48 protein-coding genes (1 of these 48 running past the window's edge) are annotated in these 57,671 nt (G+C 44.9%); 35 read left to right on the top strand and 13 right to left on the bottom strand.

Features of this window, described 5'->3' with window-relative positions; all coding sequences use genetic code 11:
- The 3 genes from AB4484_RS16575 to udp form a co-directional block, all read left to right on the top strand.
- Positions 1-1,200: the 3' portion of an MATE family efflux transporter gene (locus AB4484_RS16575; RefSeq protein ID WP_050622025.1), read on the top strand. 264 nt of this gene lie to the left of the window's left edge; only the last 1,200 of its 1,464 coding nucleotides appear in the window; its start codon lies off the left edge, out of view; the stop codon is at positions 1,198-1,200.
- A 153-nt stretch (positions 1,201-1,353) separates the two neighbouring features.
- The gene (locus tag AB4484_RS16570; RefSeq protein WP_372079326.1) at positions 1,354-3,711 is read left to right on the top strand and encodes a zinc/cadmium/mercury/lead-transporting ATPase; all 2,358 of its coding nucleotides are present in this window, start codon (positions 1,354-1,356) and stop codon (positions 3,709-3,711) included.
- A 282-nt stretch (positions 3,712-3,993) separates the two neighbouring features.
- Positions 3,994-4,752: a uridine phosphorylase gene (gene udp, locus AB4484_RS16565; RefSeq protein WP_017632176.1), complete on the top strand. Its 759-nt coding sequence runs from the start codon at positions 3,994-3,996 to the stop codon at positions 4,750-4,752.
- Between the two features lie 225 nt (positions 4,753-4,977).
- Here udp and AB4484_RS16560 read toward each other — a convergent pair whose 3' ends face one another.
- Positions 4,978-6,144, bottom strand: a complete 1,167-nt coding sequence (locus AB4484_RS16560; protein WP_017065293.1) for a DUF1887 family protein — start codon at positions 6,142-6,144, stop codon at positions 4,978-4,980.
- A 197-nt stretch (positions 6,145-6,341) separates the two neighbouring features.
- Positions 6,342-8,333 carry a methyl-accepting chemotaxis protein gene (locus AB4484_RS16555; RefSeq protein ID WP_048614565.1) on the bottom strand — a complete coding sequence of 664 codons (1,992 nt, stop codon included), beginning with the start codon at positions 8,331-8,333 and terminating at the stop codon, positions 6,342-6,344.
- Positions 8,334-8,610: 277 nt separating this feature from the next.
- Here AB4484_RS16555 and hinT point away from each other — a divergent pair, with 277 nt between their 5' ends.
- From hinT to AB4484_RS16520, 7 genes are all read left to right on the top strand, one after another.
- Positions 8,611-8,961 (top strand): purine nucleoside phosphoramidase, encoded by a 351-nt coding sequence (gene hinT, locus AB4484_RS16550; protein ID WP_017065295.1) that lies wholly within the window; start codon positions 8,611-8,613, stop codon positions 8,959-8,961.
- A 297-nt stretch (positions 8,962-9,258) separates the two neighbouring features.
- The gene (locus tag AB4484_RS16545) at positions 9,259-10,650 is read left to right on the top strand and encodes a COG3014 family protein (protein WP_372079324.1); all 1,392 of its coding nucleotides are present in this window, start codon (positions 9,259-9,261) and stop codon (positions 10,648-10,650) included.
- A complete protein-coding gene (locus AB4484_RS16540) occupies positions 10,650-11,033 on the top strand; it encodes a YcfL family protein (RefSeq protein ID WP_017060222.1) in 384 nt (127 codons plus the stop codon). The genes AB4484_RS16545 and AB4484_RS16540 overlap by 1 nt, the downstream gene beginning before the upstream one ends.
- Before the next feature lie 86 nt (positions 11,034-11,119).
- Positions 11,120-11,710 (top strand): penicillin-binding protein activator LpoB, encoded by a 591-nt coding sequence (gene lpoB / locus AB4484_RS16535; protein WP_372079322.1) that lies wholly within the window; start codon positions 11,120-11,122, stop codon positions 11,708-11,710.
- A gap of 173 nt (positions 11,711-11,883) precedes the next feature.
- Entirely contained in the window at positions 11,884-12,738 is an 855-nt protein-coding gene (locus tag AB4484_RS16530; RefSeq protein ID WP_372079320.1) for a phosphotransferase, read from the top strand.
- 108 nt (positions 12,739-12,846) lie between these two features.
- A complete protein-coding gene (ycfP, locus tag AB4484_RS16525) occupies positions 12,847-13,386 on the top strand; it encodes an alpha/beta hydrolase YcfP (protein ID WP_372079318.1) in 540 nt (179 codons plus the stop codon).
- Between the two features lie 513 nt (positions 13,387-13,899).
- Positions 13,900-15,189, top strand: a complete 1,290-nt coding sequence (locus AB4484_RS16520; RefSeq protein ID WP_009847154.1) for an NAD(P)/FAD-dependent oxidoreductase — start codon at positions 13,900-13,902, stop codon at positions 15,187-15,189.
- A 111-nt stretch (positions 15,190-15,300) separates the two neighbouring features.
- Here the strand turns inward: AB4484_RS16520 and AB4484_RS16515 are convergent, their stop codons facing one another.
- From AB4484_RS16515 to AB4484_RS16500, 4 genes are all read right to left on the bottom strand, one after another.
- On the bottom strand, positions 15,301-15,846 hold the full coding sequence (locus AB4484_RS16515; protein WP_372079315.1) for a GNAT family N-acetyltransferase: 546 nt from the start codon (positions 15,844-15,846) through the stop codon (positions 15,301-15,303).
- Positions 15,847-15,983: 137 nt separating this feature from the next.
- Positions 15,984-16,751: a peptidoglycan binding protein CsiV gene (locus tag AB4484_RS16510; RefSeq protein ID WP_065584352.1), complete on the bottom strand. Its 768-nt coding sequence runs from the start codon at positions 16,749-16,751 to the stop codon at positions 15,984-15,986.
- Positions 16,752-16,814: 63 nt separating this feature from the next.
- Positions 16,815-20,270 carry a transcription-repair coupling factor gene (gene mfd / locus AB4484_RS16505; protein ID WP_372079313.1) on the bottom strand — a complete coding sequence of 1,152 codons (3,456 nt, stop codon included), beginning with the start codon at positions 20,268-20,270 and terminating at the stop codon, positions 16,815-16,817.
- Positions 20,271-20,276: 6 nt separating this feature from the next.
- Entirely contained in the window at positions 20,277-20,846 is a 570-nt protein-coding gene (locus tag AB4484_RS16500) for a hypothetical protein (protein ID WP_048614554.1), read from the bottom strand.
- A 227-nt stretch (positions 20,847-21,073) separates the two neighbouring features.
- On the opposite strand from AB4484_RS16500, the gene lolC reads away from it, so the two are divergent.
- From lolC to lolE, 3 genes are read left to right on the top strand one after another with little or no spacing between them, the layout of a single operon-like run.
- The gene (lolC, locus tag AB4484_RS16495; RefSeq protein ID WP_102429154.1) at positions 21,074-22,282 is read left to right on the top strand and encodes a lipoprotein-releasing ABC transporter permease subunit LolC; all 1,209 of its coding nucleotides are present in this window, start codon (positions 21,074-21,076) and stop codon (positions 22,280-22,282) included.
- Complete coding sequence (lolD, locus tag AB4484_RS16490) at positions 22,275-22,967, top strand: lipoprotein-releasing ABC transporter ATP-binding protein LolD (RefSeq protein ID WP_048614550.1); 693 nt, start codon at positions 22,275-22,277, stop codon at positions 22,965-22,967. The genes lolC and lolD overlap by 8 nt, the downstream gene beginning before the upstream one ends.
- Complete coding sequence (lolE, locus tag AB4484_RS16485; RefSeq protein WP_372079311.1) at positions 22,968-24,212, top strand: lipoprotein-releasing ABC transporter permease subunit LolE; 1,245 nt, start codon at positions 22,968-22,970, stop codon at positions 24,210-24,212.
- A gap of 191 nt (positions 24,213-24,403) precedes the next feature.
- Here the strand turns inward: lolE and AB4484_RS16480 are convergent, their stop codons facing one another.
- Positions 24,404-24,916 carry a DUF2062 domain-containing protein gene (locus tag AB4484_RS16480; RefSeq protein WP_017060232.1) on the bottom strand — a complete coding sequence of 171 codons (513 nt, stop codon included), beginning with the start codon at positions 24,914-24,916 and terminating at the stop codon, positions 24,404-24,406.
- Positions 24,917-24,933: 17 nt separating this feature from the next.
- Here AB4484_RS16480 and AB4484_RS16475 point away from each other — a divergent pair, with 17 nt between their 5' ends.
- The 11 genes from AB4484_RS16475 (at position 24,934) to pyrF (ending at position 36,538) form a co-directional block, all read left to right on the top strand.
- The gene (locus AB4484_RS16475) at positions 24,934-27,264 is read left to right on the top strand and encodes a DNA internalization-related competence protein ComEC/Rec2 (RefSeq protein WP_372079309.1); all 2,331 of its coding nucleotides are present in this window, start codon (positions 24,934-24,936) and stop codon (positions 27,262-27,264) included.
- A 31-nt stretch (positions 27,265-27,295) separates the two neighbouring features.
- The gene (gene msbA, locus AB4484_RS16470) at positions 27,296-29,044 is read left to right on the top strand and encodes a lipid A ABC transporter ATP-binding protein/permease MsbA (protein ID WP_372079307.1); all 1,749 of its coding nucleotides are present in this window, start codon (positions 27,296-27,298) and stop codon (positions 29,042-29,044) included.
- 14 nt (positions 29,045-29,058) lie between these two features.
- Positions 29,059-30,066 carry a tetraacyldisaccharide 4'-kinase gene (lpxK, locus tag AB4484_RS16465; RefSeq protein WP_372079305.1) on the top strand — a complete coding sequence of 336 codons (1,008 nt, stop codon included), beginning with the start codon at positions 29,059-29,061 and terminating at the stop codon, positions 30,064-30,066.
- The gene (locus AB4484_RS16460; protein ID WP_004736429.1) at positions 30,047-30,226 is read left to right on the top strand and encodes a Trm112 family protein; all 180 of its coding nucleotides are present in this window, start codon (positions 30,047-30,049) and stop codon (positions 30,224-30,226) included. The genes lpxK and AB4484_RS16460 overlap by 20 nt, the downstream gene beginning before the upstream one ends.
- A complete protein-coding gene (gene kdsB / locus AB4484_RS16455) occupies positions 30,226-30,972 on the top strand; it encodes a 3-deoxy-manno-octulosonate cytidylyltransferase (RefSeq protein WP_017086094.1) in 747 nt (248 codons plus the stop codon). The genes AB4484_RS16460 and kdsB overlap by 1 nt, the downstream gene beginning before the upstream one ends.
- A 292-nt stretch (positions 30,973-31,264) precedes the next feature.
- Positions 31,265-31,945, top strand: coding sequence for a (d)CMP kinase (gene cmk / locus AB4484_RS16450; protein WP_017060237.1), 681 nt, complete (start codon positions 31,265-31,267; stop codon positions 31,943-31,945).
- 106 nt (positions 31,946-32,051) lie between these two features.
- On the top strand, positions 32,052-33,722 hold the full coding sequence (rpsA, locus tag AB4484_RS16445) for a 30S ribosomal protein S1 (protein WP_010439921.1): 1,671 nt from the start codon (positions 32,052-32,054) through the stop codon (positions 33,720-33,722).
- Between the two features lie 121 nt (positions 33,723-33,843).
- On the top strand, positions 33,844-34,128 hold the full coding sequence (gene ihfB / locus AB4484_RS16440; protein ID WP_017060238.1) for an integration host factor subunit beta: 285 nt from the start codon (positions 33,844-33,846) through the stop codon (positions 34,126-34,128).
- Positions 34,129-34,257: 129 nt separating this feature from the next.
- Positions 34,258-34,530, top strand: a complete 273-nt coding sequence (locus tag AB4484_RS16435; protein ID WP_017066774.1) for a LapA family protein — start codon at positions 34,258-34,260, stop codon at positions 34,528-34,530.
- Between the two features lie 12 nt (positions 34,531-34,542).
- Positions 34,543-35,718: a lipopolysaccharide assembly protein LapB gene (gene lapB / locus AB4484_RS16430; RefSeq protein WP_016769333.1), complete on the top strand. Its 1,176-nt coding sequence runs from the start codon at positions 34,543-34,545 to the stop codon at positions 35,716-35,718.
- Between the two features lie 124 nt (positions 35,719-35,842).
- Complete coding sequence (gene pyrF, locus AB4484_RS16425) at positions 35,843-36,538, top strand: orotidine-5'-phosphate decarboxylase (RefSeq protein WP_017078954.1); 696 nt, start codon at positions 35,843-35,845, stop codon at positions 36,536-36,538.
- A 104-nt stretch (positions 36,539-36,642) separates the two neighbouring features.
- On the opposite strand, the gene miaE is transcribed toward pyrF, so the two are convergent.
- Positions 36,643-37,398 carry a tRNA isopentenyl-2-thiomethyl-A-37 hydroxylase MiaE gene (gene miaE, locus AB4484_RS16420; RefSeq protein ID WP_372079303.1) on the bottom strand — a complete coding sequence of 252 codons (756 nt, stop codon included), beginning with the start codon at positions 37,396-37,398 and terminating at the stop codon, positions 36,643-36,645.
- Positions 37,399-37,542: 144 nt separating this feature from the next.
- A complete protein-coding gene (locus AB4484_RS16415; RefSeq protein ID WP_048614538.1) occupies positions 37,543-38,307 on the bottom strand; it encodes a hypothetical protein in 765 nt (254 codons plus the stop codon).
- A gap of 322 nt (positions 38,308-38,629) precedes the next feature.
- Here AB4484_RS16415 and cysB point away from each other — a divergent pair, with 322 nt between their 5' ends.
- The gene (gene cysB, locus AB4484_RS16410; protein ID WP_017060244.1) at positions 38,630-39,604 is read left to right on the top strand and encodes an HTH-type transcriptional regulator CysB; all 975 of its coding nucleotides are present in this window, start codon (positions 38,630-38,632) and stop codon (positions 39,602-39,604) included.
- A gap of 140 nt (positions 39,605-39,744) precedes the next feature.
- Entirely contained in the window at positions 39,745-40,947 is a 1,203-nt protein-coding gene (locus tag AB4484_RS16405; RefSeq protein ID WP_372079301.1) for a methyltransferase, read from the top strand.
- Between the two features lie 190 nt (positions 40,948-41,137).
- On the opposite strand, the gene ald is transcribed toward AB4484_RS16405, so the two are convergent.
- Entirely contained in the window at positions 41,138-42,262 is a 1,125-nt protein-coding gene (ald, locus tag AB4484_RS16400; protein ID WP_017060246.1) for an alanine dehydrogenase, read from the bottom strand.
- A 156-nt stretch (positions 42,263-42,418) separates the two neighbouring features.
- Here ald and lrp point away from each other — a divergent pair, with 156 nt between their 5' ends.
- From lrp to serS, 5 genes are all read left to right on the top strand, one after another.
- Positions 42,419-42,913 (top strand): leucine-responsive transcriptional regulator Lrp, encoded by a 495-nt coding sequence (gene lrp, locus AB4484_RS16395; protein ID WP_004734558.1) that lies wholly within the window; start codon positions 42,419-42,421, stop codon positions 42,911-42,913.
- A 163-nt stretch (positions 42,914-43,076) separates the two neighbouring features.
- Positions 43,077-46,247 (top strand): DNA translocase FtsK 4TM domain-containing protein, encoded by a 3,171-nt coding sequence (locus AB4484_RS16390; protein ID WP_372079298.1) that lies wholly within the window; start codon positions 43,077-43,079, stop codon positions 46,245-46,247.
- A gap of 75 nt (positions 46,248-46,322) precedes the next feature.
- Positions 46,323-46,919, top strand: a complete 597-nt coding sequence (gene lolA / locus AB4484_RS16385) for an outer membrane lipoprotein chaperone LolA (RefSeq protein ID WP_372079295.1) — start codon at positions 46,323-46,325, stop codon at positions 46,917-46,919.
- A 64-nt stretch (positions 46,920-46,983) separates the two neighbouring features.
- A complete protein-coding gene (locus tag AB4484_RS16380) occupies positions 46,984-48,339 on the top strand; it encodes a replication-associated recombination protein A (RefSeq protein ID WP_231625735.1) in 1,356 nt (451 codons plus the stop codon).
- Positions 48,340-48,481: 142 nt separating this feature from the next.
- Positions 48,482-49,789 carry a serine--tRNA ligase gene (serS, locus tag AB4484_RS16375; protein ID WP_017107656.1) on the top strand — a complete coding sequence of 436 codons (1,308 nt, stop codon included), beginning with the start codon at positions 48,482-48,484 and terminating at the stop codon, positions 49,787-49,789.
- Positions 49,790-49,914: 125 nt separating this feature from the next.
- Here the strand turns inward: serS and AB4484_RS16370 are convergent, their stop codons facing one another.
- Positions 49,915-51,561: a response regulator gene (locus tag AB4484_RS16370; protein ID WP_372079291.1), complete on the bottom strand. Its 1,647-nt coding sequence runs from the start codon at positions 51,559-51,561 to the stop codon at positions 49,915-49,917.
- A gap of 459 nt (positions 51,562-52,020) precedes the next feature.
- On the bottom strand, positions 52,021-53,304 hold the full coding sequence (bioA, locus tag AB4484_RS16365; protein WP_372079288.1) for an adenosylmethionine--8-amino-7-oxononanoate transaminase: 1,284 nt from the start codon (positions 53,302-53,304) through the stop codon (positions 52,021-52,023).
- Between the two features lie 159 nt (positions 53,305-53,463).
- Here bioA and bioB point away from each other — a divergent pair, with 159 nt between their 5' ends.
- The 4 genes from bioB to bioD are packed head-to-tail and all read left to right on the top strand — an operon-like array spanning position 53,464 to position 57,198.
- Positions 53,464-54,516: a biotin synthase BioB gene (gene bioB, locus AB4484_RS16360; protein ID WP_016792500.1), complete on the top strand. Its 1,053-nt coding sequence runs from the start codon at positions 53,464-53,466 to the stop codon at positions 54,514-54,516.
- Positions 54,503-55,714, top strand: a complete 1,212-nt coding sequence (gene bioF, locus AB4484_RS16355) for an 8-amino-7-oxononanoate synthase (protein WP_372079286.1) — start codon at positions 54,503-54,505, stop codon at positions 55,712-55,714. The genes bioB and bioF overlap by 14 nt, the downstream gene beginning before the upstream one ends.
- The gene (gene bioC / locus AB4484_RS16350) at positions 55,715-56,518 is read left to right on the top strand and encodes a malonyl-ACP O-methyltransferase BioC (protein WP_372079283.1); all 804 of its coding nucleotides are present in this window, start codon (positions 55,715-55,717) and stop codon (positions 56,516-56,518) included.
- Positions 56,515-57,198, top strand: coding sequence for a dethiobiotin synthase (gene bioD / locus AB4484_RS16345; RefSeq protein ID WP_048617718.1), 684 nt, complete (start codon positions 56,515-56,517; stop codon positions 57,196-57,198). The genes bioC and bioD overlap by 4 nt, the downstream gene beginning before the upstream one ends.
- A gap of 114 nt (positions 57,199-57,312) precedes the next feature.
- Here the strand turns inward: bioD and AB4484_RS16340 are convergent, their stop codons facing one another.
- Complete coding sequence (locus AB4484_RS16340; RefSeq protein WP_017078977.1) at positions 57,313-57,480, bottom strand: hypothetical protein; 168 nt, start codon at positions 57,478-57,480, stop codon at positions 57,313-57,315.
- Between the last annotated feature and the right edge of the window lie 191 nt (positions 57,481-57,671).

The following is a 57,671-nucleotide window of genomic DNA, read 5'->3' as shown; positions in this document are numbered from 1 at the left end:
GAGCACGCTCGAAACCTAAGCACCAGTATCATGCTGACCGCGTTTGTTATCAGTTCAACCATAACTGCAATCATGTTCGCTTATATTCCAGAGCTGCTAGCTGCGATAGGCGCCAAAGGGATTGCGGCCGAGCGTGCTCAAGCTTACCTACAGATTTTGCTACCAAGTGGTCCATTTTTGGCGTTAGCGATGGCGGCGGGTGCGGGCTTAAGAGCGGCAGGCGATGCTAAGCGTTCGATGTGGGCGACTTTGTCGGGCGGGATTGTTAACGCGATTCTCGATCCTCTGTTTATTTTTGGTTTTGGCTGGAACATTGAAGGTGCAGCTATCGCTTCGGTTGTTGCTCGCTTCTCAGTACTATTCTTTTCGCTTTATCCTCTTATTCGCAGCCATCAGCTGGTGGCTCCCCCTTCTTTTGTGCAATGGCGCCTTAATATTCGACCAATATTGGCGATTGCGCTGCCTGCGATTATCACCAATACCGCAACGCCTATCGGTAATGCGATTGTGACAACGGGTATCGCACAATATGGTGAGGATTTTGTCGCGGGCTTTGCCGTGATAGGTCGTCTGACGCCAGTTTGTTTTGCGGTTATCTTTGCTTTGTCTGGCGCTGTGGGGCCAATCATTGGTCAGAACTTTGGTGCCGAACGCATGGACAGAGTAAAAGAAACACTCAACAACTCATTGTTGGTTACTACGGCATACACCATCGCTGTTTGTATTCTGTTGTACTTCGTTCAAGGTTATGTCATTCAAGGCTTTAGCTTACAAGGTGATGCAGCAATCATTGTGGCGGCTTTCTGTACCTATGTGGCGTTAACCTTCACCTTTAACGGTGCGCTATTTGTTGCCAACACCTCTTTTAATAACCTAGGTAAACCGCTTTACTCGACAGCACTGAATTTGGGTAAAGCGACGTTAGGTACTCTGCCATTCGTCTATCTAGGTTCGGAGTGGTATGGCGCTTTGGGTGTTCTTTATGGTCAAGCTTTGGGTAATGTTCTGTTCGGGATTTTAGGTATCTTGGTGCTTCGACATCATATCGCTGAGCTGATGCAAGGCTCTCAAGTCGACCCTGTGGAAGATGATGTGTCGATTGTCAGCTTGAACACACAGCCATTCTGTTCACACGATGCGGTGCTTATTGATGATGTATCGGCTAACCGTGAAGAGTGTGCGGAGCTTAAATCTCATTAAGGCATCGGCGCTGGCATAATATTTTTGTTTTCTTGAAAACTTCTTCTTGACCTTGGAGTAGCCTCCAAGGTTTATACTTTTGATGAACTTAAGGTTCTGTTGCTCGTGAGTTAGCAACAACCTCAAGGCTTTTGAGTATTAAGGAGATACATTATGTGCGCAAAACATGCAGCGTGCCGCTCAGCAAAAGTGGACGTTCAACCTCAAGCGGCAGGAGCAAGTTGCTCTAGCCCTAAAATTTCAAGCATCACAGCAGCAGGTACTTCATCTGGTTGTTGTAGCTCTTCTGCTGCTTCGTCATCGTCTGGAGATGATTGTTGTAGTTCGTCGGACAGTGGAGAAGAAGACAGTCAGTCCTCAACCTTATCTCTCGACGCCCAATTTTCGAAAAGTTGGCTGGTTGCCGGAATGGACTGCCCAGCTTGTGCAAGAAAAATAGAAAATGCAATCAGCAATATTGACGGTGTTATTCAAGCGAAGGTTCTCTTTGCTACCGAAAAGCTGGTTGTGAAATTCGATAATCAAAGCCTTGCCGACACCATTGAACAGGTCTCTATCAAAACGGGTTTCCCTCTTACGGAAGTCGGTTCAAAGAAAGAAAAACAACAACCTGAGACTTTTTGGCAAGCTCATATCCAACCTAATTTACAGATTATCGCGATTGCAGCGGCAATGCTGATTGCTGCGCTTCTGAAAAGTACCTCTCCTCAATTAAGCGAAGGCTTGTTTACGGTAACTTGTCTGCTTGGTTTATATCCGGTGGCGAAGAAAGCGGTTCAGCTGGCACGTTCAGGTACACCGTTTGCTATTGAAACCTTAATGAGCGTTGCCGCGCTGGGTGCTTTGTACCTTGGCGAAACTGCGGAAGCAGCGATGGTTCTATTGTTGTTCTTGATTGGTGAGCGCTTAGAAGCGTTTGCTTCATCAAGAGCAAGAAGTGGCGTTCAAGCGCTAATGGCATTGGTACCAGAAAACGCAACCAAGATCATCAACGGCGAGCGTGTAGAAGTAGCAGTCAGTGAACTGGTTCCCGGTGATGTGATTGAAGTGGCCGCGGGCTCTCGTTTACCTGCTGACGGGCAATTGATTACAGACGCGGCAAGCTTTGATGAAAGTGCGTTAACCGGTGAATCTGTTCCTGTTGAACACATCGAAGGCAATAGCATCATGGCTGGCGCTGTGGTGGTCGATAAAGTGGTTCGTATCACCATCACTTCAAAACAAGGTGAGAACGCGATCGATCGCATTCTTCATCTGATTGAAGAAGCAGAGTCTCGTAAAGCACCACTAGAGCGGTTCCTCGATAAGTTCAGCCGTTGGTACACACCGTTAATGATGATAGTGGCTCTGTTGGTGATCATCACACCACCATTGTTGTTTGCGCAGCCATGGGAAACATGGGTATACCGTGGCCTAGCGCTGTTATTGATTGCTTGTCCGTGTGCCTTGGTTATCTCGACTCCTGCAGCGATTACCTCTGGCTTAGCAGCGGCGGCGAAACGTGGCGCGCTCATTAAAGGCGGCGCAGCGCTAGAGCAGCTTGGTAAAATCCAAACCATCGCCTTCGATAAGACAGGCACACTGACCGAAGGTAAGCCTCAGGTTACGGATATTCAACCTCTATCGGGGTGGCAACAAGACGCGATGCTGCGTGTGGTTGGGGCGATTGAAGTTGGCTCTACTCACCCGTTGGCGCAGTCACTTGTCGCTAAAGTAAAAGATCTGAATATTGAGATTCCTGAATCACACAATAAGAAAGCGTTGATTGGTAGTGGTGTTGAAGGTGATGTTGATGGTGTTAAGTATCAGGTTTTGTCACCGTCTAAAGTAACGTTCGAACTTGGTGCCGATGTGGTTTCTCAGGTAGAAGCATTAGAAGGCGAGGGCAAGACGGTTGTGGTTGCTCTTGAGGTTAAAGATCAAGAAGAGTCAACAGAACAAGCTGCGACTGTGATTGGTTTGATTGCTTGGCAAGATACGTTACGTAGTGACGCTAAGCTTGCGATTGAACGACTTAATGACTTAGGTATTCAATCTATTATGCTGACCGGTGATAACCCGCGCAGTGCAGCAGCGATCAGTAGCAAGATTGGGATGCAGTACAAGGCAAGCCTATTGCCAAGCGACAAGGTATCTTACGTTGAGGAGTTATCTCAACAGTCGCACGTGGCGATGGTCGGTGATGGCATCAATGATGCGCCAGCAATGAAAACGGCGAATGTCGGCATCGCAATGGGCGGTGGTACGGATGTCGCTTTGGAAACGGCGGATTCAGCGCTGACTCATAACCGTTTAACTGAGCTGCCAGCGATGATTGAACTGTCGCAAGCGACCATGAACAACATTCGTCAAAACGTAGCCCTCGCGCTTGGTTTGAAGGGCGTATTCTTGGTGACCAGCTTGTTAGGTATTACCGGTCTGTGGGTGGCAGTTTTAGCGGATAGTGGTGCAACTGCATTGGTGACATTGAACGCATTGCGTCTGCTTCGATTCAAATCTAAAGCGGACTAAATTTAGCTCACCGACATAGAGCATTCTTAATATAAAAGCGCCTTTAGCGGTAATACGTTAAAGGCGCTTTTTGTCTCATTAGTATGCAACACAGGCGTGCGGATTGCTTATTTTTGTGATGCCAATCGGTTTTTTGTGAAACTTGAATTCTTGTTGCGATCATTCGTGTGACTCGCGTCACTTCATTTTGTAATGAGCTTGGTTAGAGTGTGTTCGTACCCCACGAATTTACTATGAGCTTAAATAAGGGTAAAAAGCCCAATAAGCCAAAAGGAGCGAACTATGTCTCAAGCTGTTTTCCACTTAGGTGTTACTGAAGCAGATCTTAACGGTGCTACTCTTGCGATCATCCCTGGTGATCCTGCTCGTGTGCAAAAAATTGCAGAAGAGATGGAGAACCCAGTATTCCTTGCTAGTCACCGTGAATACACGCTTTACCGCGCAGAGCTAGACGGCAAGCCAGTTGTTGTATGTTCAACAGGTATTGGTGGCCCATCGACTTCTATCGCGGTTGAAGAGCTTGCTCAACTTGGTGTTCGCACTTTCCTACGTGTTGGTACTACTGGTGCTATCCAACCTCACGTAAACGTGGGTGACATGATTGTTTCTACAGGTTCTGTTCGTCTAGACGGCGCTAGCCTGCACTTTGCTCCAATGGAGTTCCCAGCAGTGGCCGACTTTGAAGTTGCTACAGCAATGAAAGCGGCAGTTGAAGAATCAGGCGCAGCAGTTCACATGGGCGTAACGGCTTCAAGTGATACGTTCTACCCAGGTCAAGAGCGTTACGACACGTTCTCTGGTCGCGTTGTTAAGCGTTTCCAAGGTTCTATGCAAGAATGGCAAGACATGGGCGTTCTAAACTTCGAGATGGAATCTGCAACACTACTAACAATGTGTGCAAGTTCTGGTCTGAAAGCAGGTTGTGTTGCTGGTGTAATCATCAACCGTACTCAAAAAGAGACGCCTGATCACGACACTCTAAAAGTAACGGAAGCACGTTCAATTAAAGTGGTTGTAGAAGCTGCACGTAAAATGCTTTAAGTCTTAAAGTGCTCTGAGTTTTAGAGAGCATTAAGTCTTCAAGTGACATTAAATTTTGAAAATGGCCGCATCGAATGATGCGGCCATTTTTTATGTGCTCTTTGAGTGATAGAGATAAAGTAGACAAGAAAAGCATCAGATACAAAAAAGGCGAGTGACTTAATGGTCATTCGCCTTTTTAATAATCTGCTTAAGAGCATTGAGCTCTCATGAGTTTATTTGCTTTTAGTACTCTAGATCTTCACTGCCACCCGCAGCTGTAAACCATGCCGTTAGGTGTGTTTTAAGATCTTTCAATTCGTCAGGGCCAATCAGTGCAAGGCCAAGATCTTCTGCTCGTGTGATGTCGTTATGGCGAAGCGGGCGGAAGCTGACCAACATTGCACGCGCTTGTAGGCCACCTAGCAGGTCTCTAAGCGATTCCAGTTTGTACAAGGTATCATCACCATCATCACGCATGCCTTTGGTCTTACATTCGATGATGTGCAGCTTATTGTTCACCACTGAGGCAACATCAAGCTCGTTACGCACCTCACGTTCACCCAGTTGACGATACACCTGAACATTCAAAGAGCGATCTTGAATGGTCGGCATGTCATCTTGGATCTGCTTAACCGTGCTATGAACCAATGTTTCAAGCCATTCACCGTTTGAGAAACGGCGCGCGTCTTCATTAGCAAAAGTCAAAATACCGTTATCGTAAGTTGCAATTTTAGCTTCAACCAAATCGCTCAGTAGCATGTTGAGCTCGCGATAGCCTTGTTGCTTCTCAGATAGCCCTACATCAAGCTTCTGTTCTTTACGGCAGGTCGTTGCTAAGTAGTTCAATGTCGCAAGGCCAGGGCCTAATTCGAGTGCGTTACTTGCCCAACGTTCACCCAGTTCATAAAGTTTCTGATCCAGTTGCGGAGACAGCTGAACATCGCTGAATTCACCGCGAGCACCGAACACAGTCAGGTAGTCGTCGATAGTGATGCGGTCTTGAACCTGTGCATCTTCTTTACCATTTGGGTACAACCAGCACAGCTTGTCACTGTTTGGTTCAACCACGAAGATTGGCCAGTGGTAAGTACGGAATACTTCGTACACAGAAAGTAGGCGGTGACGAAGGCCACAACTTGCGTTGAGCTTCACTTCTTGGCCGCGTGCTTTGAGGTCTTCAGCAAGGGTTTGGATAGATTCTTTAATGACGGATGTATTTACGATGGTCGGAATTTCGAAAAACTCACTCGTAATGTCGCGCTTGTGCAAAACGCTGTCTAAACGTTTGTACATACTGACTTGATTTTTGTCGCCGATAAACACGATGTGAGTGCTGACCGTTCGGTTATCAAGTAATGGGGTGAGCAAGCGAATGGGGTCTTGATCGATAATGCCAACATGAACAGCCATATAAATTCCTTAATAGCGGCTCGCTCATAAAGGTGAAAGAAAAAACGGGAAGCAGCAAGCCTTAATAATCATATAATGACAAAGCTCATAAAAAACAAGGGCAACCCTTGATAAAAGTTGCCCTAGCTCAATTAGTTACCACTATTGGGTAAGAAGTCTCAACAATCTCACTAAATATCTATCGATTCTTCATTTATCTATAGTTTGAATTGATGTACTAAATCACCTTGCTGATTCGCCAGAATTGTTAGGTTTTGGCTTGCCTCTGCAATTGAAGACATCGCTTGGTAACTCTTATCTGCGATGTGGTTGATGTCTTCGATGTTGCGTGCGATATCACCAGACGTTTCACTCTGCTCAGCAGCTGCTTGAGAGATGTGTGTACTCATGTGGCTAATCTCTAGAATCAAGGCTTGGATCTCTTCCATCGCACTGTTTGCACTGGAAGCTTGTTGAACCGACATGTCCATATCGCTCATGCAGCTTTCAATGACGTTACTTGCCGTTTTCGAGCTTGATTGCAGATTGCTGATCATAGTCTCGATTTCAGAGGTTGATTGAGTGGTCTTCTGTGCTAGCACTCGTACTTCATCAGCAACGACTGCAAAACCACGACCTTGTTCACCTGCACGCGCTGCTTCGATTGCCGCATTAAGTGCAAGTAGGTTGGTCTGTTCAGCAATGCCACGAATAACGTCAAGGATTGAACCAATCTGGCTACTCATCTGTTGTAGCTCGCCTACAGCGCCCACTGATTCAGTAAGGCGAACCTCAAGCTGATTAATGGTGCTGATGTTGGTGTTCATGATCTGACGACCAGATTCAGAAGCCGATTCTACTTGTTGAACCATGCTTAGTGAGCTTTGTGCGCTGTTCGCCACTTCTTGTACAGAATGAGACATCTCTGTCATTGCGGTTGCAACGGTCGCGGTTTGCTCGCGTTGACTGTTCAGTTGAGCCTGCGTTTCTGTAGAGGTTTTTTGGTTAACGCTTGCTGTCTTGGTTAGGTCATCTGAAGCGTCATTCAGCTTCACAAGGATGTTGTGCAGGTTGTCCGCCAAGGTATTGATGTGACGGCTCACACGGCTGAATTCGTTGTCGTAGCGAATATCAATACGCTGAGTCATATCACCTTCAGTTAGACCTTCTAATGTACCTAGGATGCGAGTTAATGGCTCTCGTACGCTATGTGCAATGTGGTAACCAATTGCAGCTGCGAACACGGTTACAACAATGCCAATTGCAATCGCGTTGAATAGGCCTTTGTCGTAGATGCTGCTTGCGTCAGCGAGTGAGGAGTTGAGTTGCTCTTCAGCGGTCACGTTGAATGAGTCCAAAACAGCCATCGCTTGGTCAACTTCTACGGCTAAGTTGGCGATGTTCACGTATAGCGCTTGCTTGGCTTGTAAGTAGTTGTTGTGTTTGTCTAGTACGCCACCTTTCTGACCAACGTCTTTGGTGAACTTCTGAACTGACTCATCGAAGACATTTTTAAGTGCTGGTAGTTGTGTTGATAGACCGCGATAAGCGTAGTTAAGATGAGTAACGGCCTTTTTGTTTTGGTTAACGGCTTTCTGAACGAAGGCAACGTCAGAGCTAGCAAGCGCATCAGAGGTGATGACCTCTGCGTCTTGCAGTTTGATGAAGTAGCTCTTTGCCATCACTTTTACAGAGATGCTTTTTTGGTCGGCAACGTACTCTTTCATGCCAACGGTTAATTCTGAATGTAAACGTTGGAAGTCGCGAGAGGCTTTTTGTACTTGTTCTTGTGCTTCGAACATCGCAACGTAGTTGTTCATCGCTTCGTCAGCTTCGGCGAAGTAGCGTTCTTCCATTGCTCTTAATTGCGCGATACGTTCAACAAGTGAAGCATTGTTTTGGCTTGCCGCTTCTAAACTACCGAGAACTTCTGAAAACGAGTTTTGTGATGCAGCAAATTCTGTACGCATTGCAGACATGCGTTCAGCGTTTTGTGTGGTTAAGAAATCTTTGAATGACTTATCAGCAGAAAGCAATTGAACACTTGTTTGATTTGAAAGCGCGACAAGTGGCAATGAGGTTTCTGAGACACTCTCAAAATTGCTGTGTATCTGATTCATGCTGTTCATCATGATGGTTATCGTGACTGCGAACATGATGATGATCAGTGCGAAACCAGCGTACATACGCTTGATCACAGATCCCTTCATGGCTTTCTCCCTAAATAAAAATGCAGACCTAATGTCAGGTCAAAGTAAAACTAACAAAATTGTCAGCATTCTATTGAGCTCGGCTTACGCGTTTTATGACGCACACGTCAAAAATAACGCTTAGTTATAACCAAGATGCCATTCTTGAGAGCTAAGGCTCGTTTTCTTTGATTTGAACGGTGTTTTTTATTATGCTTTAAAGCAGATTTATTGTGGTTTGATGCGGCATAGCGCATACTCAAAGCATTAAAAAATAAATGTTTTATCGGAGAGAAACATGGCTGAAGAAACCATTTTTACTAAGATCATCAACAAAGAAATCCCAGCAGATTTACTATACCAAGACGATTTAGTAACCGCATTTCGCGATATCAACCCTCGTGCGCCAAGCCATATCCTAATCATCCCAAACAAGCTGATTCCGACAACCAACGATGTTGAAGTCGAAGATGAAGCGATGATGGGGCGCATGTTTACCGTTGCTCGCAAGTTAGCAAAAGAAGAAGGCATCGCAGAAGATGGCTATCGTCTTATCGTGAACTGTAACTCTCACGGTGGCCAAGAGGTTTATCATATTCACATGCACTTGGTTGGCGGCCGTCCACTTGGTCCGCTATTGATGAGCTAACTAAAAAGTTAATGAGCTAATGAAAAGCTAACGAGTTAATGAAAGCTAATGCGCTAGTTTAAACGCGCTCATTAGCGGGTTAACACAAGTAGTTAGTTGGAAAATTTGTAGTTTGTATGCCAACTTTAAGTTCTATCTGTTGTCTGAATGTCGGCATCGCCTAGGCAGAGGCTATATCAGTAGGGTTTCAACTGGCTTGAGATCCTTTTTACAACGCGTTTCGTTTTGATAATGAGACCATTAAAGGTCAGCAGACCCTAATAAAGTTGGCATTTTAAACATGCACGGAGACGATAAGTGAAGCAACAGTTTAGATTCGCTTCCATTGCCCTGTTATCGGCGTTGACAGTAGGTTGTGCGAGTATGTCTGCAGGAAGCCTGTTCAGTCATTACAGCGCACAGAACAAAGCGATCTACCAAGCCGTTAAATCTGGAGATTATTCAGAGGCTCAACAAGAGCTACCAGATTACGCGGCAGGCGACATCCTTGATAACTTTGAAAGAGGCAGAATTAATCTGCTGGATCAAAAATACCCTGAAAGTAAGGCTTCGTTTGAAGTAGCTGATCAGGCGGTGACAGAGCAGCAACGCAAAGCCGTGATCTCAATCTCAGACAGTGCAACCAGTGTGGGTGCGTTGGCTGTGAATGACAATATTACCGAGTATGTGCCAGCCGATTATGAGTTGGGCTTTCTTCATCTGTATCTCGGTTTAAATTACCTCAAGAAAAACGATTTAGAAGGTGCGGTGATCGAAATGCGTCGCGCCAACCAAGTTCAAGAGCAAGCGAAGAAGCAACGCGAAGCTGAGTTAGAGAAAGCAGCCAGCGATGCGAAGAAGCAAGGCTTGTCTGCCAATGTGGGTAGCATCCTTGCCAATTACCCTGATGCGGGTAAGAAACTGCAGTCAGTACAGAATGCGTATCTGATGTTCTTGTCTGGTCTGCTTTATGAAGCTTCAAATGATTTAAACAGCGCCTACGTTGACTATCGTCGTGCTTTGGCTGTGATGCCAGATAACCAAGAAATCATCGATAGAACCATGGCAACAGCAGCTCGTTTAGGGATGCGACAAGATTTAGCGACATTAGAAAAACGCTATAAGCAATCTTCTAGACTTAGTGCAGGTAAAGGGCGAGTGATTGTTCTTCAAGAGCAGAGCGCTGTACAAGCTATGGACAGTTGGCGACTAGATTTACCTGTTTATGACAGTCGCGATCAGGGGGCAATATACTCTCTTGCGCTGCCATATTACCCAAGCCAAAACGTAGAGCGTTTTTCTGCCTTGCGAATCAGCGGTCAACCGTTACAAGAACACTTGATCACTGACGTAAACGCGATGGCGCAGAACGATTTATCGGAACGTATGACGAGCATTGTTATTCGCCAAGCGCTACGTGTCGTCGCGAAAGATCGCATTCGTAAAGAAGCAACCAAAGGCGATGATGTCGGTAATATTCTGTTCAACGTGTGGAACACACTGACAGAGCAACCAGACACTCGCAGTTGGCAATCATTACCTGCAGAGATTAAGAGCAGCACGTTTGTAGCAAATAGCGGTCAATATACGTTGGAAGCGGGCGCTAAAACGTACGACTTTGATATTCGAGAAGGGCAAACCACCTTGGTGTGGATTTCTCGACAAGGAAACAACGCAACAATGTGGCATAAACAGCTAGGGAGGCTGTAATGAAAAAGTGGTTAGTGAGCTTAGCAGCGGTTATGGCTCTGGCTGGTTGTGCTGATAATACAGCTGGCGTAAGGGTCGATAGTCTGACTCAGAACGTTTTCTTTGGTGACAAGGTATTGGGCAGCCGCTTACAGGTTGAAGATATCCGTACCGATCTGGTTGATGGTCATACGCGCGGAATCGTTCGTTTAAACAGTAACTATAAGGGCGATCAACATATCCTTTATCGTTTTTACTGGTACGACGATGCCGGGCTTGAGGTCAACCTAAAGCAAGGCCCTTGGAAGCAAGCGATTGTTCGTGGTTTTGAAAGTATTTCGTTGTCGGAAGTGTCGGTAAACCCGAAAGCGACTCAGTTCAGAGTCCAGTTCCGAGAGCAGTAAGTTAGATTAAACGGGTCTCATGATTCGTAAATACAAGAATTTAAGAGTGTGGGTAACCCCGCTCAGTGATAAGTTGAGGAAACAAAATGAAAAAGAGTGTCATTGCGCTACTAGGTTTAGCGGTTATTTTAGGCGGTTGTTCAAACAAGGTAAGCTACGGTGATGCACAAGCAGTAGAAACCACGACAATCGATTTCGGTTCAACTGACCTTCAAACGATTGCGGGTGAAATGGTCGATAGCATGATGGCGTCTGGTTCTGTGTCTTACATTACTCGTGAACAGCGTCCAATCGTGTTTGTAGAGCGAATCAAGAACAAAACAAGTGAGCACATCGATACTGAGTCAATCACTGACACTATCAGTACTAAGATGTTGAACTCTGGTAAGTTCCGTTTCGTTGATATGGACCGTGTAGAGTCTGTTCGTGACCAATTGAACTTCCAAAACAACGATGAGCTTGTAAACCAAAGTTCAGCGATTCAATTCGGTAAAATGGCTGGTGCTCAGTACATGCTGTACGGCAACCTATCAAGCATCGTTAAGAAAGCGGGTAGCGATGAAGACGTGTACTACAAAATGACGATGCGTCTAATGGATCTTGAGTCTGGCTTGATTGAGTGGGCTGACGAGACTGAAATCCGTAAGCAACAATCTAAGAGCCTACTAGGCCTTTAATTTCGCTTACTTGCCAACTATACGCGGCCAGTTTTGACAGCGTATAGCTTGGTCACACACCAATGCAGTGCATGATGTGCTGCTTATGAAGAGACACTGGCTTTTGGTCAGTGTCTTTTTTGTAGGGAATGAAGACGTTTATAGGGCAGTTAAGACGTTTATAGGGAGTAAATATGGCAATTTTTTCTTGGTCTGAGGCTAAGCTTCTTGATACCAGTTTGAGTTCGCTTGACGGTTACTTTTCTGAGGCTCCAGTTAGAGCACAGACATTAACAGGCGGTTTGACCAATCGATGTTGGAAGTTGGTTGATGCCGATGGTACTGCGTATGTTTGGCGGCCAACCACACCTATCACCAAAGCGTTCTTCATCTCTCGTCATGAAGAGTACCAAGTGTTGTCTGCCATTGAGCGACTCGGTATCGGGCCAAGCCCAATGGTAGTGAATGAGCAAGGTTTGTTGGTTGAATGGATTGCGGGTGAGACACTTTACGAAGGTCTAGAACTCGATGACCTGTTGAAAACGCTGATCTCTGTTCATCTGGTTAATACTGCGCGATTACCACTACAACCATTCAGTTTCACGGCGCGAGTCGACCATTACTGGCTGCAGCTTGATGCGATTCATAAGACCGAAGCCTGCACTAAGATTTATCAAGAGTGGCGCGTAGCTCCGAGTATTACCAATGTTGACCTGTCTTTGTGCCATTTTGACTTAGGTGGTTATAACCTAGTGAGAAACAGTGGCGGTATTAAGATTATTGATTGGGAATACGCTGCGCTCGCAGACCCTAGGCTCGATTTAACATTAACCATTGCGGTTGCTGGCGTGCCAGTCACAGAAGCGGTTGAGAAGTATTGTCAGCTGCGAGGTATCCATGATGTTCAGCCTTGGCTTGACGGTGTAGAAGCATGGTTACCAAGAAGCCAGATGATGGCGATGCTATGGTATTTACTTGCTCACCAGCTTTGGGGCGATGAAAGTTATCTGCGTGAAGCGGAGGCTCTGAGTCACACTTTATGTAGCTAGGATCACGTTTAGGAAGTGAAAAATATAATTTCTCAGCTGTTACCTTTAAAACCTTGTTTTTCGTGTTAGATTGATCAAAACGTACCAATATTCAACGGGGGAGGTACAATGATTATCTATCTACATGGCTTCGACTCAACAAGCCCGGGCAATCACGAAAAAATACTGCAGTTGCAATTCATTGATGATGACGTTCGTTTCATCAACTACAGTACTTTGCATCCAAAACACGATATGCAGCATCTGCTAAAAGAAGTGCATAAAGTGATAGAGCAATCCGATGATCCGCATCCAATTATTTGTGGTGTAGGTTTAGGTGGTTTTTGGTCTGAGCGTATTGGTTTTTTATGTGGGATTAAGCAGGTGGTGTTCAACCCTAATCTGCACCCTGAGGACAACATGGTAGGTCGAATTGACCGTCCAGAAGAGTACGAAGACATCGCAACTAAATGTGTTGCTCAATACCGTATGAAAAACAAAGGACGCTGTTTAGTGGTGCTTTCTCGTGAAGATGAAATTCACGACAATACCAAAACCGCTGCCGCGCTAGAAGATTACTACGATGTAATCTGGGACGAGAAAGAGAGTCATAAATTCAAAAAGATCTCTCAACATCTTCAAGCAATGAAAGCGTTCAAAAACGCTTAATCAATCCAGATGTTTTATAAAAGCAGTACTCATTTGGGTGCTGCTTTTTCACATCTGAATCTTAGAGATTGGTATTGATAAAGTAGTTGTATATGTTTTATCGGTCGGTTTGCGCATTTATAGATCAGTTTGCGCAAACGTTAACTAATTAGTCGCGAATCCTCATTGAGGGTAAGGATTTTTTTGTTGCGGTCATCTTTTTGCTATATATAATGTTCCAAAGCAAAATATTTTGACAAATATCAAAAAAAATTGAGAGCGAGTGAAAAAACTTGCCCATAATTTGTGTTCTGCCTCTCAGGTAGTCATCTTTTTTATCCATGTGAGCAAAGCAACAAACCAATATTTGTTGTTTGTAATCCCTCTAACTACTCGGTGAGCTGTCGTTATTCTTTTTCGCGGTAATCCAATTTGTAACAGCCTTCGCATTCAAGGCCGAGTAGATACATAGAATTTATCGGTTGGAGTAATCGAGCCGAACCCCATTTATTCATTTTGTAGAGGATTGTCATTGTGACAAAAATTATCGTAGTAGGCGGTGGTGCTGGTGGTTTAGAACTAGCAACTAAGCTAGGCCGCACTTTAGGTCGTAAGAAACGTGCCCAGATTACTCTGGTAGACCGTAAAGCAAGCCACCTATGGAAACCATTACTTCATGAAGTAGCAACGGGCTCACTGGATGAAGGTGTTGATGCACTAAGCTACCGAGCACACGCAAAAAACCATTACTTCGATTTCCAAATGGGCAGCCTGAACGACATCGATCGTGAGCGTAAAGTGATTGCACTAAGCGAGCTTACAGACGAGCACGGTGAATTGCTGATGCCAAGCCGTGAGCTTGAATACGATATTCTTGTGATGGCGCTAGGTTCAACGTCAAACGACTTCAACACTCCAGGCGTTCGTGACAACTGTATTTTCCTTGATAGTCCAGAGCAAGCACACCGTTTCCGTACAGAAATGAACAACCAGTTCTTAAAGCTTCACGCTAAGAACGGTCAAGGCACGGTAGACATCGCAATTGTTGGTGCTGGTGCAACAGGTGTAGAGCTTTCTGCAGAGCTACACAACGCAGTTAAAGAGCTTCGTACATACGGCTTCGGCGACTTAGATTCAAGCAAGCTGAACGTAAACCTAGTTGAAGCGGGTGAGCGTATTCTTCCAGCTCTACCTCCACGTATTTCAAGTGCAGCACACTCTGAGCTAACCAAGCTTGGTGTGAACGTTCGTACGAATACGATGGTGACTCAGGCGGATTCTGACGGTCTAACAACCAAAGATGGCGATAAGATCCCAGCTCAAATTATGGTATGGGCGGCAGGTATCAAAGCACCAGATTTCATGAAAGATATCGGTGGTCTTGAAACGAACCGTATCAACCAGTTGGTTGTGAAAAACACACTACAAACGACACTGGATGACAACATCTTTGCTATCGGTGACTTGGCGCAATGTACACAAGCAGATGGTTCGTTCGTTCCGCCACGTGCACAAGCGGCTCACCAAATGGCAAGCTGTGCATTTAGCAACATCATTGCTAAGTTGAACGGTCGTGACCTGAAAGATTACATCTATAAAGACAAAGGCTCGCTAGTTTCACTTAGCCGTTTCTCTACGGTAGGTAGCTTGATGGGTAACCTGACGAAAGGTTCGATGATGGTTGAAGGTCGTATTGCTCGTGTGGTTTACATCTCTTTGTACCGCATGCACCAGATGGCGCTTCACGGCTTAATCAAAACATCACTGATGATGCTGGTTGGTCGTATTAACCGTGTACTTCGTCCAAACCTAAAGCTTCACTAATCAGGTAAGCCTTCTCAGGGCATTACGCTGATAATAAAAAAGAGCTCTTCGGAGCTCTTTTTTGATCGTGTCGATTATGTGCTATCGCTGGTATTGAACTTATCTCTGCTGTTAAGACGTTGGAGGTAGCACAGAATAAACCACGCCATCTTTTGGCTTACCGTTAAACAGAAATCGATTCTTGGCAATGGTTTCTCGTTCTGCGCCACACTTCTCTATCAACTTTTGGCTAGGTAGGTTCTCGGTATCGCAGACAATCTCCAAACGCGTTAACTTGAGTTGCGCGAAGCAAAATTCAAATAGGGCGAGCATTGCTTCTTTGGCGATCCCTCTCCTTTGAAAGTCATCACCGACCCAATAACCTAAACTCGCCATATTAAAGGTGTGGTAAAGCTCATTAATGGCAACCATACCGACTAACTTATCGCTTTTTCGTTCAAAGATGCCAAAGCCAAACGCATCGGCTTTCACCCAGTTCAGGCGAGTCGCCAGAATAAACTTCTCGGCTTCGACGATAGAAAACTCGCTATGACACCAGTCGACCCATGGCAACAAGCTAGGGGAGGACTTAATCAGCTGAGAAAATTCTTGAGCATCTGAGGCCTCAATGATTTTAAGGCTAAGGTTTTTTGTGTTGATCTGAAATTCAGGGCTCATAAGACGTACCAAGTAACGTGTAAGTACTGAACAAAGAGAGTCAGTACAGAATAAAGATAGATAGCACTTAATAAAACGCCCTCACTAGGAGGGCGGATTGAATTATTTATATAATTATAGCCGAATCGGCAAGTAACTTACTGCGCTACACGTCTAACTTGAATCACCATTCCAAGAAGTGGGTGGTCAAGGTAGTGAGTTTCTGTACTGCGCATACGACGTTTTTGGTCCATGCGGTAGCTCTTAAGGAACTCTTGGACTTCAACCGTCGGAGAAATTTCAGTTAGGTTGCCCACTTGGACGTTGCTTTCTGCGCCACTTACTGGTGAATCTAGCTCGATTTGTTGCTCTTGTAGAGTCACTTCACGAACGCTTGGCGCTTTTAAGTCCAAGGTCGTTTCAGCGTATAGGTAATGCTGAACGTAGATTTGCAGCTTGCCGTCTAATTCGTAGAGTGGCTTATCAATGGTCTCTTCTTGGAACCCATCAGCGCTGCCTGCAGTGATTGTGCCTTTTTCAGAGCCATCAGCATTAAATTGTTTAGAGAAATCTTTACCTGCTTGAATGTGGAAAACAGGGGCAGAGCTCTTGCCTTGGTCGCCTTGACGCCAAGCGGTATGCATCAGAACTTCAAAGCCAGCGTGTTTACGTAGCTTGTCTTTCTGAGGCGTTAATTTGTATTCCGAGTAAGGCAACATCTGTACGCCTTTCTTTGCTCGGTATTGGGTATCTTGAAATGAACCAACACGCTCAAGTGAAATCTTAGGCTGTGTATTTGGCCAAGATTCGTTCACCTTCTCTGCATCAACAGCGCGCTTAAAAATGATCACTTCTATATCAAATTGTCTCTGCGCCAAACTTGGCAGTGAGACGAACAATAGTAGCAGTGGGATCAGTCTTTTCATTTTTACTCCGTCTTCCAGCCGAACTACCGGCTGGATAATTTATATGTGCAAGTGGATTGGGTCTTATGCTGAAGGCAGCAAGTTTTGTCTGAATTCGCCCAATAAATCACTAACAAATTGAATTCGTTTCCGTCTGTCGACCAATGGTATCGTAAACTTGAACTTTGTTGGTCCTTCCATTGAAAACTTTTGCGGTTGAGATTGCAACAGTTTAACAAGGTAGGCCGGGTTTATGTCAGCATCCGGGTAGAATTCTAAGAATCCACCCTTATCGTGGGCTTCAATTTTCTTCGCTTTGATAGACGCTGCGGCTAATTTTAGCTCAGAAACTGACAACAAGTTCTTGGTTGCATCAGGCAGAAGGCCGAAGCGATCAATCAGCTCGACTTTCAACTCTGCCAATTCGTCGGTGTCACTCACACTCGCAATACGCTTGTATGTTGATAAACGCGTGTTGATGTCTGGGATGTAGTCATCTGGCAATAGTGCAGGCAGACGCATCTCAATTTCAGTTTGTTCACGCAGTAGGTCATCAAGCGATGGTTCTCGACCTTCTTTCAATGCTTCTACTGCTTGCTCAAGCATCTCCATGTACAAGGTGAAACCAACCGACTGGATTTGACCACTCTGTTCATCACCCAACAACTCACCTGCACCACGAATCTCTAAATCGTGAGTTGCTAGGGTAAAGCCTGCGCCCAAGTCTTCGAGCGAAGCTATCGCATCCAATCGCTTGATCGCATCTTTGGTCATTGCTTTAGGGTGTGGCGTTAACAAGTAAGCATAAGCTTGGTGGTGCGAACGACCTACACGACCACGTAATTGGTGCAGCTGTGCTAAACCAAGGTTATCGGCTCTGTCCATCAAGATGGTATTGGCCGTTGGTACGTCGATACCGGTTTCAATGATGGTTGTACACACCAATAAGTTAAAGCGCTGGTGGTAGAAGTCATTCATGATGCGTTCTAGTTCGCGCTCACGCATCTGGCCATGAGCCACGGTAACACGCGCTTCTGGAATCAACTTCTGTAGTGACTCTGCTGTTTTCTCAATCGTGTCGACTTGGTTGTGCAGGAAGTAAACCTGACCACCACGCATTATTTCACGAAGTACCGCTTCTCTGACGATGGCATCATCACTCTCGCGAACGAAGGTTTTAATTGCCAAGCGTCGTGCGGGTGGTGTAGCGATGATCGAAAGGTCACGCATGCCACTCATTGCCATGTTCAGCGTTCGCGGGATCGGTGTCGCAGTAAGCGTTAGGATGTCGACATCCGCACGCATCGCTTTCACTTTCTCTTTCTGACGTACACCAAATCTGTGTTCTTCATCGACAACCAGCAAGCCAAGGTCTTTAAACTTAATATCACTCGAAAGCAGCTTGTGAGTCCCCACCAAGATATCGACCTTACCGTCGGCGACATCTTGCATGATCAACTTCTGCTCTTTAGCTGATTTGAATCGGGATAGAACCTCAACACGAATCGGCAAGTTAGCGAAACGGTCACGGAAGTTTTCGAAGTGTTGCTGAGCAAGTAGGGTGGTTGGAACTAATACCGCGACTTGTTTGCTGTTGTCGGTACAAACGAATGCTGCGCGCATCGCGACTTCGGTTTTACCAAAGCCAACATCACCACACACCAAACGATCCATGGCTTTTGCTTGACACATATCAGACATAACAGCATTGATGGCCATCGCTTGGTCATCGGTTTCTTCAAACGGGAAACCAGACTTGAAAGTCGCGTATTGGCCACGGTCGAGTACAAATTTGTAGCCAGGTTTTAGCTCTCGCTTGGCGTAAACATCAAGTAGCTCTGCTGCAACGTCACGGACTTTCTCTGCGGCGCGTTTACGAGCTTTTTGCCACGCTTCGCCACCGAGTTTATGTAGAGGTGCTGAGTCTTCAGCGCCACCCGAGTAACGCCCGATTAAGTTCAAAGAAGCAACTGGCACGTAGAGCTTGGCATCGTTTTGATACTCAAGCGTTACATATTCGGTTTTCATGCCGCCGGCTTCGAGTGTTTGCAAGCCGATGTAGCGACCAATACCGTGGTCAATGTGCACAACAGGTTGACCCGGTTTAAGTTCGGCTAAGTGACGAATGACAGTATCGCTGTTAACGCTTTTCTTGTCTTTCTTACGGCGCTGAACAACGCGATCACCCAACAGGTCGCTTTCACAGATAAGGGCGATGTTTTGCTCTTCGTGGATAAAGCCATGTTCCGCTGACCCTAGGATCAGGCTGAACTTATCTTTACCTTTAATCGCCGCATCGAGGTTTTCAACTTCGCTTGGACGAACTTTAATGCCTCGAAGTAATTCACTCAGAGCTTCACGGCGGCCTTCAGACTCAACTGAAAAGACCACTTTTCCTTCGAAGGCTTCAGTGAACTTTCTTAGGTTTGCGAGTGGCTCTTTATTCTGATGCTGAACGCTGAGATCAGGAAGAGACACAACCGGAAGGTTGGTACGTCCAGCTTTCTCTTCAATTGAATCTAAGCTCAGATTGACTTGTGGCTTCTGCTTGAAGTGTGCGAACAGTTCGTCTTTCTTTAGCCACAGTTGTTCAGGTGTGAGCAGTGGTCGTAATGGGTCAACACCGCGCTGTTCGTATCGATGAGCAACGTCCGTTAGGAATGAATCTACTGCAGTCTCGACATCACCTAGAATCAGCAGTTGCGCTTCATCGGCAACGTAATCAAACAAGGTTTCAGTGTGATCAAAGAACAGCGGTTGCCAGTACTCGATACCAGCAGGCCACGTACCCTTAGAAACCTGCATATAAACCGATTCTGGTTCGCGGCGCGCATCAAACTGTTGGCGCCAACGAATACGGAAATCTTCAATCGCCGTTTCCGAGGTCGGGAATTCGTGAGCAGGCAGCAGGCGGATCTCAGAGATGTCTTCGATAGAACGCTGGTTTTCAGGATCGAAAGTACGAATAGTGTCGATTTCGTCGTCGAAAAAATCGATTCGATACGGGTCTTTACTGCCCATTGGGAACAGATCGAGAATAGAACCACGGCTAGCGTATTCACCTGGGCCAAACACTTGATCAACGTAACGATAGCCAGACTTTTCAAGCTGCAGGCGCAGTTTTTCTAAAGAGTAGAGATCGCCTGTTTTCACCATTAGAGTGTGTTGTAGCAAAAAGTCACGCGGTGATTGACGCTGAAGTAGCGTGCTGATTGGTACGATCGTGATGCCATCTTTTAGCGTTGGTAGGGCATAAAGGCGAGCGATACGATCTGAGATGATCTCTTGGTGAGGCGAGAAACTATCGTATGGCAGTGTTTCCCAATCAGGGAATAATGCGACTTCATGTGCCGTAAATTGTTCAATTTCAGATTGAAGCTTAAGCGCCACTTGTGGGTCGGGTACAGCCAAGACGGTATGGCTGTTGTGTTGCTCTGCGAGTTTGGCAAGAGCGAGAGACGAACCGACTAGGTTACCGATGTGCTTTTTGTCACCGGCACCTTTAAGTTTAGGTAGTGTAAATATGGATTTTTTGGTCATGTTAATTTACTTGTTATCTCGGTCTAGAGAGCGTTGACGCAAGAGTTTCTGTTGTTGATGAAGTGCCGCTTTAATGAGCAGGTCTTGGTCGGTATCGCGAAGATGAGCGTATTTAAATTTGATTTCGAAACCTGAGTCTTTCGCCTCGCTAGCAAAGACTTCTGCGTAGCAATAAATTGCTGCTGCTGGGTGCTCTAGAAAAAGTTTGGCTTTTACTAAGCGACCCGGTTCGATGTCTGCTTTTGAAAAGCAGGAAAACTGACTCGCACCAAATGAATAGGTGTGAGTGCGAAATTTCTCATCATCTTGCTGCGATAACATAAAGCTCAACAAGAGGTTTAATTTTGAGTTTTGTGCATCCAATAAACTGGTGACATTCTTCAAGTCGCTGTTTTTCAGTTCAGCACGCGCACTGTCAGCTAACAGATCCAATTGGCTAAATTCACTTGCCACCACAAATGGTGCTGGGATCTCAGATTCGAATTGAATTTGAGAAGGTAAAGTGAAGCCGCTGTCCATTGGTTCAATATTAGCGGTAAGGCTATGGTGAACGGTGAAAAACTCTTGTTCTGTCATGCGTTAGTTCCTTGAAGTGATCTATTGATTATCGCTATGTGGCCGCAGTAATCAAGGTCAGTTAATTGAAAGTCTCAAATAGTTGTTTGAAATTTGGCAATTTGACAAGGTTCTGTTTTTCAAGCCTAACTAATTGAGTTAATTCACTCTATATTTTCAATTAACCCCTACACAGTAACAGCAATACCCGTTACATTAACCCGCATCCCCTTTAGATGGTTCAAAGTATGTTTCATCCTATTTCGTTGTTTGTTGGCCTACGCTATTTGAAAGGCCGTTCAGGTGATCGCTTTAGCCGTTTTGTTTCTTATATGTCGACGGCAGGTATCACCATTGGTGTGCTGTCTTTGGTTACTGTTTTATCGGTAATGAATGGATTCGAAGCGCAGTTAAAAGACCGAATTCTTGGTGTTCTTCCTCAAGCAGTGGTTTATGAGCAAGGTGGCACCACCTCTCTTTCTGCCCAAGCGCCTAATTTTGCAGAGCAAATTTCGCTTAATGGTCATGTTGAACCGATTGTGCGCAGTGAAGCTGTGATTCAGAGTCCGGCTCAGTTATCTGCGGGGCTATTAATCGGTATTGAACCAAATTCAGATGACCCTCTTCAGAACCACTTGATTGCGGGCAGATTATCTTCACTTAAAGCGGGTCAATATCAGTTGTTCCTTGGTCATACTTTGGCGAGAAACTTGAAGGTGTCTATGGGTGACAAAGTTCGCCTGATGGTGACCAGTGCGAGTCAATACACCCCATTAGGTCGTATTCCAAGCCAGCGAAATTTCACCGTTGCCGGTATTTTCAACACAGGTTCTGATATCGACGCTCAACTGATGGTGACAGACATCCAAGATGCAGGGCGTTTGATGCGTTATAAATCAGACACCATTTCCGGTTGGAGACTGTTTTTTGAAGACCCGTTTGAAGTTGCAGAGTTATCGACTCAGCCATTACCGGAGGGTTGGTTGTGGAGCGATTGGCGAGACCAACGTGGCGAGCTATTCCAAGCCGTTCGTATGGAAAAAAACATGATGGGCTTAATGCTTGGGCTTATCATCGGTGTTGCTGCTTTCAATATTATTTCGGCACTTATCATGGTAGTGATGGAGAAGCAGTCTGAAGTCGCGATTCTTAAGACCCAAGGCATGACTGATGGTCAAGTCATGGGGATCTTCATGGTTCAAGGCGCAAGTAGTGGCGTGATTGGTGCGCTCTCTGGTGGTGTGTTAGGTGTTGCCCTAGCTATGAACCTTAATACTATTTTAGAGGCGATGGGCGTTGCTCTATTCTCATTTGGTGGCCAGCTACCAATTCTGATTAACCCGATTCAAATCGCTGTTGTTGTGGTTTTGGCTATTGCACTTAGCCTGATTGCCACTGTATTCCCATCTTATCGTGCATCGTCTGTGAAACCTGCTGAGGCCCTTCGTTATGAGTAATTTTCTTCAATGTAATGATATCCGTAAAACGTACCGTGAAGGCTCGTTAGATACTGAGGTGCTCAAGGGAGTCAGCTTTGAAATCGAAAAGGGTGAGCTAGTAGCAATCATAGGTACCTCTGGCTCGGGCAAAAGTACCTTACTGCATATCTTAGGCGCATTAGACGATGCTTCTGCGGGCAGTGTGAGTTTTCTTGGTCAGGACTTAGCATCTCTGAGCTCCAATAAGCAGGCGAAGCTGCGCAACCAACATCTTGGCTTTGTCTATCAGTTCCATCATCTTCTATCTGACTTTTCAGCGTTAGAAAACGTAGCAATGCCGTTGCTGATTGGTGGTGAAAAGCCAGCGAAAGCAAAACAAGAAGCGCAACGCCTGTTGGATAAAGTTGGATTGAGTCATCGTGTTGATCACCGACCTTCAGAGCTTTCTGGTGGTGAGAGACAACGTGTGGCGATTGCTCGTGCATTGGTGAATAAGCCTGCGTTAGTCTTGGCGGATGAACCAACCGGTAACCTAGACCATAACACCGCACTGTCTATTTACGACTTAATGCGTGAACTGAATCGCGAGTACGATACTGCCTTTTTGGTCGTGACTCACGATGGTGAACTTGCCGGTAAGATGGATCGCCAACTTCACATGCAAGATGGTTTACTGGTCAACGTAGAAAAAGAGGAGAGCTAAGTGTTTTCTTCTTTATCTCTATTGATAGGCGGCCGATTTAGCCGTGCGAAACAACGAGACAAGATGGTGTCGTTCATCTCCTTGTCTTCGACGATTGGTATCGCTGTTGGTGTTGCGGTGATCATTATTGGCTTATCTGCGATGAATGGCTTTGAGCGAGAGCTTCAATCACGAGTACTTTCTGTCATTCCTCATGGTGAGTTTGAAGGCGTGAATGAGCCTGTGACTCGTTGGGAGCACGTGATTGAGGAGTCGGTTAAGCACGATAAAGTCGTTGCTGCTGCGCCTTATGTAAAAATTACAGCGCTTGCTGAAAAGGGCAAAGAACTCAAAGCAATTGAAGTTCGTGGCGTTGATCCGCAGCTAGAACAACAGGTATCAAGCCTATCGAGTTTTATCGATAAGCAAGCTTGGAGCGAGTTTAAGGCAGGGCAACAACAGATCATTTTGGGTTCTGGCGTAGCGAATGTGTTGGGTGCGAAAGTCGGTGATTATCTGACTTTGATGATTCCAACGGTAAACGGTTCTGTGAAGGTTCAAGCGCCAAAGCGTGTTCGCGTGAAAGTGGTCGGATTGCTAACACTTAATGGTCAGATAGATCACAGCTTGGCTCTGATCCCGATTGGTGATGCTCAGGTCTACGCCAACTTAGGTGAGGCGGTAACTGGAGTCTCTTTAAAAGTGACCGATGTGCTGAACGCGAACTCTATTGTGCGTGAAGTGGGCAATCAGCTTGATGTTTATGTATATCTGCGTAGCTGGCAGCAGAAGTTTGGCTTCTTGTATCGAGATATTCAACTCGTTCGTACCATCATGTATCTGGTGATGGTACTGGTTATTGGTGTGGCTTGTTTCAACATAGTCTCGACCTTAATGATGGCTGTAAAAGACAGAGCATCAGAGATCGCGATTTTAAGAACCATGGGTGCATCAGATGGTCTTGTTAAGCGCATATTTGTTTGGCAGGGCGTATTCTCAGGTGTGTTAGGCAGTTTAGTCGGGAGCGCGATAGGTGTGTTGGTGGCGCTTAATCTCACGACCCTTATCAAAGGGCTTGAAAAGTTGGTCGATCACCAGTTCTTGTCCGGTGATATCTATTTTGTCGACTTCTTGCCATCACAACTTGATATGACGGATGTTGTTGTGGTTTCCGGCACTGCGATTGTGCTGAGCCTACTAGCGACATCGTACCCAGCATCACGAGCAGCGAAGTTAAACCCAGCCTCTGTGCTGAGTTCTAAATAGCAAGCAGTCAGTTTTTCAGTCGATACAAAAAAGGATCCCAGTGGGATCCTTTTTTATTGAATTCAATTCGTGTTCTTTACGACTTTCGTTACATGCCAATCTTGCAGAGGTAAGTGGCTCATCCGATTTTAACTTGTGTGCGTTTTAAGTGAAGCACAGACAAGGTTAGATTGAATAACAAGGAATGGCGTTCAATGCCTTGCTTGTCGCTTCTTCCAACTTCTTACTACTGAGTAACGCCATAAACCGCGAATACCAAAGTAGCCAATCATTGCTGAAACCACGCCACAAATCAGACAACCCAATAAGAACGGAGGCCCAATAGTACTCATTTGCGCCAAGATGAAGTCCCAAGACAATTCGAAATGGAAGGCTTGAGGTGGCACATGCATAACAAACGCCCCGACTTTATAAGCAAAGTAGAAGAGAACAGGCATGGTAACCGGGTTACTGATCCAAACAAGTGCGACAGCTAAAGGCAGATTAACGCCACATGCGACAGCAAGGCCTGCAGACATAATCATCTGACTTGGTAGAGGGACAAACGCCATGAATAACCCAACAGCAAACGCGCCAGCCGCAGAGCGACGATTAAGGCACCATAAGTTGGGGTTGTACAAAACATTGCCAAAAACTTTCAATGCTTTCTGACGCTTGATTAGATCATGGTCAGGCATAAATCGTTTGATAAACTTTCTTGGCATAGGAGGAAGCTACTCTCTTGTTTAACACTTGGTTCTTGATTTCATTTGCTGCGACAGTTGTGTCTGCCAGCTTCTGGCCTGTGATGCCACATTGGGTTTGGGCACCATTGATGCTGTTGTTACTGCTAGCATCAACAAAGTATAGCGTTTTCCGGAGTGCAAGAGGTCCAGTAACAGCATTGATACTGGTTATCTGCCTAGGGAATGCGATTGAAATACAAACGAGTCGCTTATTCCAATCAGGGCAGAATACTACCATAAATGCGTCGGTTGTTAGCCTTTTTAGTGAAAATAGCCACGGTTTTGAAAGCGTAATAGTAGCCAGATCAATTGGCGGCGAAAAATTAATCTTTCCCCAATTGATAAAGTTGCGTTTGTTTACTCCTTTTAAGTTAACACTTGGAGATAATGTTTATTTATCAACGTCGATAAAGCCGGTATGGGGCAAACTCAACGAAGCCGGATTTGACCTCGAAAAGTACTTGTTTAGTGCTGGCGTGGTTGCCAATGCAACTTACAGAGCAGAAACCAAATACCGAATTCACTCTAACACCAACTTACGCTCACGATGGTTTGAAACCAGCCTTGAAAGGTTAAGTCTGCTGGTAAATCAAGACCTCATTATCGCTTTGAGTTTTGGATATCGAGACCTTATTCCGCTTCAGCGGTGGGATATGCTTAAAAGCAGTGGCTTGATTCACTTGATGGCTATCTCGGGGCTGCACATCGGGATTGCCTTTGGTATCGGCTATCAAATTGGCAAAATATTCAGGTTACTTTCCCCTTCATTTCTTTGGTTACCTACAATATTCGGGCTCGGCTTGGCGTATTTTTATAGCTGGTTTGCTGGATTCACGCTGCCAACTTTGAGGGCTTTGGTGATGTGCTTCATCGCGAGTTATTTTTTGTGGCGTGGGCAAAATATCAGTTTGCTTCGGTATGTTGCTTTAAGTCTATGCATGGTTCTACTGATTTGGCCGTTTTCAGCCTTGTCGAGCAGTTTCTGGTTGTCCTTTGGTGCATTGGGCGCGGTGCTCTACATTGCTTTGAACAACAACTCATCTTCTTCAAGCCCCACCTTTATCGGCCGAGTGTTCACGCTCATCAAGATACAGTTCATGTTGACGTTATTAATTGCTCCTTTTTCGATGTTGTTTTTCCAAGGGGTGAGTCTGGTCTCTGTTTTCTATAACCTGCTGCTGATGCCTTGGGTGTCGATAGTGACGATTCCATTACTGTTTCTGGCGATGTTTTTAAGCTTAATATCGGAGTCAGTGTCTGGCGTGGTTGGTATAATAGCGCTAGGCAATGGTTTGGTTAGCCAGCTGTGGAAGTTGGTTGACTTGTCGCTTGAGCCTCTCGTATTTAGTCTTCCTTTCTCTGAGCGATTTTGGATCCAAGTCGATAATCAGACGATTACATTATCAGTATTCTTTATCTTGTTTTTGAGCTTTGTCAGTCGGTATTTCAAGCGAATATTATCGATATTGGTAACTGTAATGTTCGTGCTGTGGTGGGAGTTCAGCAAACCCCAGCAAGACAAGCTTACTATTGATGTCTTGGATGTTGGGCATGGGTTGTCCTTGGTCTTGGAAAAGAACAATCAGATTGTTGTTTATGATCTTGGTAATGCGTGGCCAGGAGGCTCGGTCGTTGAGTCCTTGTTGGTTCCTACTTTAAACCAGAGAGGGATTTATGAATTAGAAGGTGTGATTGTGAGTCATTTCGATTCTGACCATGCTGGTGGTTATCCGGCGTTACTTGAGAACTATACGCCAAAGTGGATACGAACCAGTCAGAACTTTATTCAAGAACGCCAATCTATCACTCAAGCCCCGTCTAATATTCAAACATGTACTATTGGAGAGGTTTGGAACTGGCAAGATGTTGTTTTTGAGGTGTTGTGGCCGCCTAAGCAAGTAAAGAGGGCGTATAACCCACATTCGTGTGTGGTCAAGATCTCAGATCATAGTGCTGATTTCTCAATGTTGCTCACTGGTGATATTGAACTGGTAAGTGAGTGGTTACTTGCTCGTGAAGGAGAACAGCTAAGGAGTGATGTTATGTTGGTTCCGCATCATGGCAGCGATTCGTCATCGATTAAGCCGTTTATTGAGGCTGTGTCTCCTCAGCTGGCGATAGCTTCTCTTGCCAAAGGCAACCAGTGGGGAATGCCGAGTGAGTCTGTTATTGAACGTTATCAGGAAGCGGGGAGTACTTGGCTAGATACAGGTGAAAGCGGACAAATAACCATCACTCTTAGCAAAGAAGGTTGGCAATATCATGCGATTAGAGAACAACAAGGCGGGCAGTGGTATAGGCAGATGCTCCGTAAGGGAGTAGAATAGATAGATTATTGTGAGAAAATTAAGCGATTCTATGTCAACACAAACAGATGAAACTACCTGGGTCACATTTAAAAGACTTTGGACTTATATTCGACTATATAAGGCCGGCCTAGGTGTTGCGGTAATTGCGCTTATTATAAATGCCGTTTCTGATACCTATATGATTTCCTTACTAAAGCCGTTACTTGATGAAGGCTTTGGTAATGCTGAATCTGACTTTTTACGCACGCTCCCTATTATTATCTTTGCCATGATGTTTATTCGTGGTGTCAGTGGCTTTGTTTCAACCTATTGTTTGAGCTGGGTCTCTGGCAATGTGGTGATGGAAATTCGTCGCAAAATATTCAGTCATTTCATGCATATGCCTGTTTCTTTCTTCGATAAAGAACAGACAGGCGCATTGCTATCTCGAATTACTTACGATTCAGAGCAAGTGTCTGCGGCAACCAGTAAAGCGTTAGTCAGTATTGTCCGTGAAGGTGCAAGTATTATTGGCTTGTTGACGCTGATGTTCTGGAATAGCTGGCAGTTGTCTTTAGTTCTATTTGCTGTCGCACCCGTTGTCGCTTGGGCTATTACCATAGTTTCTAAGCGATTCAGAAAGATCTCTAAAAATATGCAGACCAGTATGGGCCACGTTGCTTCTTCAGCTGAACAAATGCTGAAAGGGCATAAAGTGGTTCTAACTTACGGTGGTCAAGATCTAGAAAAACACCGCTTTGATAAAGTTAGTAACCAAATGCGCCAACAAAGCATGAAGCTAATCACTGCTCAAGCGGCTGCTAACCCGATTATTCAAATGATCGCATCCGTTGCGATTGTGGTTGTTCTATTCCTTGCTAGTGTCGATTCTATTAAAGCCGAGCTTACTCCTGGTACGTTTACCGTTGTCTTCTCTGCAATGTTTGGTCTATTACGTCCGCTAAAGGCGTTAACTAACGTAACGTCTGAATTCCAACGTGGTATGGCTGCAAGTACGACTCTATTTGGCTTGATGGATCTAGATACCGAGCAAAACAAAGGAACGTTGAAACCTGAAACTGTAACGGGTGAAGTTGCAGTAAAAGATGTCACGTTTACTTATGACGGTGCAGAGAAACCAGCACTTGATAAGGTCAGCTTTAATATACCGAAAGGTAAAACGGTTGCGCTTGTTGGGCGATCGGGTTCGGGTAAGAGTACCATTGCCAACCTATTTACTCGTTTTTATGACGTAGACTCTGGTTCAATTGAGCTTGATGGCCACGACATTCGTGATTACGAATTGAGAAATCTGCGTGAGCACTTTGCTCTCGTTTCTCAAAATGTTCACTTGTTTAACGATACGGTGGCTAACAATATCGCTTACGCAGCAGAAGAACAGTATTCACGTGAACAGATCGAACACGCGGCTAAGCTTGCTCATGCAAGTGAGTTTATCGATGGCATGGAAAATGGCATTGATACGGTTGTGGGCGAAAATGGCGCGAGTCTATCTGGTGGGCAAAGACAGCGTATTGCGATTGCACGAGCTCTATTGAGAGATGCACCGGTTTTGATTCTTGATGAGGCAACGTCTGCACTGGATACAGAGTCAGAGAGAGCGATTCAATCCGCATTAGAAGAGCTGCAGAAAGACAAAACAGTATTAGTTATCGCCCACCGACTCTCTACCATCGAGCAAGCCGATGAGATTCTAGTAGTCGATGATGGTCATATTGTAGAAAGGGGCGCACATGCTGAGTTAATCGCGCATGATGGTGCTTATGCACAATTACACCGAATTCAGTTCAGCGGATAAGATTAGGTCTTGTTGTGATCGAAAAGATTTGGTTTAACAATCACCCGTTGAAATATCTTCTCTGGCCGCTATTGTGGCCACTGAGTCTGCTGTTCAAATTGATCAGTGGTAAACGTCGTGATGCTTACCGCTCAGGGAAGAAAGAGACCTACCGCCCGCCTTTACCTGTTATTGTTGTGGGCAATATTACTGCTGGTGGAAATGGTAAAACACCGGTTGTGATTTGGTTAGTTGAGATGCTTCAGGCTCACGGCTTTAAACCTGGAGTTGTGTCTCGTGGTTACGGTGCAAAAGCACCAAGCTATCCACTAGTGTTGGATGAAAACACACCAGCAGAACACTCTGGTGATGAACCTCGTTTGATCCGTAAGCGAACAGGAGCACTTGTTGCGGTCGATCCGGTGCGCGCTAACGCGGTAAAAGCATTGCTGAGCAAAGGTGTCGACGTGATTATCACTGATGATGGCCTTCAGCATTACGCGCTTGAACGCGATATTGAATTTGCAGTTATCGACGGCGCAAGACGCTTTGGTAGCGAGAGCTTGATTCCTTTAGGTCCATTACGAGAGCCTGTATCTCGTTTAGATGACGTCGACTTTTTGGTGAACAATGGAGGTAAAGCGCACGGGAGAGAGTTCTCGATGTCTTTGCTTCCAAGCCAAGCGGTTAACCTAAAGACTGGTCAGAAAAGGTCTGTGGCAGAATTACAGAAGCTGGTGGCTTTTGCTGGTATTGGCCACCCACCGCGCTTTTTTAAAACATTGGAAGATCTTGATGGTGATGTGGTATTCACACAGAGTTTCGCCGACCATCAAGATTTTGATAAAGATGAACTTCATGCCTTAACTAAGAAAGGTATGAATCTGATTATGACAGAAAAAGACGCTGTAAAATGCGAAGAATATGCTCAAGATAACTGGTGGTATCTTCCAGTTTCTGCGCAGTTCGATGAAGATTCGCAACAGCAAATTTTAAAAAGAATAAAAGAGGTTATGGAATACTATGGATCACCGTCTACTTGAGATCGTTGCTTGCCCTGTATGTAAAGGTAAACTAACTTTTGACAAGGATAAGCAAGAGCTTGTTTGTAAAATTGATCGCCTTGCTTACCCAATTAAAGAGGGTATTCCTGTTCTTTTAGAACCTGAAGCTCGCACCGTTTCTATGGATGAGGGCAAGTAATGTCTTATACGGTTGTTATACCTGCAAGATACCAATCGAGCCGTTTACCGGGGAAGCCACTTGCTGACATCGGTGGAAAGCCGATGATTCAATGGGTATACGAACAGTCAATGAAAGCGGGTGCCGATAACGTTATTATCGCTACCGACGACGCTCGAGTTGAAAAAGCGGCTAAAGCATTTGGCGCGACCGTTTGTATGACATCACCGAATCACGAATCGGGCACTGAACGCCTAGCTGAAGTGATTGAAGTTATGAAGATTCCTGATGATCATATTATCGTGAATGTTCAAGGTGATGAGCCACTTATCCCACCTGCGATCATTAATCAGGTTGCCAACAATCTTGCGAACAGTACAGCTCCAATGGCAACGTTAGGTGTGGAAATCACTCATGCTGATGAGGTGTTTAACCCTAATGCCGTTAAAGTTGTAACCGATAAAGACGGTTACGCCTTGTATTTTAGCCGAGCAACCATCCCTTGGGATCGCGATGCTTACGCGAACAACGGTACTGCAGCGGAATCTCCTTTGCTTCGTCATATTGGTATCTATGCTTACCGAGCGGGTTTTATCAATACCTACATCAATTGGGAACCAAGTACTCTTGAGCGTATTGAGTGCCTAGAGCAATTACGAGTACTTTGGTACGGTGAAAAAATCCACGTAGACGTTGCGGTGGAAGCGCCGGCTGCTGGTGTTGATACGCCTGAAGACCTAGAAGCGGTTCGAGCTATTATTGGCTAAGCTTCGTTGAGCGAGTTCTTGTTTGCTCTACAAAATAAAAAATGATGAGCCTTGCCTATTGCGAGGCTTTTTTCTATCTATCGAAAAGTGCGCTATCGAAAAGCGCGTGCGTGTCTTATTGACCTAAGCAAACGGATATTGGGATAGTTGCATTGGTTTATGCATCATCAACACGGAATTATCTGAGATTTACCTCGCTCGAGTTCCAATTTTTCTCTATAATATGCGGCCTATAAAGTAGTGGCGAATCGCTAATACAGAATAAAACTTACGACAAAACGTGGAGTAAAAGATGCCTTCTCAAAGCCCAGTGATTACGGTTGATGGACCAAGTGGTGCAGGTAAAGGTACCCTGTGTATGTTGCTAGCAGATAAGCTAGGCTTTCATCTTCTAGACTCAGGCGCGATCTATCGCGTATTGGCTTTAGCGGCAATTCACCATGGTGTGGATACTGAATCTGAGGATGCTTTAGTACCGCTTGCTACTCACTTAGACGTGCAGTTTATTGCTGAAGGCGACTTAGTTAAGGTTATCCTAGAAGGTGAAGATGTGTCTGGTGAACTTCGTAAAGAAGAGACTGGCATGGCGGCTTCAAAAGTTGCTGCTTTACCTCGCGTTCGCGAAGCACTGCTTCGTCGTCAACGTGCATTCAGCGCGGCACCTGGTTTGGTTGCAGATGGTCGTGACATGGGAACGGTTGTGTTTCCTGAAGCTGAAGCGAAAATATTTTTAGATGCAAGTGCTGAAGAGCGTGCGAGTCGCCGCCTTAAACAGTTGCAACAGAAGGGGTTAGATGTTAAATTTGACGACCTTTTGAGCGAGATCCAAGAGCGAGACGACCGAGATCGTAATCGCCCAGTGGCGCCACTTCGCCCTGCAGAGGATGCTCTAGTGCTTGATTCCACCTCAATGAATATTGAGCAGGTAGTAGAAAAAGCACTACACTATATTGAATCGAAACTGGCTGGGTAATTTCGCCGAGCTAGTACGAACGTTGGTCGCAAGGATGATGACCGGCGAATTTATCAACCCCATGCGGTAGGATACCCATGGACGTTTAATTATTGAAGATTAAATAATGACTGAATCTTTTGCTCAACTCTTTGAAGAGTTTCTATCTGAAACTGAATTCCAACAAGGCAGCATCGTTAAAGGTACTGTAGTAGCTATCGAGAACGGTTTCGTTCTTGTAGACGCTGGTCTTAAGTCTGAATCTGCTATCCCTGCTGAACAATTCAAGAACGCTGCTGGCGAACTTGAAGTTGAAGTTGGTGCTGAAGTAGACGTAGCTCTAGACGCTGTTGAAGATGGTTTCGGTGAAACTCAACTTTCTCGTGAGAAAGCTAAGCGTCACGAAGCTTGGATCGTACTTGAGAAAGCTTGTGAAGAAGCTGAAACTGTTGTTGGTATCATCAACGGTAAAGTTAAAGGCGGTTTCACTGTTGAACTTAACGGTATCCGTGCTTTCCTTCCAGGTTCTCTAGTAGACGTACGTCCTATCCGTGACACTGCTCACCTAGAAAACAAAGAGCTAGAGTTCAAAGTAATCAAGCTAGACCAGAAGCGTAACAACGTTGTTGTTTCTCGTCGTGCTGTTATCGAATCTGAAAACAGTGTTGAGCGTGACGAACTTCTTGAAACTCTACAAGAAGGTACTGAAGTTAAAGGTATCGTTAAGAACCTTACTGACTACGGTGCATTCGTTGACCTTGGCGGTGTTGACGGTCTTCTACATATCACAGATATGGCTTGGAAGCGCGTTAAGCACCCATCAGAGATCGTTAACGTTGGTGACGAAATCCTAGTTAAAGTTCTTAAGTTCGATCGTGAGCGCACTCGTGTTTCACTAGGTCTTAAGCAACTAGGCGAAGATCCATGGGTAGCAATCGCTAAGCGTTACCCAGAAGGTCACAAGCTTTCTGGTCGTGTTACAAACCTAACTGACTACGGCTGCTTCGTTGAAATCGAAGAAGGCGTTGAAGGTCTAGTACACGTTTCTGAAATGGATTGGACTAACAAGAACATCCACCCTTCTAAAGTTGTTAATGTTGGCGACGAAGTTGAGGTTATGGTTCTTGATATCGACGAAGAACGTCGTCGTATCTCTCTAGGTCTGAAACAGTGTAAAGCTAACCCATGGCAGTCATTTGCAGAAATGCAAGCTAAGGGCGACAAAGTTACTGGTAAGATCAAGTCTATCACTGACTTTGGTATCTTCATCGGTCTAGAAGGCGGTATCGACGGTCTTGTACACCTATCTGACATTTCTTGGAACGCTGCCGGCGAAGAAGCTGTACGTGAATACAAGAAAGGCGACGAAATCTCTGCTGTTGTTCTAGCAGTAGATGCAGAGCGTGAGCGTATTTCTCTTGGCGTTAAGCAAATGGAAAACGACCCGTTCAACGCATACGTTGCTGACAACAAGAAAGGTGTTCTTGTAAACGGTACTGTTACTGCAGTTGACGCGAAAGGCGCTACTATCGAGCTAATCGAAGGCGTTGAAGGTTACATCCGCGCTTCTGAAGTTTCTCGCGACCGTATCGAAGATGCATCTCTAATCCTAAGCGTTGGCGACAGCGTTGAAGCGAAGTTCACTGGTGTAGACCGTAAGAACCGCGTAATCAACCTATCTATCAAAGCTAAAGATGAAGCTGATGAGCAAGAAGCAATGGCTTCACTGAACAAGTCTGAAGAAGGCGCGTTCGGTAACGCAATGGCAGACGCATTCAAAGCTGCTAAAGGCGAATAATAGCTTCTCATTAAGAGAATTATAGCTATCTAGCCAAGAAAGGAGCCGTAAGGCTCCTTTTTTTTTGCTTATTTTTCCGATAGGTCTATAATTTCTAAAAAGAAAACCAACGAGGGTAACTATGACTAAGTCTGAATTGATTGAAAGACTATGCGCTGAGCAAACGCATCTTTCTGCAAAAGAAATTGAAGACGCTGTAAAAGACATTTTAGAGCATATGGCTTCAACACTAGAAAGTGGTGATCGAATCGAAATTCGCGGTTTTGGCAGCTTTTCTCTGCATTATCGTGAGCCTCGTGTTGGACGTAACCCAAAGACTGGTGACAAGGTAGAGTTAGAAGGTAAATACGTTCCTCACTTCAAACCAGGTAAAGAGCTGCGTGAACGAGTAAACTCAGGAATGTAGCCTACTTATCGGAATTAAGAAAAGCGGCATACTATAATGTATGCCGCTTTTTTATGACCATAATATGGTGGTCTGATTAGTAATTTTCCTGCATAATCGTACAGCTAACCAACCAATGAGTGATGAACTATGAAAATTATAAAAATAGTCGCCGTTATCGCACTTTTCCTAATTGCACTGGCTTTAGGCTCTCAAAACCAAACAACTGTGAATTTCAACTATCTGCTAGCGCAAGGTGACTTCCACCTCTCAAGTTTATTGGGTGTTGTATTCGTTTCAGGCTTCGCCCTTGCTTGGTTAGTCTTTGGTAATATGCACATGCGGTCTCAGCTGAAAATTCATCGCTTGAAGAAGCAACTCAATAAGCAATCAAAGCAGGTCGCTGCTGATACTAAAGCTTAAAGGCTATATTTGATGTTAGAGTTACTGTTCTTACTTTTGCCCATCGCAGCCGCTTATGGCTGGTATATGGGTAATCGTAATGCTCAGCAAGAAAAACAAAAGCAATCACACCAGATCTCCCGTCAATACGTGACGGGTTTGAACCTATTACTGTCAGATCAATCTGACAAAGCGGTTGATCACTTCATTGAGCTGCTTCAAGTAGACAATGAAACCATCGATACTCACTTGGCTTTGGGCAACTTGTTCCGCTCAAGAGGCGAAGTCGACCGCGCTATTCGTATTCACCAAAATCTCATCTCTCGTTCGGGGCTTACCCTCGATCAGAAAAACCTCGCACTGCAACAATTAGCCAAAGACTATATGGTCTCTGGTTTCCTTGATCGCGCCGAAAAAATCTTTGAACAGCTTGTAGAAGAGCCTGACCATAAAGAGGGCGCTTTACAGCAGTTGGTGGCTATTTATCAGCAGACCCGTGAGTGGAACAAGGCTATCCATTACGGAAATATCTTAGTTAAGCTCGGCAAGAAAAAAATGAAGATGCGTGCGACCGTTGCGCATTTCTGGTGTGAGCTTGCGATGCAAGAACAAGCCGACGGTAATCGTTCTAAAGCGCTTCAGCATTTTAAGAAGGCGCTTTCTGAAGACCCTAAATGTGTTCGTGCAAGTATCGCGCTAGGGAAGTTTCACTTAGCGAACGAAGATTACCAAAAGACAATTGATTGTCTTGAATCGGTACTTGAACAAGATATCGATTTTATCAGTGAGGTGTTGCCAACCCTTGCTGAGTGTTACCACAAGCTTGGACAAGAAGCTCAATTGGTCGAGTTCCTCAAAGCGTGTATTCAGAAGAAAGCCGGTGTATCTGCCGAACTGATGCTGGCGCAATTGGTTGCTCACCATGAAGATGTAGGTTCAGCTCAAGAGCTACTGACAAAGCAGCTTGTTAAAAACCCAACCATGAAAGGTTTTTATCGATTAATCGATTACCACCTAGCGGAAGCAGAAGAAGGCCGAGCAAAAGACAGCTTAACCACGCTTCAATCTATGGTTGGTGAACAGCTTAAGGTTAAGCCCCATTATCGTTGTCGTCAGTGTGGTTTCTCAACACATTCAATGTATTGGCACTGCCCTTCATGTAAAGGGTGGGGGACGATCAAGCCTATTCGTGGGCTTGATGGTGAATAGATTTGTGGTCACTTTAAGACCAAATTATTAATTGCAGCTTTCGGGCTGCATTTTTATGACTGTTATTTATCACCTGCTTAGGTGATTAGAAATTTTTAGAAAGTTAACTGCGTTAGGAGATGAAATGAACGACCAAAAAATCATTGTAGCCTTGGATTATGATAATCAAGCGGATGCGTTAGCCTTTGTCGATCGTATTGACCCAGCATCTTGCCGCCTAAAAGTGGGCAAAGAGATGTTTACCCTGTTTGGCCCTGAATTTGTTCGTGAATTACATAAGCGTGGTTTCTCAGTATTTTTGGACCTTAAATTCCACGACATCCCGAACACATGTTCAAAAGCAGTTCGTGCTGCTGCAGAACTGGGTGTTTGGATGGTGAACGTACACGCAAGTGGCGGTGAGCGTATGATGACGGCTTCTCGCGAAATCTTAGAACCTTACGGCAAAGACCGTCCACTGTTAATCGGTGTAACGGTACTCACCAGTATGGAGCAATCTGATTTAGCGGGTATCGGTCTGGATCTTGAGCCACAACAACAAGTGATGCGCTTGGCTTCTCTGACGAAAAACTCAGGTTTAGACGGTGTTGTATGTTCTGCACAAGAGGCTTCTTTGCTTAAAGGTGCACTTGGTCAGGAGTTCAAGCTAGTTACTCCAGGTATTCGTCCTGTTGGCGCTGACGTGGGTGACCAGAAGCGTATCATGACGCCTTCTAAAGCGATTGAATCCGGTTCAGACTACCTTGTTATCGGCCGTCCGATTACGCAAGCGATTGACCCTGCTGCTGTGCTTGCAGAGATCAACGGTACGCTTGCTTAAATCTATATTTAGATTGAGATACAAATAAAGAAGGCCAGCAAATTGCTGGCCTTAATTTTTTTGTCTGGATTAGTCTAAACTGGACTGAGTGCTCAGTGTGGAGCCTAAACTGGAGCACCACTATGGAATTTGAAGTCGCTGTCATCTGAAGTGATAAGATCAGCTTCTACTTGAGCAAAATGCGCAATACGCTCTGAAATATCTTTCCCTGCGATCTGCTCTGCTAGCTCAAGATAGTCTTGGTAGTGGCGAGCTTCCGAGCGAAGCAGAGACACGTAAAACTTCTCCATGTCTTCTTCCAAGAAAGGAGCCAATTTAGCGAAGCGTTCACAAGAGCGAGCTTCAATAAACGCACCGATGATAAGCTTATCAACCAGAGCATCAGGCTCGTAAGTCTTAACTTGCTTGATCAAGCCTTTAGCGTAACGACCCGCCTCGATTGGCTGGTAAGTCACACCTTTTTTCTCCATCAACTCCATTACTTGGTAGAAGTGATGCAGCTCTTCTCTGATCAGTAGTACCATCTTATCGATCAGGTCTGCACCGTAGTTACAGCCTTCTTTTGCGGTGATTTGCTTAGATACGTTGCTTTTACCACGCAGAGACTCTAAGTCTCCGATACGACGGTAGGCAAATTGTTCGTATGGCAAAATCCACTCATTTAGTTGCTTCGCGCTTTCTTTATCGACAGCGTACTTGCGAATAAGGAACAAAGCACTTTGTGCCGCCTTAAGTTCACACAGCATGTGATCGCGTAGAATGATGTGAAGGTTTTCAGGCTTTTTGGCTTCATCTATCCATGAATCTGGCGTTTCGGCTTTAAGAAAAGAGTGGATTGGAGCGAGTAATTCTTGATACATGGTCAGGGAAAGTTTGTTGATAATGCGGGGATTTTATCACAGCTCAAGAGATCTCCCTATACAGAGAAAGGAAATTCAACCGCTACAAAAAAGGCCGCCTATTTTAATGTAAATAAGGCGGCCTTTAAGTGTTGAATTAGACTGTTACCACTTCTTCTTCTGGCCGAAGAGGGCATCCATATCGTCTTCTCGCTCTTTAGATTCCATCTGCTGCAAATCTTGAGCGTTTTTGTCTTGGCGTTTCTGGTCAAGCTCGTTGAGCATCTGTTGAAGCTTTTCTTTGGCTTGATTAGAGTACGAGTCGTTCTTAGTCGCTAAAGCATCAATACCTTTGCGTAATAGCTGAATCGCTGTTCCCGGTTGTCCGCGAGAAATCGAATCGTTTGCACGTTTAATAACATTTTCAATGTTAATACGAATTTGAATCGTTTCTAGGCGAGCATTTTCAACCACATAAGCTTGAGTCTCGAAACGGCCTTTATTGTGTTCGTTACGTACTGTATCACGCAGGCGCTTAACTAACTTAAGCATCATGATCGCTTGCTTGTCACTACTTGGTACGCGGAAAGCTGTGCTCTCGCCACCTTTGTAGTTCTCTTTTAGCTGAGTGATTTGTTGTTTTACACTTTCAATGCGTTGGGCAAGCTGCTTATTTTTTGGATCGAGTTGATACATGTTTTCTAATGCATCAAGAATTCGATTGTTTAAGCATACAAGAAGATCTTGGCTAAACGGCATGTGATGAGCGTTGCCAATCAGTTCTTCTGTACCGTCAATAATGGTTAGATAACGAGAAGCTTCCTGTTTCTTCGCTGTTTCTACCTTAACTTTATATTGAAGCATGATGTTGTAGCCTAAAACTAACACCAAAAGAACGGCTACTAAGGCGATTATTAAACCAATATTCATATATTTGAGTCTGCTTATTATTTTCTATAGCTAACTGGAGAGGATACACGATTCCATTGTGTATCGGCACTCGTAAATTGCAATTTCTGATTATCTCTTGTTGAGCGAAATCGGCAATCAAAACTTACCAACTAATGTATGAGAATGAGGGTTGGGTTGCAAAGCGTTAGTGATGTTTTTGTTTGTTAAGCTAGAAAAACTCAATTTTCCTGTCATTTTTGTGTTCGAAGCGTTATAACTATTAATTATATTACACGCGACTATAACGCTCTCTTTGCAAATAAGTTAGCACAGAAATGAGTAAAGGATTACGAGGTTAGATATGAAGTTACAGCAACTGAAGTACATTGTTGAGGTTGTAAACCATAACCTAAATGTTTCAGCTACAGCAGAGAGTTTGTACACATCTCAGCCTGGCATTAGTAAACAAGTTAGATTACTTGAAGACGAACTAGGCATTCAGATTTTTGAGCGTAGCGGCAAGCATTTAACGCAGGTTACCCAAGCGGGTGAGGATATCATTCGTATCTCTCAAGAGATTTTGGCGCGCGTTGAAAGTATTAAAGCGGTAGCGGGTGAGCATACTCATCCAGAGATGGGTACATTGAATATTTCAACGACTCATACTCAAGCTCGTTATGCACTGCCTGATGTGATTAAAGGTTTCACGGCGCGCTACCCTAAAGTATCGCTTCACATGCACCAAGGCACGCCAAGCCAAATGTCAGAAGCCGTCGCTAAGGGTACTGCGAATTTTGCTATTGCAACGGAAGCGCTGCATCTTTACCAAGATGCGATTATGCTGCCTTGTTACCACTGGAACCGTTCGATCGTCGTGACCAAGGATCACCCTCTGGCACAGAAGCGTAATATCACGATCGAAGATCTTGCGGCTTATTCCCTAGTGACCTACGTGTTTGGTTTTACTGGTCGTTCTGAGCTTGATACCGCGTTTAACAAAGTAGGGTTAACACCGCGCGTTGTGTTTACCGCGACCGATGCAGACGTAATCAAAACCTATGTTCGTATGGGTATTGGTGTTGGTGTAATCGCAAGTATGGCGATTGACCACGAGCAAGATACTGATTTGGTTGCGATTGATGCGAGCCATTTATTTGGTGCGAGCACAACCAGTATTGGTTTTAGAAAAGGTACCTTCCTGCGTTCTTACATGTTCGACTTTATGGAGCGTTTTGCGCCGCACTTAACTCGCCCTGTGGTTGAGCAAGCTATTTCTTTGAAATCGAATGAAGAGATCGAAGAGATGTTTAAAGATATCGAGCTGCCTGTTCGTTAATCTCATCGTGTAAATTTCGATTCTTATTCGGCCTGTATTTGCAGGCCGTTTCTCTTTTGGGCTTTTAGCTTTCGTTTTCTTTATCGATCCTTTCCATTTCGACCTCTTACCCCTACAATCCACGCATCATAGGGGGAAGCATGCATTCACGATTTAAAATACTCGATTCATTTTTGCTAGAGCACCAAGTTTATTGGCGCTCAGAGCCTTTTCACCTATGCCAAACTCAACAGCAGCCGTGGAAAGAGGTCAATCGTCCACTCGTTGATTGGTTACATAGCTTAGATAATGAAAGCATTCAAACCTTAAAAGAGCAGCCTCAGCTTTTGGTTGAGGAACTGACTCGTTTCCTACCTGAATTAGATACTGCTAGCCAAAACATCCAGTTCGATAACACAGCTTTGGTTGGTTTAGACCTCCCACGTGGTACTGCTGATGGTATTCCTGGCCGAAAGCTACATCAAATTGTCGCAATGGGCGAGGCTGCATTAGGCCATCACCATGGCAAAGAGTGGCTCGAGTGGTGTTCGGGTAAAGGCTTTCTTGGTCGAATCCTATCTCAACAATCTGATCAAAAAGTCACTAGCTTTGAATGGCAGCAATCGTTATGCGAAAGCGGACAAAAGATTGCGAATGACCAGAAATTAGCGATGAACTTTGTTCAAGGTGATGCGTTTTCTGAAAGTGCAGATAACGTGTTTAACTCAAACCAACATGCCGTAGCCCTTCATGCTTGTGGCGATCTTCATGTTGAGTTAGTTAAAAAGTCAGTGTCACATGGGCTACCAGCGGTCACTATTTCCCCTTGTTGTTATCATCTTATTCGAGACGAAAACTACCAAGCGATGTCTTCTGTCGCGAAAAACTCAGCATTAACGTTAAGTAAGAGCGACTTAAGAATTCCGCTTCAAGAAACCGTCACTGGTGGTGAAAGAGTAAAGAGACATCGCCAACTAGAGATGAGCTATCGTCTAGGCTTCAGCCAGTTACTTAAGGCTGAACTTAACATTGACGAATACATTCCTGTACCGAGCATCAAAAAATCAGAGTTAGCTGAGGGTTTTGAATCTTTCTGCCGTTGGGCATCTGAAGTGAAAGAGCTATCGCTGGGCTCAGGTATTGATTTTGACTCTTATTTGATTCAAGGCGAAGCGCTTTTCTGGGAAATGGAAAAGCTGAGTTTGGTTCAACAAGTCTTTAGACGACCATTAGAGATATGGCTAGCTTTAGATCGCGCTATCTATCTGCAAGAGCAAGGTTATGAAGCTTCGATTGAAGAGTTCTGCGAACGCAGTATTACGCCAAGAAACCTATTGATTCATGGGGTTAAAATCGAGCGCTAGTGGTAAACAGTCTATTCGTGTTTTTTCGACCTAAATCCAGTAATGCAAAATAAAGCTATAGTTACAAATAAAGTCAGAAATGCAAAAAAGCCAGCGCGACATTATGTCGTACTGGCTTTTTGTTTAATGTGTATGAGTTAACTGAACGCTTCAACGAGAAGATTATTGCGTTCAGTCAGTCATTACATCATTAGTTAAACATTGCGATTGCTTCTGCTGGGTCTACGTATTCAAGGTCAAAGCTCTCTGCAACTTCTTTACAAGTTACTTTACCGTGAATAACGTTTAGACCTTCTAGGAAGCCTTCATCAGATAGAAGTGCTTCGCGGTAGCCTTTGTTCGCTAGCTTAACAATGTAAGGAAGTGTTGCATTGTTTAGTGCGTAAGTTGAAGTGCGAGCAACAGCGCCAGGCATGTTTGCAACACAGTAGTGAACTACATCATCAACAATGTAAGTTGGGTCTGCGTGAGTGGTTGCGTGAGAGGTCTCGAAACAACCGCCTTGGTCGATTGCAACGTCAACAACTGCTGAACCTGGTTTCATCTTAGCGATGTGCTCTTTTGTAACCAGTTTTGGCGCTGCTGCACCAGGGATTAGTACAGCACCAATCACTAGGTCTGCTTCTAGAACATGCTTCTCAATAGCGTCTTCAGTAGAATAAACCACTTTTGCGCGACCTTGGAATTCTTCATCAAGACGACGCAGCGTATCTACGTTACGGTCAAGAATTGTAACATCAGCGCGAAGGCCTACAGCCATACGTGCTGCGTTAGCACCTACAACACCGCCACCAACAACAACAACTTTTGCTGGTTCAACACCTGGAACGCCACCAAGAAGAAGACCACAACCACCGTTAGATTTCTCTAATGTTTGTGCACCTGCTTGAATAGACATGCGACCAGCTACTTCAGACATTGGTGCTAATAGTGGCAAGCGACCCATATTATCTGTTACAGTCTCATAGGCTACGCAGACAGCTTTGCTCTTGATAAGCTCTTCAGTTTGTGGAAAATCTGGTGCAAGGTGTAAATAGGTAAATAATATTTGCCCTTCGCGAAGCATAGCTCGCTCGACAGCTTGAGGTTCTTTAACCTTTACAATCATCTCTGCTTTCGCGAAAACGTCAGCAGCAGTAGGAAGAATGGATGCGCCTACAGCGATGTAATCATCGTCTGAAAAACCGATACCAGTACCGGCATTGGTTTCTACAAAAACTTGGTGGCCGTGTGAGATTAGTTCTCTCACGCTAGCTGGGGTCATACCAACGCGGTATTCGTGGTTCTTGATTTCCTTAGGTACGCCAATGATCATCCTGACTCCTCATTTTATTTTGGTTGTTTTATCTATGTGTAGGGTAATTCTGTCGAATTAATATCTAGTATAGATAGGTTCAGATAAAATTTGATACTGAATATTAAAAAGTTGTAGTATATTTTTTTGCAAGGAAGTAATAAGGTGGAATAAAAAATGGCAGACAATTATAAGAAGCCGTCCAAGGAACTAGATCGTATTGACCGCAACATTCTTAATGAGTTGCAAAAAGACGGTCGTATCTCAAACGTTGAACTCTCAAAACGAGTAGGACTTTCTCCCACTCCATGTCTTGAACGTGTTCGTCGTTTAGAACGTCAAGGTTACATTACTGGGTACACAGCGTTGCTGAACCCACAGTACCTTGATGCTTCACTTTTAGTGTTTGTTGAAATTACGTTGAACCGTGGTGCGCCAGATGTGTTCGAACAATTCAACACCGCTGTGCAGAAACTGGATGACATCCAAGAGTGTCATTTAGTGTCGGGTGATTTTGACTATCTTCTAAAAACACGTGTATCTGATATGGGTGCTTACCGTAAGCTACTGGGTGATACGTTACTTCGTCTACCGGGCGTAAACGACACTCGAACTTACGTAGTAATGGAAGAAGTGAAACAAACCAATCAACTTGTGATTAAAACTCGTTAGTCACAATTGGTGAAATGAAAGAAAGCGGACATTTGTTCCGCTTTCTTGCTTTCTGGAATTGGGTTTTTCTGTTTGATATGGTTAAATCAACAGTAGTTTCATTGAAACGAGCGGCTTTGGCCGCTCGAGATGTTTTTATCCCGTTTAATTATTAAGTTGGTTTATGTTCAAGCAGAGCAGTAATAAAGTAGAAACAATCATTAAAACGAGTGAAGAGCCTCAGTCTCCTCGTTTGAGTGGTTCTCAACGTCTCAAAGAGTGCAGTCTGATTCTCGGTGTTCTCTTCTCTATTCTACTTGCCGTTGCGTTATTAACTTTTAGTCCTGCAGACCCATCATGGTCGCAAACGGCGTGGGGTGGTGACATTCAAAATGCAGGTGGCTACCTAGGTGCTTGGTTGGCGGATACGCTTTTCTTCGTATTTGGTTCTTTGGCTTACCCTTTGCCTATCTTAGTGACGGTTGCAGCGTGGGTATTATTCCGAAAACGTAATGAAGACGAGCAGATCGACTTCATGCTGTGGGGCACTCGCTTACTTGGCTTGACTATCCTAATTCTTACGAGTTGTGGTTTAGCGGATATCAACTTTGACGACATCTGGTACTTTTCATCCGGTGGCGTGGTAGGTGACGTTTTAACAAGCCTTGCACTTCCAACGTTGAATGTTCTTGGTAGTACGCTGGTTCTTCTTTTCTTATGGGGTGCTGGCTTCACTCTATTAACCGGTATCTCTTGGCTAAGCATTGTGGAATGGTTGGGTGAATGTGCCATCAAATTCTTCACGTCTGCTGTCAATAAGGCTCGTGGCCAAGACCAAGAGCTGCTTGAGCCTCAATTAAGAGAATCAGCAGACCGCGATTTAATCGAAGAACGTCATCAGCAGCATCAAGCGCCAACTTACCGCGATGTTCCTGCTATAGAAGACAACAAAGAATCAACAGAGCATGACCCGCTAGATCCTGCGATGAGTTTTTCTGCGACCAATGATTCGTCAGACGTGGCGACAAATGCGCGAGACAATGCTGCATCGCCGAAGCGTCATTACAATATTCATATGCCTGTCGATGCTCCTTCAAAACAAGAAGCTCCTGTTCATGAAGAACCTCAGGTTCAGCCTCAAGCGGTAATTGAATCAGAGCAACCGATCCCTGCTGCGCCTGTTTACCAAGCGCCAGAAGAACCGTTAGAAGAAGGCATTGAGCGCTCTAAACAGTTGAATGCAACGATAGAGCAGCTAGAAAATGCGGCCATGTATGAAGATGACCTAGCAGAACAAGAACAGCTCGACGGGCATGATTCTCAGGTTGCTTACCAACAATACATGCAGAACGAACAACCAGAAGTTAGCCCAGCTCATGCTGACCTTGAAAGTGCTGAACTAGAATTAGATAGCTCACCACAAGTAAATGGCGAATTCGGTGCTGAAGATGTTCAACCTGAATCTTTATACGCTTCACCTATGGGCGAGCCAGAAGCAACAGTGGAAGACGATTTCTCTGCACAACCTTCACCGTTTGATGTGACGGAAGAGCAAAGCTACCAACAGGGTTCAGATTTTGAGTCTGAGCAGACTGAAGCTGAGTTAGTTGGCGCAGCATTAACCGAAGAACAGTTTGAACCTTTCTCTTACCAAGAAGAACATTCAGAGCCTGAACAGCCAACAGCACAAAGCCAAGAGCCAGCTGTTGATCTTCCTTGGGAAGAAGTAACGGAAGAAGAATCTGCGCATCAAGATCAAGATGTCGCCGCATTCCAAAGCATTGTTTCTGAAGCCCAAGCGAATATGGCAGCGACGCAGAATCCGTTCTTGGTTCAACAAGATGTTAATTTACCGAAGCCTGCTGAGCCATTACCCACGCTTGAATTGTTATTCCACCCTGAAAAGCGTGAAACCTTTATTGACCGTGATGCACTAGAGGCAATTGCTCGTCTTGTTGAATCTAAGCTAGCGGATTACAAGATCAAAGCAGACGTTGTCGACATTTTCCCTGGCCCAGTAATCACTCGATTCGAACTCGATCTGGCTCCGGGCGTGAAAGTAAGTCGTATTTCTGGCCTTTCTATGGACTTAGCGCGTTCGCTCTCTGCATTGGCAGTACGTGTCGTAGAAGTGATTCCGGGTAAACCTTATGTTGGCTTAGAACTGCCGAACATGAGTCGCCAAACGGTATTCTTCTCAGATGTGGTTGCTAGCCCTCAGTTCCAAGAAGCAAAATCGCCAACAACAGTGGTTCTAGGACAAGACATCGCTGGTGAAGCCGTTATTGCTGATCTATCGAAAATGCCTCACGTTCTGGTTGCAGGTACAACCGGTTCTGGTAAGTCGGTAGGTGTGAACGTAATGATTCTGAGTATGCTTTATAAAGCATCACCGGAAGATGTTCGCTTCATCATGATCGACCCGAAAATGCTTGAGCTATCGGTTTATGAAGGCATCCCTCATCTATTGTCTGAAGTGGTAACTGACATGAAAGATGCGTCAAATGCCCTTCGTTGGTGTGTTGGCGAGATGGAACGTCGTTATAAGCTGATGTCAGCGTTAGGCGTTCGTAATATTAAAGGTTACAACGATAAGCTTAAAATGGCAGCGGAAGCGGGTCACCCAATTCACGATCCACTGTGGAAGCCGGGCGACAGCATGGACCCTGAAGCACCATTACTTGAGAAGCTGCCTTACATTGTGGTTATCGTTGATGAATTTGCTGACCTAATCATGGTGGTCGGTAAGAAGGTTGAAGAACTGATTGCACGTTTGGCACAAAAAGCACGTGCGGCGGGTGTTCACTTGATCCTCGCGACACAACGTCCATCAGTGGATGTTATTACCGGTCTTATTAAAGCGAACATTCCAACCCGTGTTGCCTTTACGGTATCAACCAAAACGGATTCACGAACTATCCTTGACCAAGGTGGTGCGGAATCACTATTGGGCATGGGTGATATGCTTTACTTGCCGCCGGGTTCTAGCCATACAACTCGTGTTCACGGTGCCTTTGCATCTGATGATGATGTACACGCAGTTGTGAATAACTGGAAAGCGCGTGGTAAGCCAAACTATATTGATGAGATCACCAACGGCGAACAAACCCCAGAAACCTTGCTTCCGGGTGAGAAGATGGAAGGTGATGAAGAGGTTGATCCTCTATTTGATCAAGTGGTAGAACACGTTGTTCATTCGCGTCGTGGCTCAGTTTCAGGCGTACAACGTCGATTCAAGATTGGTTACAACCGTGCAGCAAGAATTGTTGAGCAACTTGAAGCTCAAGGTATCGTAAGTGCTCCAGGTCATAACGGTAACCGAGAAGTCTTAGCACCAGCGCCACCAAAAGATTAGTTCCGGTAGGAACTCATAACTATTCAGTCGGTCAAATCGAAAATATGACCGACTTATGTTCTAACAGGATTATTGATGAAAAAAGTATTCGCACTTTTATTTATGAGCTTCTCAGTGTTTGCTTCTCCGAAAGAAGAGTTGAGTAGCCGTTTGGCATTAAACGCAGGCTTCAGCGCTGACTTTAAACAAGTCGTGATCAGCCCTGATGGTGATGTTGTTATGGAAGGTGAGGGCACGGTAGAGATTGCACGCCCAAGCTTGTTCCGCTGGGAGACCACGTTTCCTGATGAAAACTTGTTGGTATCTGACGGCCAAAGCTTGTGGTACTACAGCCCGTTCATTGAGCAAGTGAGCATTTACTGGCAAGAGCAAGCGACATCACAAACACCTTTTGTCCTGCTTACACGTAACCAAGAAAGTGATTGGGATAACTATAATGTGGCGCAAACGGGTAACCAATTTACGCTAACGCCAACTGCTGTCGATTCTAATCAGGGCGACTTCCAGATTAATATCACCGAAAAGGGCATTGTTCAGGGCTTTAATGTGATTGAACAAGACGGTCAAAAAGGTGAGTTTACCTTTAGCAATGTTGACTTGGGTAAACCTGCAGCAGACCGCTTTACTTTTGTGGCACCGGAAGGTGTCGAGGTCGACGACCAAAGAAACTGATCTAAACAAGCAGATCGTTTGGTAGTACGTCGATAGGCATCAATGCCATCAACGAATCAAGAGATTGCAATTGAGTAATTACAGCTTAGATTTTGCGGGGGACGAAGATTTTCGTCCCCTTGCTGCTCGTATGAGACCGGAAACTGTCGAACAGTACATCGGTCAGCAGCATATATTAGGCCCAGGTAAACCACTTCGCAGAGCATTGGAAGCGGGCCATATCCACTCGATGATTTTGTGGGGGCCTCCGGGCACCGGTAAAACGACGTTAGCCGAAGTAGCAGCAAACTATGCCAATGCTGAAGTGGAACGCGTATCGGCGGTAACCTCGGGCGTAAAAGACATCCGTATTGCGATTGAAAAAGCGCGTGAGAACAAGCAAGCAGGACGTAGAACGATCCTGTTTGTGGACGAAGTCCATCGCTTTAACAAAAGTCAGCAAGATGCTTTTCTGCCTCATATCGAAGATGGCACCGTGACCTTTATTGGTGCGACGACAGAAAACCCTTCTTTTGAATTGAACAACGCTTTGTTGTCACGTGCGCGTGTCTACAAACTGACGTCCCTGAATACAGATGATATTTCTCTCGTTATTCGCCAAGCGATTGAGGACAAGCAGCGCGGGTTAGGTGATGTACCTGCCGATTTTGCTGATAATGTTTTAGATCGCCTTGCAGAACTGGTTAACGGTGACGCACGTATGTCGCTTAACTATCTTGAACTGCTGTATGACATGGCAGAAGATAACGATAGAGGCGAGAAAGCGATAACTTTGCAGTTGTTGGCTGAAGTGGCTGGTGAGAAAGTCGCTCGTTTCGATAACAAGGGCGATATTTGGTACGACCTAATATCTGCGGTTCACAAGTCAATTCGTGGCTCAAACCCTGATGCGGCCTTGTATTGGTCGGCGCGAATGATTGCGGCGGGTTGCGACCCTTTGTATATCGTAAGACGTTTGCTAGCGATTGCTTCTGAAGATATTGGCAACGCTGACCCTCGTGCCATGCAGGTGGCGATGTCGGCTTGGGACTGCTTCACTCGAATTGGTCCTGCCGAAGGCGAGCGTGCGATTGCGCAGGCGGTAGTCTATCTCGCATGTGCACCAAAGAGTAATGCCGTTTACACCGCGTGGAAGCAAGCTCTAACGGACGCGCACAACCTTCCTGAATATGAAGTCCCTCATCATTTACGAAATGCACCTACAACTTTGATGAAGGACATGGGCTACGGGCAAGAATACCGTTATGCTCATGACGAACCAGGAGCCTACGCCGCTGGTGAAAAGTATCTACCTCCTGAAATGGGAGAGAAGCAATACTATTTCCCAACAAAACGAGGCTTAGAGACCAAAATTGGCGAGAAGCTAGATTATCTGGCGGATTTGGACGCAAAAAGCCCACAAAAACGCTATGAAAAGTAGTCTTTTTTGGATATCGTTACCTAGTCATAAAATTTCAATTAAATCGTTATAAATTGGTCGAAATAGCACCAGTTTTAGGGGTTTAGCAGTGATTCAGTAGCAAACTACTGAATATTCAAATAACTAAAGCATAGGATTAGCAATGCTGGATTCTAAATTACTTCGAGCTGAGCTGGATGAAACAGCGGCAAAATTAGCACGTCGAGGCTTCACCCTTGATGTAGAGACAATTCGTGAACTTGAAGAAAAACGTAAGTCCCTTCAGATGAAAACTGAAGAGCTACAAGCGTTACGTAACTCTCGATCGAAGTCCATTGGTCAAGCGAAAGCAAAAGGCGACCATGAAGAAGCTGAGCGTATCCTTGCAGAAGTAGGCAACTTAGGCGCAGAACTAGACCAAGCTAAAGTAGCATTGGCTGACCTTCAATCTGAGCTAGAAACGATCACAATGTCTATTCCTAACCTACCTGATGCAGAAGTGCCAGATGGTAAAGATGAAGACGATAACGTAGAAGTTTCTCGTTGGGGTCAACCTAAGACTTACGACTTTGAAGTGAAAGATCACGTAGACCTTGGCGAAATGTCTGGCGGTCTTGATTTTGCTAGCGCAGTTAAAATCTCGGGTTCTCGTTTCATCGTGATGAAAGGCAAATTTGCACGCCTACACCGTGCTATTGCTCAGTTCATGCTGGACCTTCACACTGATGAGCACGGCTACACAGAAATGTACGTACCGTACCTAGTGAACCATGATAGCCTTTACGGTACTGGTCAACTTCCTAAGTTCGGCGAAGACTTGTTCCACACAAGCCCGCTAACTGAGCAAGTAAGTGACGTACCTCTTAAGACTCTATCGCTTATCCCTACTGCGGAAGTACCGGTAACGAACATGGTTCGTGACACGATTACTGATGAAGCTGAACTGCCACTTAAGATGACAGCTCACACGCCATGTTTCCGTTCTGAAGCGGGTTCTTACGGTCGTGACACTCGTGGTCTTATCCGTATGCACCAATTCGACAAAGTTGAATTAGTACAAATCACTAAGCCAGAAGACTCAATGGCAGCGCTTGAAGAGCTAACAGGTCACGCTGAGAAAGTACTTCAACTTCTAGAGCTTCCTTACCGTAAAGTGATTCTATGTACAGGTGACATGGGCTTCGGTTCTGCGAAAACTTACGACTTAGAAGTATGGGTTCCAGCACAAGAGACTTACCGTGAAATTTCTTCTTGTTCAAACATGTGGGATTTCCAAGCGCGTCGTATGCAAGCTCGTTTCCGTCGTAAAGGCGAGAAGAAACCTGAACTTGTACATACACTAAACGGTTCCGGTCTTGCTGTTGGTCGTACTATGGTTGCTATTCTTGAGAACAACCAAGAAGCAGATGGCCGTATTGCTATCCCAACAGTACTTCAACCATACATGGGCGGCGTAACGCACATCGGTTAATGCCAATTTAGGTTAATCAAATTTAGATTAACCTGACTTGCCAAAATATTTAAAAGGCTTTGCTGTAATGGCAAAGCCTTTTTTGTATCTGGAGCTTACCTAAGTAGCAGTTGTATAAAGCGAAGCTACATAAAAGAGAAGCTCGCTTTGGTTGCTTCGTCTGCTTGCTTACAAGCTAGCAACGCCTTTCGATAGTAATTTTGATAATTGTTTTTGGTCAGTTCATCAAGCGTATAAAGTTGAGTGACCACGCCATCACACTTCTGAATAATCGTTAAAACCTGTTTCGCACCCATTGCGTCAGGCCAAATAACAGAGAGCAGTTTGACGATGTTCATGCATACGTTTTTGATCATCGGGCATCGCTTGTGAATCTCTAAATAAGCGACCAATACCTGTTTATAGTCCGACGAAGCATGCTTAATGCTGACGTTGCTCTGTTTGAGCCATTCCATCTTTTCTGCGTTACGGCGTTTCATCTCACTACACATGGTCATTTGGCTAGAAACAACGGTTTCGTTCGCCGTTTGGATGATCATCATGCCACAGCGGCTCTCTGCGACTTTAAACTCATTCTCACAACTCATTCTGCCCAGCAACCAGGTGTGATGATAGATGACCGGGAATGCATTAAAGCTATTTCTGTCATGCAGTGCAGTCAAAATAGTCACCGCTTTTTGGTACTGTTTTGACTCCATTGCTATGTGTGCTGCGATAAGCGCTAAATCCGTTTGAAGACCTGCTCTTGCGTCTGTAGGGATCTTCGAAACTAGATAGTTTACTTGGTCGAGTGTCGCTTTATTGTTGCTCTCACCAGATGCACAATAGAGCAAAAATCGAATATGGTTGAGCTTCATATAGAGGTTATCTCGAAAGGTATCTCTATTGATCTGCACATAGTTCTGATAGTGAGCTAACGCTGCCTTGGTATCATTCACTGAGAGGCACAGGTTTGCGATTGCCAGTTCCCTTTCTGAGTTACCCGGTGTGAGTTCACTTGCCAATTTAAAATGGGCAATCGCAGCAGGAACTTTATTACTGATAAGGTTCACTTGAGCTGCTTGATCTCGATACAAGGTGCTGGTGGGTGCTGAATCAATCAAGCTTTCGATCATTTGTTGTGCTTCATTGATCTGACCCAAATTCGCAAGGCTGTTTGCTAGACCCGCTTGAGCCCAATCAAAACTGCCTTCATCAAGCGCCTTCTCATATACGTTCTTTGCTTCTTCGTAAAGCTTGAGCTTTGACAAAAAGCTGCCGCGAAATTGCTGGATGGTCGTAAAATATTCAGAATGAAAGGCGATCAGCTCTTCGCAGAACTCAAGTCCCGCTTCATAGTCATTTTCTCGTTCGGCCTTATAGATTTTTTGTAGAACCAGCTTCTTTTTTAAAGAGCTTGTAATACGTTGCTTTAAGGTTTCACGATTGAATGGTTTTAATAAATAATTATCTGGTCGAAGCTCTAAAATAGGGCGGATCGATAAAGCGGAATTCTCACCTGTCACTAGAATAAATATTCCATCGTCTTTCAATCTATTCGATTGTTTAAGCTCTTCAAACAGCTGCTTGCCATTGATGGTGTTACCAAAGTTGTAGTCACAGATAATCACATCAAACGTCGTCTCGCTTGTTATCGTCATAGCGATGCGAGGGGATTTAGCAATTGAAATCATTCGCTCTGAAAAGCCGATATGAATCAACATATTGCGGATGGTTGATAGCACGATCGATGAGTCATCAACGATAAGTGCATTGAGTTGGTTTAATTTCATGTTTACTTTAAATTATTTACTGACGTGAATTCCGCAGCTATTACGGGTTGCGTTGCTGTCTTGCACGATCGACAAAACAGAGAACTCTGTTTCTACCAAGTTGATACAAGCTTTCGTTACTATTTATTATCTAAGTACAGTCGAATTGAATTAGCTGATTGGATTCTAGAATGAATCGAATGAGGAAGATCATCATAATATCCGACAAAAAATGGCTTGTATTTTAAGCGGCTATTGACCCGATAGGTAACACTCTTTTGCTAATTCTTTTTATGGAGAGGATTAAATTTATTTGTGAGATTATTCAGGGTGGAATCATAGATAAAATATCAGTTTGAGATGTTCTTATTGGTTGTCTGATTATTTGCCTTGTGACTAAGCCACCTTTAGCACTCTAAAGGCGGCGTTTCGGATTATATACTTATAAATTTTCGGAATTTCTATTTGGCTTTATTTATATCAATTTGACTTGAAGCAAGCTGATTGTTGTAGAGCTTTATCAATTGCAGAGACCAGTTGCTCGATATGCGCAGGTTCGCTGATAAATGGAGGCATCATATAAATTAGCTTACCAAATGGACGGATCCAAACGCCTTGCTCTACAAAGTGCGCTTGGATGGTTTCCATATCGACAGGTGTGTGGGTTTCAACGACGCCAATCGCGCCCAACCAGCGAACGTCTTTGACAAGATCATGCTCTCGCAACGGTGGTAGCATCTCAGAGAAAAGCTGTTCAATCTGCTGAGTCTGATTTTTCCAATGACCTTGCTCGATGATGGATAAACTTGCCGCACCGACTGCGCAAGCCAATGGGTTGCCCATAAAGGTTGGCCCGTGCATAAAGCAACCCGCTTCACCGCCACATACCGTGTCAGCAACTTCTTTGCTCGCCAGCGTCGCTGACAATGTCATGTAGCCACCAGTTAAAGCCTTGCCTACGCATAAGATGTCCGGTTGAATATCGGCATGCTCACAAGCGAACAGTTTCCCTGTGCGGCCAAATCCGGTCGCAATCTCATCCAAGATCAGCAATACATTGAATTCATCACACAGTAAGCGAACCTGTTTTAGGAACTCAGGGTGGTAGATGCGCATGCCGCCAGCCCCTTGAACGATTGGCTCTAAGATCACGGCTGCGACTTCTTGATGGTGTGCTGCCAGCTTTTCTCGAAAGCTGTTGATGTCGTTCTCGTCCCATTGTTCCCAAAAGCCTGTTTTTGGAGAATCAGCGAAAATGTGTTCCGGTAAAAAGCCTTTGTAGAGGCTGTGCATTGAGTTGTCAGGGTCGGTCACTGACATCGCCGCAAAGGTATCACCGTGATAGCCATCTCTTAGTGTGAGGAACTTTGAACGAGGTTGTCCTTTAGCGTGCCAATATTGGAGCGCCATTTTTAGGCTCACTTCTACGGCTACTGAACCTGAATCGGCCAAAAATACATGCTCAAGATTAGTTGGCGCGAGATTCAAAAGCTTCTTACATAAATCGATAGCGGGTTGGTGGGTGATGCCACCAAACATAACGTGTGAAACCTTATCGATTTGGCTGTGAGCTGCAGCATTTAGCTCAGGGTGATTGTAGCCGTGGATGGTTGACCACCAAGATGACATACCATCAATAATTCGTTTTCCGCCTTCTAATTCTAGGTAAACACCGTCTGCGTTGGTGACTGGATAGCAGGTCAGAGGTGTTAACGTTGATGTGTAGGGATGCCAGATATGCTGGCGATCAAAGGCGAGATCCATAGTAACTTCCATTCTTGGTGTGATTAAAAAATAACCAGATGTAAACTTTTGATATTATCAATGTGTTGACAGTCTAAAGCTTGTCGGTAGACTAGCCAAGCATAAATGCAATCTCTATTGATAGAGATGAAACATCAAATAATAAAAAAGGATCGACACGTGGAAGTTCGTCATGACTGGACAGTTGCTGAAGTAACAGCGCTGCTTGAAAAACCGTTTATGGATTTAATGTTTGAAGCTCAAGTGGTTCATAGACAGTACCAAGAGCACAACCACGTGCAGGTGAGTACGCTTCTGTCGATTAAGACCGGTGCTTGTCCTGAAGATTGTAAGTACTGTCCTCAAAGTGCTCACTACCGAACGGATGTCGACAAAGAGCGCCTAATGGAAGTAGAGCGTGTTTTAGATGCAGCGCAAAAAGCCAAGAACGCAGGCTCGACTCGTTTCTGTATGGGCGCGGCATGGAAAAACCCGAAAGAACGCGATATGCCTCACCTGACTGATATGATCAAAGGTGTGAAAGGCATGGGCCTAGAAACGTGTATGACACTAGGCATGTTAACCCCAGATCAAGCCGGCGAGCTAGCGGATGCAGGTTTGGATTACTACAACCATAACCTTGATACGTCTCCTGAGTTTTACGGCAGCATCATCACCACTCGTACTTACCAAGATCGTTTAGATACGTTATCTCATGTACGTGATGCCGGTATGAAGATCTGTTCTGGTGGCATTATTGGTATGGGCGAAAGTACCAATGACCGTGCAGGTCTGCTGGTAGAGCTAGCGAACCTTCCTGTGCACCCTGAGAGTGTGCCAATCAATATGCTCGTAAAAGTGAAAGGCACACCGATGGAAAACGTCGATGATGTTGAATCTTTTGACTTCATTAAGTTGATTGCGATTGCTCGTATCATGATGCCAATGTCTGCGGTTCGTCTATCTGCAGGTCGCGAGAATATGAACGAACAGATGCAGGCGATGTGCTTCATGGCTGGCGCGAACTCTATCTTCTACGGCTGTAAGCTTCTGACTACGCCAAACCCAGATGAAGACACGGACATGCAGCTGTTTAAGAAGTTAGGCATCAACAGCCAACAAGTAGCTCAGAAGCCTGATGAAATTCAAGAAAACGAACTGTTAGATCAAGTGGTAGAGCGCGTTGCTGCTCGTCCAACGAAAGATGACATGTTCTACGATGCCACTGTTTAAATCTCGTATCAAAGATGCCCTTGTTCAACGCCGTGAACAGGGGCTAACTCGTCAACTCAAGGTACTCGAAAACAATAATGGCCCTTTGCTTACTTGCGAAGGCTCTCGCTTTATTAATTTTTCGAGTAATGATTACCTAGGCTTGGCGAACGACCCTGAATTGGTAGAGGCGTGGCAAGCGGGGCTTTCTCAGTATGGTGCTGGCAGTGCGGCATCGCCATTGGTCACGGGTTTTAGTCCTGCTCATCGAAATTTAGAAGCTCAACTCTGTGAATGGTTGGGCTTTGAACGTGCCATTCTCTTTAGTTCTGGTTTCAGCGCCAACCAAGCCTTGTTGTTTTCTCTGCTCGAAAAAGACGACTCTCTGCTGCAAGACAAGCTTAATCACGCCTCTTTGATGGAAGCGGGGATGCTTTCTCCTGCAACCATGAAACGCTTTAAGCACAACGATACGCAGCACCTAAAGTCGTTATTAGGTCGGTCTCCACAATCGTTAGTCGTGACTGAAGGTGTGTTCAGCATGGACGGCGACCAAGCGCCTCTCAGTCAGATATCTAACCTGACAAATCAATACGACAGTTGGTTGGCGGTTGATGATGCCCACGGTATTGGCGTGTTAGGTGATAAAGGGGCAGGGAGCTGCAGTGCGGCGCAAATAGCGCCTGATATTCTAGTCGTCACTTTTGGTAAAGCATTTGGCCTGTCTGGCGCTGCAGTTTTGTGTTCGTCAGAAGTCGGTGACTATTTAACTCAGTTTGCTCGTCATCATGTTTATTCTACGGCAATGCCACCCTCACAAGCGGTGGCTTTGTCTCATGCCTGTAAGATGATTCAAACTCAAGAATGGCGCCGAGAAAAGCTGACTGAGTTAGGGGTTCTTTATGCAGAGCAGATGAGCGGCTTGCAAGGCTTTGTGGATACTCAGACTCCGATTAAGCCATTTGTGATAGGTGAAGCTCAGGCAGCATTATCTATCGCTGAAGAGTTAAAGCAGAACCAAGTTTGGGTGACCGCAATAAGGCCGCCAACCGTTCCTGCTGGAACTGCTCGATTACGAATCACGTTAACGGCTAACCATAGCCAAAAACAGATTCTCCAGTTAACTAGGTCGTTGCATCAAGCCATTGAACGAAACATCGACTTAAGCACTGAACCGGGTATCCATCCAAGCTTTGAATCAAATAAAGAGGCTCAGTAAATGTCACAAGAAGCAGTAGTGCATAATTACGTTGGCCAAGATAAGAGTGCGATTGCCGAAGCTTTTGGTAAAGCAGCAACAACCTATGACAAACACGCTGAATTTCAACGCGATGTTGGCCACCGATTACTGGATAAATTACCAAGCGATCTGTCAGGCTTTAAGGTGTTGGATCTAGGTTGTGGTACTGGCTATTTCTCAGAGCAACTTGTAAAACGAGGCGCCGAAGTGGTTTGCGCTGATCTTTCTGTTGGAATGTTAGCAACAGCAGAGAAGCGTTGTGGTGCATCTGTCTCTTTATACCAACAAGCTGATGCTGAACAATTGCCGTTTGAAGATGGGTGTTTTGACATCGTTTTCTCTAGCCTTGCGTTGCAATGGTGTGACGACTTGTCGTCGCCTTTGAGAGAGATGAAGCGTGTTACAGCGGCTGGTGGGCGTGTTATTTTCTCAACTTTGCTTGATGGGTCACTGTTTGAGTTGAAAAAGTCATGGTCCAAAATTGACGCACATCAACACGTTAACCATTTTATTACAATCAATCAGGTAAAAATTGCGTTAGCGCAATCTAGCTGTACGGTTCATCAACTAGACTTGCCCACCATCACCGTTTGGTACGACACTGCGTTTGAACTGATGCGCGACCTTAAAGGCATCGGCGCTAATCACGTAAGTGGTCGCTCACAGGGTTTAACAAGTCGCAGCATGTTGCAGCTTGTTGAACGGGAATATCGAGAGTTCAAAAACCATCAAGGTTTCTTGCCAGCAACATATCAAGTTTGTTTAGGGGTTATTCAATTATGATTGATGCATTATTTATTGCAGGTACGGATACCGAAGTGGGAAAAACTGTGGTTTCAAAAGCAATTCTTCAAGCTTTGGCCGCACAAGATTTATCGACAATTGGTTATAAGCCAGTTGCTGCAGGGTGTGAGAAATACCCTGAAGGTTTACGTAATAGTGATGCGCTGCATCTTCAAGAAGCGGCGACGCAAGATATTGCTTACGAAGACGTAAACCCGTATGCACTATTGTTACCGTCATCGCCTCACATCGCTGCAAAGCATGACGGTGTGGTGATTGATGAAGCCGTATTATCTGCAAAGCTGGAAGAGCATAAGCAAAACTCTGACATCGTATTAGTTGAAGGTGCTGGTGGTTGGCGTGTGCCGGTTTCAGATGACGAATATCTGTCTAGCTGGGTTAAGAAAGAGCAGCTGCCAGTAGTACTTACTGTAGGTATTAAACTTGGTTGTTTGAGCCATGCTCTACTAACGGCAGAAGCGATTCGTGCTGATGGACTAAACCTAGTAGGTTGGGTCGCAAACCGTATCAATCCAGGTACTGAGCACTACGCAGATATTATTGCGATGCTTGAAGATAAGCTAGGTGCGCCAAAGTTAGGTGAAATCCCTTACGTACCAAAAGCGAAGTCTAAGAACATTGGTAAGTACATTGATGTGCAGCCTTTGCTTGCGCTTTAATTATCACGTTATGTACTAAATAAGAAAAGGGCTGCGATTGCAGCCCTTTTGCTATTTTAAGCCTTTAGACCTCGAGTTGATAAACAACCGGTCTTTTAATAAACAAGCTTAGAATTAATGTTCTTTCGTCAGTCCCATTAAAGCTTGCTGAGTTTCTGTGATTTTTGTCTGTGCCGTTTGCGGTGTTAGGATTCCAATCTGCTTTTTCGCTTCTTCTTCAGTAATCCCTAGGTGACAGCACAGTAAATCGATAGCCATTTGAGTGTTAGTACCTTCAACCATGATCCTTCCCTTTTTGTACATGGACTAGCCAATAAATCATCTGAAGTCACTGTAAACGGATTGTTATATCGACACCATACGACTTAGGTCTAATAGAGTGGATTTAATTCGGATATGGTCTCGTAATCAAATGTTGCAATTTAATGCTTAACCTTGTTTTCTTAATCTAAGACTATACCCGTGATCATTGA

Origin of the sequence: Vibrio sp. 10N.261.46.A3, from assembly GCF_041472995.1 — a bacterium.
In the GTDB taxonomy this organism is placed as follows: domain Bacteria; phylum Pseudomonadota; class Gammaproteobacteria; order Enterobacterales; family Vibrionaceae; genus Vibrio; species Vibrio coralliirubri.
Note: the sequence above shows the minus strand (reverse complement) of the source record. Positions and strands in the feature narration are given on the sequence as shown.

Excerpts from the sequence above, each read along its gene's own strand:
- AB4484_RS16570 (WP_372079326.1), top strand. The coding sequence starts at position 1,354 with ATGTGCGCAAAACATGCAGCGTGCCGCTCAGCAAAAGTGGACGTTCAA.
- udp (WP_017632176.1), top strand. The coding sequence starts at position 3,994 with ATGTCTCAAGCTGTTTTCCACTTAGGTGTTACTGAAGCAGATCTTAAC.
- AB4484_RS16560 (WP_017065293.1), bottom strand. The coding sequence starts at position 6,144 with ATGGCTGTTCATGTTGGCATTATCGATCAAGACCCCATTCGCTTGCTC.
- AB4484_RS16555 (WP_048614565.1), bottom strand. The coding sequence starts at position 8,333 with ATGAAGGGATCTGTGATCAAGCGTATGTACGCTGGTTTCGCACTGATC.
- hinT (WP_017065295.1), top strand. The coding sequence starts at position 8,611 with ATGGCTGAAGAAACCATTTTTACTAAGATCATCAACAAAGAAATCCCA.
- AB4484_RS16540 (WP_017060222.1), top strand. The coding sequence starts at position 10,650 with ATGAAAAAGTGGTTAGTGAGCTTAGCAGCGGTTATGGCTCTGGCTGGT.
- lpoB (WP_372079322.1), top strand. The coding sequence starts at position 11,120 with ATGAAAAAGAGTGTCATTGCGCTACTAGGTTTAGCGGTTATTTTAGGC.
- AB4484_RS16530 (WP_372079320.1), top strand. The coding sequence starts at position 11,884 with ATGGCAATTTTTTCTTGGTCTGAGGCTAAGCTTCTTGATACCAGTTTG.
- ycfP (WP_372079318.1), top strand. The coding sequence starts at position 12,847 with ATGATTATCTATCTACATGGCTTCGACTCAACAAGCCCGGGCAATCAC.
- AB4484_RS16515 (WP_372079315.1), bottom strand. The coding sequence starts at position 15,846 with ATGAGCCCTGAATTTCAGATCAACACAAAAAACCTTAGCCTTAAAATC.
- AB4484_RS16510 (WP_065584352.1), bottom strand. The coding sequence starts at position 16,751 with ATGAAAAGACTGATCCCACTGCTACTATTGTTCGTCTCACTGCCAAGT.
- mfd (WP_372079313.1), bottom strand. The coding sequence starts at position 20,270 with ATGACCAAAAAATCCATATTTACACTACCTAAACTTAAAGGTGCCGGT.
- AB4484_RS16500 (WP_048614554.1), bottom strand. The coding sequence starts at position 20,846 with ATGACAGAACAAGAGTTTTTCACCGTTCACCATAGCCTTACCGCTAAT.
- lolC (WP_102429154.1), top strand. The coding sequence starts at position 21,074 with ATGTTTCATCCTATTTCGTTGTTTGTTGGCCTACGCTATTTGAAAGGC.
- lolD (WP_048614550.1), top strand. The coding sequence starts at position 22,275 with ATGAGTAATTTTCTTCAATGTAATGATATCCGTAAAACGTACCGTGAA.
- AB4484_RS16480 (WP_017060232.1), bottom strand. The coding sequence starts at position 24,916 with ATGCCAAGAAAGTTTATCAAACGATTTATGCCTGACCATGATCTAATC.
- msbA (WP_372079307.1), top strand. The coding sequence starts at position 27,296 with ATGTCAACACAAACAGATGAAACTACCTGGGTCACATTTAAAAGACTT.
- AB4484_RS16460 (WP_004736429.1), top strand. The coding sequence starts at position 30,047 with ATGGATCACCGTCTACTTGAGATCGTTGCTTGCCCTGTATGTAAAGGT.
- kdsB (WP_017086094.1), top strand. The coding sequence starts at position 30,226 with ATGTCTTATACGGTTGTTATACCTGCAAGATACCAATCGAGCCGTTTA.
- cmk (WP_017060237.1), top strand. The coding sequence starts at position 31,265 with ATGCCTTCTCAAAGCCCAGTGATTACGGTTGATGGACCAAGTGGTGCA.
- rpsA (WP_010439921.1), top strand. The coding sequence starts at position 32,052 with ATGACTGAATCTTTTGCTCAACTCTTTGAAGAGTTTCTATCTGAAACT.
- ihfB (WP_017060238.1), top strand. The coding sequence starts at position 33,844 with ATGACTAAGTCTGAATTGATTGAAAGACTATGCGCTGAGCAAACGCAT.
- AB4484_RS16435 (WP_017066774.1), top strand. The coding sequence starts at position 34,258 with ATGAAAATTATAAAAATAGTCGCCGTTATCGCACTTTTCCTAATTGCA.
- lapB (WP_016769333.1), top strand. The coding sequence starts at position 34,543 with ATGTTAGAGTTACTGTTCTTACTTTTGCCCATCGCAGCCGCTTATGGC.
- pyrF (WP_017078954.1), top strand. The coding sequence starts at position 35,843 with ATGAACGACCAAAAAATCATTGTAGCCTTGGATTATGATAATCAAGCG.
- miaE (WP_372079303.1), bottom strand. The coding sequence starts at position 37,398 with ATGTATCAAGAATTACTCGCTCCAATCCACTCTTTTCTTAAAGCCGAA.
- AB4484_RS16415 (WP_048614538.1), bottom strand. The coding sequence starts at position 38,307 with ATGAATATTGGTTTAATAATCGCCTTAGTAGCCGTTCTTTTGGTGTTA.
- cysB (WP_017060244.1), top strand. The coding sequence starts at position 38,630 with ATGAAGTTACAGCAACTGAAGTACATTGTTGAGGTTGTAAACCATAAC.
- AB4484_RS16405 (WP_372079301.1), top strand. The coding sequence starts at position 39,745 with ATGCATTCACGATTTAAAATACTCGATTCATTTTTGCTAGAGCACCAA.
- ald (WP_017060246.1), bottom strand. The coding sequence starts at position 42,262 with ATGATCATTGGCGTACCTAAGGAAATCAAGAACCACGAATACCGCGTT.
- lrp (WP_004734558.1), top strand. The coding sequence starts at position 42,419 with ATGGCAGACAATTATAAGAAGCCGTCCAAGGAACTAGATCGTATTGAC.
- AB4484_RS16390 (WP_372079298.1), top strand. The coding sequence starts at position 43,077 with ATGTTCAAGCAGAGCAGTAATAAAGTAGAAACAATCATTAAAACGAGT.
- lolA (WP_372079295.1), top strand. The coding sequence starts at position 46,323 with ATGAAAAAAGTATTCGCACTTTTATTTATGAGCTTCTCAGTGTTTGCT.
- serS (WP_017107656.1), top strand. The coding sequence starts at position 48,482 with ATGCTGGATTCTAAATTACTTCGAGCTGAGCTGGATGAAACAGCGGCA.
- AB4484_RS16370 (WP_372079291.1), bottom strand. The coding sequence starts at position 51,561 with ATGAAATTAAACCAACTCAATGCACTTATCGTTGATGACTCATCGATC.
- bioA (WP_372079288.1), bottom strand. The coding sequence starts at position 53,304 with ATGGATCTCGCCTTTGATCGCCAGCATATCTGGCATCCCTACACATCA.
- bioF (WP_372079286.1), top strand. The coding sequence starts at position 54,503 with ATGCCACTGTTTAAATCTCGTATCAAAGATGCCCTTGTTCAACGCCGT.
- bioC (WP_372079283.1), top strand. The coding sequence starts at position 55,715 with ATGTCACAAGAAGCAGTAGTGCATAATTACGTTGGCCAAGATAAGAGT.
- bioD (WP_048617718.1), top strand. The coding sequence starts at position 56,515 with ATGATTGATGCATTATTTATTGCAGGTACGGATACCGAAGTGGGAAAA.
- AB4484_RS16340 (WP_017078977.1), bottom strand. The coding sequence starts at position 57,480 with ATGGTTGAAGGTACTAACACTCAAATGGCTATCGATTTACTGTGCTGT.